The 57,176-nt window shown below is 69.6% G+C and carries 53 protein-coding genes, 2 tRNA genes and 1 pseudogene (1 of these 56 only partly in view); 40 read left to right on the top strand and 16 right to left on the bottom strand.

Annotated elements, in window-relative coordinates; genetic code table 11:
• Positions 1-223 precede the first annotated feature (223 nt).
• The 16 genes from ACZ6J5_RS19735 to ACZ6J5_RS19660 all read left to right on the top strand — a co-directional run bounded on the left by ACZ6J5_RS19735 (position 224) and on the right by ACZ6J5_RS19660 (position 18,260).
• The gene (locus ACZ6J5_RS19735; RefSeq protein WP_469393168.1) at positions 224-2,620 is read left to right on the top strand and encodes a phage tail tape measure protein; all 2,397 of its coding nucleotides are present in this window, start codon (positions 224-226) and stop codon (positions 2,618-2,620) included.
• A gap of 100 nt (positions 2,621-2,720) precedes the next feature.
• A complete protein-coding gene (locus ACZ6J5_RS19730) occupies positions 2,721-3,491 on the top strand; it encodes a hypothetical protein (protein ID WP_469393166.1) in 771 nt (256 codons plus the stop codon).
• Positions 3,492-3,864: 373 nt separating this feature from the next.
• Positions 3,865-5,715 carry a hypothetical protein gene (locus ACZ6J5_RS19725; protein WP_469393164.1) on the top strand — a complete coding sequence of 617 codons (1,851 nt, stop codon included), beginning with the start codon at positions 3,865-3,867 and terminating at the stop codon, positions 5,713-5,715.
• 97 nt (positions 5,716-5,812) lie between these two features.
• Positions 5,813-5,986 carry a hypothetical protein gene (locus ACZ6J5_RS19720; protein ID WP_469393162.1) on the top strand — a complete coding sequence of 58 codons (174 nt, stop codon included), beginning with the start codon at positions 5,813-5,815 and terminating at the stop codon, positions 5,984-5,986.
• A 76-nt stretch (positions 5,987-6,062) separates the two neighbouring features.
• Positions 6,063-6,833: a peptidoglycan-binding protein gene (locus ACZ6J5_RS19715; protein WP_469393160.1), complete on the top strand. Its 771-nt coding sequence runs from the start codon at positions 6,063-6,065 to the stop codon at positions 6,831-6,833.
• Between the two features lie 109 nt (positions 6,834-6,942).
• Positions 6,943-7,185, top strand: a complete 243-nt coding sequence (locus tag ACZ6J5_RS19710; RefSeq protein WP_469393158.1) for a hypothetical protein — start codon at positions 6,943-6,945, stop codon at positions 7,183-7,185.
• Entirely contained in the window at positions 7,182-7,757 is a 576-nt protein-coding gene (locus ACZ6J5_RS19705) for a deoxynucleotide monophosphate kinase family protein (RefSeq protein ID WP_469393157.1), read from the top strand. Before ACZ6J5_RS19710 ends, ACZ6J5_RS19705 begins: the two co-directional genes overlap by 4 nt.
• Before the next feature lie 244 nt (positions 7,758-8,001).
• A complete protein-coding gene (locus ACZ6J5_RS19700) occupies positions 8,002-8,736 on the top strand; it encodes a hypothetical protein (protein WP_469393600.1) in 735 nt (244 codons plus the stop codon).
• Positions 8,737-8,807: 71 nt separating this feature from the next.
• On the top strand, positions 8,808-9,506 hold the full coding sequence (locus ACZ6J5_RS19695; protein ID WP_469393155.1) for a recombination directionality factor: 699 nt from the start codon (positions 8,808-8,810) through the stop codon (positions 9,504-9,506).
• Complete coding sequence (locus ACZ6J5_RS19690) at positions 9,470-10,342, top strand: DNA cytosine methyltransferase (RefSeq protein WP_469393153.1); 873 nt, start codon at positions 9,470-9,472, stop codon at positions 10,340-10,342. Before ACZ6J5_RS19695 ends, ACZ6J5_RS19690 begins: the two co-directional genes overlap by 37 nt.
• 755 nt (positions 10,343-11,097) lie before the next feature.
• A complete protein-coding gene (locus ACZ6J5_RS19685; RefSeq protein ID WP_469393151.1) occupies positions 11,098-11,631 on the top strand; it encodes a hypothetical protein in 534 nt (177 codons plus the stop codon).
• Positions 11,618-14,056 carry a phage/plasmid primase, P4 family gene (locus ACZ6J5_RS19680; RefSeq protein WP_469393149.1) on the top strand — a complete coding sequence of 813 codons (2,439 nt, stop codon included), beginning with the start codon at positions 11,618-11,620 and terminating at the stop codon, positions 14,054-14,056. The genes ACZ6J5_RS19685 and ACZ6J5_RS19680 overlap by 14 nt, the downstream gene beginning before the upstream one ends.
• Before the next feature lie 69 nt (positions 14,057-14,125).
• Positions 14,126-15,979: a DNA polymerase gene (locus ACZ6J5_RS19675; protein WP_469393148.1), complete on the top strand. Its 1,854-nt coding sequence runs from the start codon at positions 14,126-14,128 to the stop codon at positions 15,977-15,979.
• A 438-nt stretch (positions 15,980-16,417) separates the two neighbouring features.
• Positions 16,418-17,179, top strand: a complete 762-nt coding sequence (locus ACZ6J5_RS19670; RefSeq protein ID WP_469393146.1) for a sigma-70 family RNA polymerase sigma factor — start codon at positions 16,418-16,420, stop codon at positions 17,177-17,179.
• A gap of 443 nt (positions 17,180-17,622) precedes the next feature.
• Positions 17,623-18,003, top strand: a complete 381-nt coding sequence (locus tag ACZ6J5_RS19665; RefSeq protein ID WP_469393144.1) for a hypothetical protein — start codon at positions 17,623-17,625, stop codon at positions 18,001-18,003.
• Positions 18,000-18,260, top strand: a complete 261-nt coding sequence (locus ACZ6J5_RS19660) for a hypothetical protein (RefSeq protein WP_469393142.1) — start codon at positions 18,000-18,002, stop codon at positions 18,258-18,260. Before ACZ6J5_RS19665 ends, ACZ6J5_RS19660 begins: the two co-directional genes overlap by 4 nt.
• A 51-nt stretch (positions 18,261-18,311) precedes the next feature.
• On the opposite strand, the gene ACZ6J5_RS19655 is transcribed toward ACZ6J5_RS19660, so the two are convergent.
• Together ACZ6J5_RS19655 and ACZ6J5_RS19650 are read right to left on the bottom strand one after the other, a co-directional pair.
• The gene (locus ACZ6J5_RS19655; protein WP_469393140.1) at positions 18,312-18,521 is read right to left on the bottom strand and encodes a DUF397 domain-containing protein; all 210 of its coding nucleotides are present in this window, start codon (positions 18,519-18,521) and stop codon (positions 18,312-18,314) included.
• Positions 18,518-19,348, bottom strand: a complete 831-nt coding sequence (locus ACZ6J5_RS19650; RefSeq protein WP_469393138.1) for a helix-turn-helix domain-containing protein — start codon at positions 19,346-19,348, stop codon at positions 18,518-18,520. Before ACZ6J5_RS19650 ends, ACZ6J5_RS19655 begins: the two co-directional genes overlap by 4 nt.
• Before the next feature lie 95 nt (positions 19,349-19,443).
• Here ACZ6J5_RS19650 and ACZ6J5_RS19645 point away from each other — a divergent pair, with 95 nt between their 5' ends.
• The 7 genes from ACZ6J5_RS19645 to ACZ6J5_RS19615 all read left to right on the top strand — a co-directional run bounded on the left by ACZ6J5_RS19645 (position 19,444) and on the right by ACZ6J5_RS19615 (position 23,415).
• The gene (locus ACZ6J5_RS19645) at positions 19,444-19,707 is read left to right on the top strand and encodes a hypothetical protein (RefSeq protein WP_469393137.1); all 264 of its coding nucleotides are present in this window, start codon (positions 19,444-19,446) and stop codon (positions 19,705-19,707) included.
• A gap of 524 nt (positions 19,708-20,231) precedes the next feature.
• Positions 20,232-20,378 carry a hypothetical protein gene (locus ACZ6J5_RS19640; RefSeq protein ID WP_469393135.1) on the top strand — a complete coding sequence of 49 codons (147 nt, stop codon included), beginning with the start codon at positions 20,232-20,234 and terminating at the stop codon, positions 20,376-20,378.
• A gap of 87 nt (positions 20,379-20,465) precedes the next feature.
• Positions 20,466-21,359: a radical SAM/SPASM domain-containing protein gene (locus tag ACZ6J5_RS19635; protein ID WP_469393133.1), complete on the top strand. Its 894-nt coding sequence runs from the start codon at positions 20,466-20,468 to the stop codon at positions 21,357-21,359.
• Positions 21,360-21,376: 17 nt separating this feature from the next.
• Entirely contained in the window at positions 21,377-21,709 is a 333-nt protein-coding gene (locus ACZ6J5_RS19630; RefSeq protein WP_469393131.1) for a hypothetical protein, read from the top strand.
• 72 nt (positions 21,710-21,781) lie between these two features.
• Positions 21,782-22,240, top strand: coding sequence for a hypothetical protein (locus ACZ6J5_RS19625; protein ID WP_469393129.1), 459 nt, complete (start codon positions 21,782-21,784; stop codon positions 22,238-22,240).
• Positions 22,241-22,265: 25 nt separating this feature from the next.
• The gene (locus ACZ6J5_RS19620) at positions 22,266-22,604 is read left to right on the top strand and encodes a hypothetical protein (RefSeq protein ID WP_469393128.1); all 339 of its coding nucleotides are present in this window, start codon (positions 22,266-22,268) and stop codon (positions 22,602-22,604) included.
• 454 nt (positions 22,605-23,058) lie between these two features.
• Positions 23,059-23,415 (top strand): hypothetical protein, encoded by a 357-nt coding sequence (locus ACZ6J5_RS19615; protein ID WP_469393126.1) that lies wholly within the window; start codon positions 23,059-23,061, stop codon positions 23,413-23,415.
• On the opposite strand, the gene ACZ6J5_RS19610 is transcribed toward ACZ6J5_RS19615, so the two are convergent.
• Positions 23,412-23,678, bottom strand: coding sequence for a GntR family transcriptional regulator (locus tag ACZ6J5_RS19610; RefSeq protein WP_469393124.1), 267 nt, complete (start codon positions 23,676-23,678; stop codon positions 23,412-23,414). The genes ACZ6J5_RS19615 and ACZ6J5_RS19610 overlap by 4 nt on opposite strands.
• A 179-nt stretch (positions 23,679-23,857) precedes the next feature.
• On the opposite strand from ACZ6J5_RS19610, the gene ACZ6J5_RS19605 reads away from it, so the two are divergent.
• From ACZ6J5_RS19605 to ACZ6J5_RS19595, 3 genes are all read left to right on the top strand, one after another.
• Positions 23,858-24,247: a hypothetical protein gene (locus ACZ6J5_RS19605; RefSeq protein ID WP_469393122.1), complete on the top strand. Its 390-nt coding sequence runs from the start codon at positions 23,858-23,860 to the stop codon at positions 24,245-24,247.
• A 261-nt stretch (positions 24,248-24,508) separates the two neighbouring features.
• Complete coding sequence (locus ACZ6J5_RS19600) at positions 24,509-24,817, top strand: hypothetical protein (RefSeq protein ID WP_469393120.1); 309 nt, start codon at positions 24,509-24,511, stop codon at positions 24,815-24,817.
• Positions 24,818-24,955: 138 nt separating this feature from the next.
• The gene (locus tag ACZ6J5_RS19595) at positions 24,956-25,387 is read left to right on the top strand and encodes a DUF732 domain-containing protein (RefSeq protein ID WP_469393118.1); all 432 of its coding nucleotides are present in this window, start codon (positions 24,956-24,958) and stop codon (positions 25,385-25,387) included.
• Between the two features lie 96 nt (positions 25,388-25,483).
• Here ACZ6J5_RS19595 and ACZ6J5_RS19590 read toward each other — a convergent pair.
• Positions 25,484-26,341 (bottom strand): annotated as a pseudogene (locus ACZ6J5_RS19590) (MFS transporter); the annotation flags it as partial.
• 62 nt (positions 26,342-26,403) lie between these two features.
• On the opposite strand from ACZ6J5_RS19590, the gene ACZ6J5_RS19585 reads away from it, so the two are divergent.
• The gene (locus ACZ6J5_RS19585; protein ID WP_469393116.1) at positions 26,404-27,366 is read left to right on the top strand and encodes a helix-turn-helix transcriptional regulator; all 963 of its coding nucleotides are present in this window, start codon (positions 26,404-26,406) and stop codon (positions 27,364-27,366) included.
• A gap of 97 nt (positions 27,367-27,463) precedes the next feature.
• On the opposite strand, the gene ACZ6J5_RS19580 is transcribed toward ACZ6J5_RS19585, so the two are convergent.
• Entirely contained in the window at positions 27,464-28,465 is a 1,002-nt protein-coding gene (locus ACZ6J5_RS19580) for a sigma-70 family RNA polymerase sigma factor (RefSeq protein ID WP_362484944.1), read from the bottom strand.
• 512 nt (positions 28,466-28,977) lie between these two features.
• The gene (locus tag ACZ6J5_RS19575; protein WP_469393114.1) at positions 28,978-29,775 is read right to left on the bottom strand and encodes a dioxygenase family protein; all 798 of its coding nucleotides are present in this window, start codon (positions 29,773-29,775) and stop codon (positions 28,978-28,980) included.
• 129 nt (positions 29,776-29,904) lie between these two features.
• Here ACZ6J5_RS19575 and ACZ6J5_RS19570 point away from each other — a divergent pair, with 129 nt between their 5' ends.
• Positions 29,905-30,399, top strand: a complete 495-nt coding sequence (locus ACZ6J5_RS19570) for a MarR family winged helix-turn-helix transcriptional regulator (RefSeq protein ID WP_362484948.1) — start codon at positions 29,905-29,907, stop codon at positions 30,397-30,399.
• 192 nt (positions 30,400-30,591) lie between these two features.
• Here the strand turns inward: ACZ6J5_RS19570 and ACZ6J5_RS19565 are convergent, their stop codons facing one another.
• Positions 30,592-32,136: an MFS transporter gene (locus ACZ6J5_RS19565; RefSeq protein ID WP_469393111.1), complete on the bottom strand. Its 1,545-nt coding sequence runs from the start codon at positions 32,134-32,136 to the stop codon at positions 30,592-30,594.
• Between the two features lie 114 nt (positions 32,137-32,250).
• A complete protein-coding gene (locus tag ACZ6J5_RS19560; RefSeq protein WP_469393109.1) occupies positions 32,251-32,928 on the bottom strand; it encodes a TetR/AcrR family transcriptional regulator in 678 nt (225 codons plus the stop codon).
• A 316-nt stretch (positions 32,929-33,244) separates the two neighbouring features.
• On the opposite strand from ACZ6J5_RS19560, the gene ACZ6J5_RS19555 reads away from it, so the two are divergent.
• A complete protein-coding gene (locus ACZ6J5_RS19555) occupies positions 33,245-34,519 on the top strand; it encodes a M6 family metalloprotease domain-containing protein (RefSeq protein ID WP_469393107.1) in 1,275 nt (424 codons plus the stop codon).
• 28 nt (positions 34,520-34,547) lie between these two features.
• Here ACZ6J5_RS19555 and ACZ6J5_RS19550 read toward each other — a convergent pair whose 3' ends face one another.
• From ACZ6J5_RS19550 to ACZ6J5_RS19535, 4 genes are all read right to left on the bottom strand, one after another.
• Entirely contained in the window at positions 34,548-36,287 is a 1,740-nt protein-coding gene (locus tag ACZ6J5_RS19550) for a class I adenylate-forming enzyme family protein (RefSeq protein WP_469393105.1), read from the bottom strand.
• A gap of 115 nt (positions 36,288-36,402) precedes the next feature.
• Entirely contained in the window at positions 36,403-37,050 is a 648-nt protein-coding gene (locus tag ACZ6J5_RS19545; protein ID WP_469393104.1) for a ScbR family autoregulator-binding transcription factor, read from the bottom strand.
• A 129-nt stretch (positions 37,051-37,179) separates the two neighbouring features.
• Positions 37,180-38,520: a cytochrome P450 family protein gene (locus ACZ6J5_RS19540; protein WP_469393102.1), complete on the bottom strand. Its 1,341-nt coding sequence runs from the start codon at positions 38,518-38,520 to the stop codon at positions 37,180-37,182.
• A gap of 176 nt (positions 38,521-38,696) precedes the next feature.
• Positions 38,697-39,374, bottom strand: coding sequence for a ScbR family autoregulator-binding transcription factor (locus tag ACZ6J5_RS19535; RefSeq protein WP_469393100.1), 678 nt, complete (start codon positions 39,372-39,374; stop codon positions 38,697-38,699).
• A 272-nt stretch (positions 39,375-39,646) separates the two neighbouring features.
• On the opposite strand from ACZ6J5_RS19535, the gene ACZ6J5_RS19530 reads away from it, so the two are divergent.
• The 6 genes from ACZ6J5_RS19530 to ACZ6J5_RS19505 all read left to right on the top strand — a co-directional run bounded on the left by ACZ6J5_RS19530 (position 39,647) and on the right by ACZ6J5_RS19505 (position 45,970).
• Positions 39,647-41,485, top strand: coding sequence for an acyl-CoA dehydrogenase family protein (locus ACZ6J5_RS19530; RefSeq protein ID WP_469393098.1), 1,839 nt, complete (start codon positions 39,647-39,649; stop codon positions 41,483-41,485).
• Positions 41,486-41,535: 50 nt separating this feature from the next.
• A tRNA-Arg gene (locus tag ACZ6J5_RS19525) sits at positions 41,536-41,611 on the top strand.
• 220 nt (positions 41,612-41,831) lie between these two features.
• Positions 41,832-42,098 (top strand): hypothetical protein, encoded by a 267-nt coding sequence (locus tag ACZ6J5_RS19520; RefSeq protein ID WP_469393096.1) that lies wholly within the window; start codon positions 41,832-41,834, stop codon positions 42,096-42,098.
• Positions 42,095-42,541 (top strand): hypothetical protein, encoded by a 447-nt coding sequence (locus ACZ6J5_RS19515; protein WP_469393094.1) that lies wholly within the window; start codon positions 42,095-42,097, stop codon positions 42,539-42,541. Before ACZ6J5_RS19520 ends, ACZ6J5_RS19515 begins: the two co-directional genes overlap by 4 nt.
• A 473-nt stretch (positions 42,542-43,014) precedes the next feature.
• Positions 43,015-45,462, top strand: coding sequence for an N-6 DNA methylase (locus ACZ6J5_RS19510; RefSeq protein WP_469393092.1), 2,448 nt, complete (start codon positions 43,015-43,017; stop codon positions 45,460-45,462).
• 442 nt (positions 45,463-45,904) lie between these two features.
• Positions 45,905-45,970, top strand: a tRNA-OTHER gene (locus tag ACZ6J5_RS19505).
• A 65-nt stretch (positions 45,971-46,035) separates the two neighbouring features.
• Here the strand turns inward: ACZ6J5_RS19505 and ACZ6J5_RS19500 are convergent.
• Both ACZ6J5_RS19500 and ACZ6J5_RS19495 read right to left on the bottom strand, forming a co-directional pair.
• On the bottom strand, positions 46,036-47,835 hold the full coding sequence (locus tag ACZ6J5_RS19500) for an MFS transporter (RefSeq protein WP_469393090.1): 1,800 nt from the start codon (positions 47,833-47,835) through the stop codon (positions 46,036-46,038).
• Positions 47,836-48,018: 183 nt separating this feature from the next.
• Complete coding sequence (locus ACZ6J5_RS19495) at positions 48,019-50,385, bottom strand: D-alanyl-D-alanine carboxypeptidase family protein (protein ID WP_469393087.1); 2,367 nt, start codon at positions 50,383-50,385, stop codon at positions 48,019-48,021.
• 227 nt (positions 50,386-50,612) lie between these two features.
• Between ACZ6J5_RS19495 and ACZ6J5_RS19490 the strand changes: the two genes are divergently transcribed.
• The 3 genes from ACZ6J5_RS19490 (at position 50,613) to ACZ6J5_RS19480 (ending at position 52,919) form a co-directional block, all read left to right on the top strand.
• On the top strand, positions 50,613-51,317 hold the full coding sequence (locus tag ACZ6J5_RS19490) for a GOLPH3/VPS74 family protein (protein WP_469393085.1): 705 nt from the start codon (positions 50,613-50,615) through the stop codon (positions 51,315-51,317).
• A 301-nt stretch (positions 51,318-51,618) separates the two neighbouring features.
• Positions 51,619-52,512, top strand: coding sequence for a helix-turn-helix domain-containing protein (locus ACZ6J5_RS19485; protein WP_469393083.1), 894 nt, complete (start codon positions 51,619-51,621; stop codon positions 52,510-52,512).
• 206 nt (positions 52,513-52,718) lie between these two features.
• Entirely contained in the window at positions 52,719-52,919 is a 201-nt protein-coding gene (locus ACZ6J5_RS19480; RefSeq protein ID WP_362476090.1) for a DUF397 domain-containing protein, read from the top strand.
• Positions 52,920-53,044: 125 nt separating this feature from the next.
• Here the strand turns inward: ACZ6J5_RS19480 and ACZ6J5_RS19475 are convergent, their stop codons facing one another.
• Positions 53,045-53,920, bottom strand: a complete 876-nt coding sequence (locus ACZ6J5_RS19475; protein ID WP_469393081.1) for a hypothetical protein — start codon at positions 53,918-53,920, stop codon at positions 53,045-53,047.
• Positions 53,921-54,002: 82 nt separating this feature from the next.
• On the opposite strand from ACZ6J5_RS19475, the gene ACZ6J5_RS19470 reads away from it, so the two are divergent.
• A complete protein-coding gene (locus ACZ6J5_RS19470) occupies positions 54,003-54,797 on the top strand; it encodes an SDR family oxidoreductase (protein ID WP_469393079.1) in 795 nt (264 codons plus the stop codon).
• 168 nt (positions 54,798-54,965) lie between these two features.
• Here ACZ6J5_RS19470 and ACZ6J5_RS19465 read toward each other — a convergent pair whose 3' ends face one another.
• Entirely contained in the window at positions 54,966-56,084 is a 1,119-nt protein-coding gene (locus ACZ6J5_RS19465) for an ADP-ribosylglycohydrolase family protein (RefSeq protein ID WP_469393077.1), read from the bottom strand.
• 166 nt (positions 56,085-56,250) lie between these two features.
• Between ACZ6J5_RS19465 and ACZ6J5_RS19460 the strand changes: the two genes are divergently transcribed.
• Positions 56,251-57,176 carry the 5' portion of a tyrosine-protein phosphatase gene (locus ACZ6J5_RS19460; RefSeq protein WP_469393075.1) on the top strand. The gene runs 154 nt beyond the window's last position, so only the first 926 of its 1,080 coding nucleotides appear in the window; it begins with the start codon at positions 56,251-56,253; its stop codon lies beyond the right edge, outside the window.

The raw sequence follows: 57,176 nt of genomic DNA, 5'->3' as shown, positions 1-57,176 counted from the left end.
CCGGTTGGACGCTGGAAACGCAGCTACTCGCTGCTCTTCACGATCGGCTCGCTGAGGCGAACTGGCAGCGGGCGAACGAGGGGGCGCGGACCCCGAGTCGTCGCCCAACTCCCATTCCCCGCCCTGGTGTTCGCCCTGATCGCATCGGCGGCACCGAGCGGGAGCCGCGCGAAGTCGCTGCGTATCTTGCCGAGTTGCAGCCCTCCCCGGGGGGTGAGGGCTAGTGGCCGTGGAAGTCGGCATGGGCTACGTGTCCGTCGTTCCCGAAGTCCAGGGATTCGCGGCCGAGCTACAGCGTCAAGTCACTGGCCCCGCAGAGAGCGCGGGAGCCGAGGGCGGGCAGTCAGCCGGCGAGGGTTTCACCGGCAAAATGGGCGGGGTCCTTAAGGGCGGACTTGCCGCTATCGGTATCGCAGCCGCCGCTCTGCTCGTCAAGGGATTCACGGATGCCCTGGACCAGACCCGTATCGACGGGCGAATACAGGCATCCCTAGGTAATACTCCCGCCGAGGCGAAGCGTTACGGCGAGGCCGCCGGACAGCTTTACGCGCACGGCATCACGGGGTCCGTGGAGGAAGCCGCTTCGGCAATCTCGGGCGTCATGCGCTCGGGCATTCTCCCGCCCGAGGCGACGAACGCGCAAATTGAAGAGATCACCGGCAAGATTGCCAACCTTTCCGACGTCTTCGAATTGGACCTAGGTCAGACCAGCAATGCCGTTGGTCAGATTCTCAAGAATGGCTTGGCCAAAAATGGCAGCGAAGCTCTCGACATTCTGACCGCTGGAATGCAGCGGATGGGGCCGAGGGCCGACGACATGGCCGACACTTTCAACGAGTATTCGACCAAGTTTAGGGACCTCGGCCTATCTGCTGCGGACGCCATGGGGCTCATGTCCCAGGGTCTCCAGGCTGGTGCCCGTGACACGGACACGATGGCCGATGCCCTGAAGGAATTTCAGATTCGGGCCACGGACGGCAGTAAGACCAGCGCGGATGCCTATCAGGCTATCGGGCTCAATGCCGAGGAGATGACCCGCAAGATTGCTGCGGGTGGTCCTGGTGCTCGTGAGGGGCTGCAACAGGTTCTCGACGGGCTCAAGGGAATTAAGGACCCTGCCGAACGCAGCGCCGCAAGCGTCGGCCTTTTCGGCACAAAGGCCGAGGATCTAGGTCGTGCCCTTTTCGCGATGGACCCGAAGACTGCCGTAAAGGCTCTCGGGGACACTGCGGGTGCCGCCAACAATATGGGTGACGCGCTGCATAACAATGCGTCGGCCAAGATCGAGCAATTCAAGCGGACGCTTGAAATCGGCGTGTCCAACTTCATCGGGAGCAACGTGCTCCCGCCGCTGATTTCTCTAGCGTCCACGGTTGGAAGCGTTCTCGGCCCCGCGCTCTCAACGGCACGGGATGTTGTGGGAGGGTTTTTCGGAGCTTTCGCATCGGGAGCCGGCGGGCAGTCCATCGCGGGTCTCGGGCAAACCATGGCTGGGCTTGGAGCGAGCACGCGGGATATCCTCGCTCCGGGCCTCTCGGCGCTCGGGCAGATATTCAGTACAACGCTGCTGCCCGCACTGCGCGGCGCGTGGACTGTGGTTTCCACGCAGGTTTTCCCGGCTCTCATGACCTTGTACGGCGCAATATCCACCTCGGTAATGCCGGTGCTGACAGGGCTTGCACGGATTTTTACCGAGGTCATCATCCCTGCCGCCATGCGGATTTACGCGGTGATCCTGGAGAACGTGCAGCCGATTTTCACCGCCTTCGCCGAGTTCATTACGGCGCGCGTGGTACCGGTGGTGCAGATGATCGGCGGAAAGTTCGCCGAGCTGATTCAGAAAGCGCAGCCGATTATCTCGGTGGTGGCGACGGTCGTAACGTGGCTAGCGCAGCTCGCCGCAAAGATCCTCGGCGCGGTGATTCCGGTAATCATCCGGCTCGCCGGCCCCGTGTTCTCCGGGCTCGGTACAGTCCTCGGCCTGGCTATCGGATGGCTCGGTGACATCATCGGGTGGATTGCGGACCTCGGGCGCGCATTCGTAGACGGGGCGCGTTGGGTTGCGGATTTCGCCAAGAAATCCAAGGACAAATTCGGCGAGTTCATTGATTGGGTCAAGGGGGTGCCCGACCGGATCAAAAAGTCCCTCGGTGATTTCGGGCGCCTGCTGGTGGACCAGGGCCGGGACCTGATTCACGGTCTGTGGGACGGAATTTCCAAAATGACCGACTGGCTAAAGGGCAAACTGGTCGGGTGGGCAAAATCTGCGATCCCGGGCCCGATTGCCTCGGCCCTCGGCATCAATTCACCCTCGCGCCTCATGCGGGACGCTATCGGTCAGTGGATTCCGACCGGCGTTGCCGAGGGAATCGACAAAACACAGCACGTGCTTGACGCACGCCTGCGGGCCATGGTCGCAATCCCCCGGATCAAGGGAATAAAGGCTGTCGGACGGGTTCGGCCGGCTCGGGCTGCTGCGGCCCCGCCGGTGTCGTGGCGGGACGAGTTGCGGCGCATCCTCGCCGAGAACGAATTGCGCCGGGAAATCGTGGTCAAGGTCGGCTCACAGGAGATCGCGCGTGCAGTGGCCATCGGCAACCGTCAGATAGCACGGAGGTGAGACAGTGTGGATTGGTGTTCCGACTCAGTCCGAGAGTGAGGGCGGGCTCCGTGAGATCCGCGACGGGCCCCGTCAGTTCGACCGCAGCCCCGATATCGGCGTGACGGAATTCCGGTCACTGTCCGGCGGTGTCACCACCTGGACAGCATCGGACTCCCCGCGCCGGTACTCGCTGGAATGGGAGGCGATGCTGCCGGACGACGTACGGCATATCGATGCCCTCGCCCGAAAAACGCACAGCACGGACCCTGTGGCGGTTATTGACCCGCTGGTCTCCAACCTGCTGGGGCATCGGCAGGCAGCGGGGCGGGGTCCTGCTGCACAGTGGGGCCACGACCGGGATGAAATCCAACTCCTGAATTCGGGTGCGGCGCCGTTCAGTCAGGCGGCCGACATTCGCGCCATTCCCGCGACCGGCTACGTCGAGCTGTCATGGAGAAATCCGGGATGGGGCGGGCTCTATCCCGTCCCGCCCCGGCAGCGCGTCACCTGGTGGTCGCTGAATGCAGCTAGCCGGCTGCCCGGGGCACAGGTGGAGAGTATCTGTCTGCACTGGTACAGCCGAGAACGAGAACTCATCAGCTCCTCTGTTCAGCCGGACCTCTCCCCGCTCGTGGTGGACAGCCCGAGCCGAGCTGTATTCGTACGTCCCGCGATCCGCTTTAAATCCCTTGGGATTTTCCACATCGGATATACGGCGCTCAGCCTCGGGGACACCTCGGCTCGGCTGGTCTCTGGATACGCGCCCCCGGGCGAGGGGTCCGGGGCATTCAGCATCACCGGGTACCGGAATGCGGCCACACCCGGAGACGGCGCGGTCCGGGATATCGGTATTGACCTCGTGGAGGTGGCGAACAGTGCGACCGGCTAGCACCGCCCTTACTGCTGCCCTCGCAGCGGGACAGCGCACCGCCGCTCACACTCTGCGGCTCGGGGGCCGGGACGTGTCGGGGCAGGTGGAGAGCTGGTCTCTCGATCGGGCGTACAGCACCGATCTGCCGGACGCGATGCGTGCGTTCACGGGGTCCAGTAGCGCGCAGCTCGACCTCACACTGACCGGCACGGGCGGGCGGTCCGGCCCCGAGTTGTACGGGCCCTGGGCGCCTCGGGCCACGGGGGACCTGGTGCGGCCCGGTCAGTCCGTGGTGCACGGCTGGGGGCTGGACTCCGCCGGGGGTGTCCTTGACGCGTTCCGTGGTCGGGTCCGGTCCCGCTCGGCGGAGTCGGGAGAGGACACGATCCAGGTGTCCGCGCTCGACGGCGCCGAACGGCTGCGGCAGCCGGCACGACTGCCGCACCCCGATATCCCCCTGAAAACCGTCACGGAAAACAGCCTCGTTTTCTACTGGATCGCGTCCAGTACATGGGCGGTGGACCACCTGCTACGGGCCGCAGGAATTCACACGTGCCCCCCGCCCCGCAGCTCGTCCATTTTCTATGCGGCCATGCACGGCGGCGCATCCCCCAGTGTGGGGAGTCTCGAAAAACTAAGTGGCCTGTGGACGCTGTGGACCAAAAATGGTGCGCCTTTTGAGTCGGCGATGGATGGGACCTTTTCCACGGCCGAGGCTACCTATCGGCCTGCTGTGGCCACGGTCAACCGGACGCTTGACGGGCTGTGGCTAGAGGGGTGGGTTAATACCGTATTCAGCCATCCGACTAGAGAGCAGTCCATCCGGTACCGGCTCCAGTACGACACGGGCACCGATTCCCGGTACGTCACGGTGGATGTCAATTTCCTGACAGGCGTACTGACTGCCAGCCACGGGACGAATGCTGACCCCACGCAGAATCAGCGGCTCACATGGACATCCCCGGCGATCGCCGGTACGGGCACCTATCATTTCGGCTGGTGGCTCCGGTGGAATGCGGCTGGAGTGCCCACGCTCGCCCCCACTGTGACGCGGGACGGTAATGCGTGGATCGGGGCAGACCAAAGCCTGTCCGCTACCCCATCACCGGCCGGTGATCTCCGGTCCGTGAATCTCCTGATCAACAACGTCCGCTGTGAGGCTATGCAGATTTCACAGCTGACGAGCAAACCCGAGACGGACCACGAGCGGACCCTAACGAACACCTGGACCAAGGGAGCAGCGCTTGGGACTCCGATTTTCCCCATGGCTGCCATTCCATCAGTGTCCGGAGATACGTGGTCGGTGCTGACGGATATTGCAAGGGCCACCCTGTCCACTGTCGAAATCGACAGGGACGGTTTTGTCAGGTGGCGGGATTACACCCGATGGGCGGCAGAAAATCCGGTTCCCGTGCTCACGGTTTCGTCCGCGCGGGAGCTAGCAAGCCTCACGGTGACTGAAGAAATTGACGCCTGCCGCAATGACATTTCTGTCCGCTGGCAGAACTGGGCCGGGCACGACTATGAGACGGACGGGGTTACGGATACTCCGTCTAGCCCGATAGCTGTTCCCGCCGGCGGGACGATCACCCGCAGTATGCCTATCAGTGAGGACCGGTACGACCCCGTAAATCCGGTCGTCGCCGACAACATCACGAATTTCGGCAGGCTGGTCATTCGGACGACTGCCAGCCCGACCGCCCCGGTGGTGCGGGGGGCTGCGGAATTCGGGGTTCGGCGGGACGGCGGTATGGCGCATCTGACGATCCGCAACCGCTCGGCCACCACGTTCTACTACCACGCGTCCAGCCTGCTCGCCGTGAAAGCCGCGCAGGGCGGCACGCCACTGGTGTCCGTCGCTGCCGAGCGGGATACGGCGAGTCAGGCCGCGTACGGGGTGCAGTCCTACGCGCATGAGGGTGCCCCCTGGGTCCAGGACCGGACCTCGGCCGCTGATCTCGCTCGTGCGCTGATCCGGGCGGGCGCCGCCCCGGCCCCACAACTTCAGAGTGTCGAGATCCTGCCCGACCCCCGGATCGACCTCGGGGACCTGGTGCGGGTCATGGACACGGCGGGCGCGCTGGACACCCTCGCCTGGGTGGTCGGCTCCCGCACCGAGGGGACGGGCTCGGCCGTACGGCAGACACTCGCGCTACGCGGCGCCAGGAGCCCGGGGCCGCCGGCTGACATCGGCCTCGCCCCGGACCAGCCGACACGGCCAGGAGCACCGCCACCGACCTAGAGAGGGGGGGGACGGCATCGAGGACCAGGACGACCCGCTAGGCGTCCGTATCGGCGCCCGGGAGATCTACGACGAGGTTGTTGGGCTGCGCGGAGACGTGCAGCGCCTCGGCCAGGAGGGCGAGACCGTGACGGAGACGCTAGAGGATCACGAGACCCGCATTAGGGGTCTCGAATCGGAGCGCGCAAAATACGTGCTTCCCGTGGCGCTGATTACCGCCGTGGCAACCGTCGTGGCTGCCGGGCTCACCGTGGCCAAGCTCGGCGCGTAAAGACCACCAGCACAGCGACCAGCCCCGTACCGGGCTCACCGGGCGGGGCTTTTTCATGCCCAAATCAGGGGGGAAAGTGGCGAAGTACAGCGGGGCGCAGTGGCGTCCCATCCCGGTCAACTACAACAAGGGGGGACAGGGTTCGGTCCGGGGCCTGGTCGTGCACATCATGGCGGGCACCCTCGCGGGAACGGATAGTTGGTTCCGCAACCCTGCGGCCCGAGCCTCCGCGCACTTCGGCACCGGCAAGGGCGGTGCGCTCTTCCAGTGGGTAGACACCGCTAACCGGGCATGGGCGCAGGGCGACGGCAACAGCTCGTGGCTGTCTATCGAGAACGAGGGGCGAGGCGGAGACACGCTCACGTCCGCGCAGATGGACCGGATTGCCGACGTACTTGCGTGGCTGCACCGTACGCACGGTGTGCCGCTACAGGTGGCGTCCGGGCCTGGGGGTCGCGGGCTCGGCTGGCACGCGATGGGCGGGAAGGCGTGGGGCAACCACCCGAGCTGTCCCGGCTCGCGGGTCGTGGCGCAGCTTCCGGAGATCGTGACGCGCGCTAAGCGGCTCGCTGGCTCGACCCCGAACAAGCCGAGACCGGCCTACGCGCCTTTCCCAGGGGCCGCGTGGTTCAAGCACAACCCGCGCTCCCCGCTCGTAACGGCCATAGGCCGCCGGCTGGTCGCCGAGGGGTGCGGGCGCTACACGTCCGGGCCCGGTCCGCAGTGGACCGAAGCGGACCGCAAGAGCTATGCCGCGTGGCAGCGCAAGCGCGGGTTCTCCGGGGCCGCCGCGGACGGGTGGCCGGGGCGTGCCACCTGGGACGCCCTGAGGGTCCCGCAGCCGTAGCCCGCACCATCACGCAGCGTGCCGACCGGTGCCCGCCATGTCCGCGTATCGCCCGGTCGTGTAGCTGCTCAAAATCTCGACGCTCTGTCACCAACTCACAGGAGAACCAGTGCAGTTCATTCAGTCCCACCCCGCCCGCATCTACGCCGTGGCGGTCGCCGCCCTCGCCCTGGTCGCGCACTATCGGCCCGAGCTGCCGAGCGCGCTCGTCCTCGGTCTCGTCGCTGCCGTCCTCGGTATCGGTGAGGCTGTCCAGCGCACCGAGGACCGGAAGACCGTTATGGCCCGCGAGCGCGACGACCAGGCCGACGACATCGAGGAGCACCAGGCCGACGACCAGGCCGACGCGTGACCTATCGGCACATCGCCCTCATGGGCCGAGCGGGCTCCGGGAAGGACACCGCCGCCGATCGGCTCGTCAGAAAGTTCGCGTTCACTCCGGTCGCGTTTGCGGACCCGCTGCGGGACCTCGCCGTGTCACTGGACCCGATCGTCACGCATGAGCCGGCGGGCGTCGGCTCCGTCCCGGTGCGCTTGTCGGACGTGCTGCGGCGGGAAGGGTGGGACCGGGCCAAACAACGGCCCGAGGTCCGCCGCACCCTTCAGCGGCTCGGGCAGGGGGTCCGGGACCAGGACGAGCGGTACTGGCTTCGCGCCGCCCTCGCCAAACTCGACGTCGCCGACCGGTGGGGGCTGCCCGTGGTGGTCACGGACTGCCGGTACGAGAACGAGGCGGCGGCCCTGCGGGAGCGGGGTGCGCTGCTGGTCCGCGTCGAGCGGCCCGGGGCGAGCGCGGGGGGCGAGGCCGCGCGGCACGTCTCCGAGCGGGACCTAGACGCGTACCCGGCGGACGTGACGATCCCGAACGCGGGCACGGTCGCCGACCTTGACGCCCTGGTGGACGCGCTCGCGGTTCGCCGCTGACCAGCGGGTGACGGGGTGGTGAAAGTGGCCCCTGTCTTTCTTTCTCTTGGTTTTTTCTTGTTCACCAAAAAAGTAAGGCTATTTCGTCACCTCATCACCCCTCGCCCCGCTGGTCGCACAAGCACAGCAATACGAGGGGGAACCAATGGCCGGAGCTATCCGGACGATTCAGCGCGGGGGTTCACGGTGGTACGTGGACCCGGTAACCGCGATCAAGTACCCGGGCGTTACCAGCATCGTTGCGATGCTGCCCAAGCCGTTTCTTGTCTGGTGGGCGGCCCGGATGACCGCAGAGGCGGCGGTCTCGAACCTGCCCGCCGTGGCTTCGATTGCCGAGCGGGACGAAGCGGGGGCCGTGGACTACCTGCGGAACGCACACTCGCGCTACACCAAGCTCCGGGCCCGCGTCGGTTCGGAAGCGCATGACCTTTTCGAGCGCATGGCGAGGGGCGAGGCCATCGGCCGAGTGCACCCCGATCTAGAGCCCTACCGCGAGGGGTTCGCCGAATTCCTGGACGTGGTGCGCCCCGAGCTGGTCCGCGCCGAGGACATCGCGTGGTCCGACTCGCACGAGTACGCGGGCAGCTTTGACGCGATCCTGCGGGTTCGGCTCGGCGAGGACGGTAAGCCCGACCACCAGGCCGGCGAGTGGCACACACTGATTGTGGATTGGAAGACCTCCAAGTCCACTTATCCCGATGTGGCGTTGCAGATGGCGGCCTATGCGCACGCCGACAAGATCGTTGCCCCGGACGGGAATTCCGAGCCCATGCCGGAATTCGACGGGGCCGCCGTTCTCCATATCACCCCGGAAGGTTGGGCGTTCAAGCCCGTTCGCATCGACCGCGAGGTTTTCGACACCTTCCTGACGCTGCGGCGCGTGTTCACGTGGGACCGCGAGACCTCTAAGACCGTGCTCGGCCGAGCGATTGCCGAGAGCGCCCGCCGGCTCATCACCGGTACGCAGCGCCGCGCATAACCAGCACCAGGGCGGGCCAAACCGAATCGGCTCGCCCTTTTTCATGCCCAAAAACAGGGGGATCTAAGACTATGGCACTTCGCATTTTTGAGACCGACCCGAACGCCAAGCCTAAGGAGTCCTTTTCTGACGACACGGTAGGCCGCTTCCACCTCGGCAAGCAGGAGAACGGAATTCCCGTTGCCCTTTCTGAATGGCGGGTGACGACCGGTGATCCTGCGGTCGCCGACGCTATCGCACAGCTCATGGGCGGAACGCCGGTCGAGACCGATTCCACCTCTGAGAATTTCATCGAGGTTCTGACGGACAAGTCGCTCACGAAGGTTGTTCTTTCCGGCGCCAACGCGATTTCCTCGGACCTCAAGCTGTGGAACGGCTCGGCGCTTATCCATCACTGTGACGGCGTGGAGTTCCTTTCTCCGGATGAGGACAAGGGAAAGCCGTGCCGATGCCCGGAACTGATGGAGGACCGAAAGGCAGCCGCTAAGTCCAAGCGGGGTCCGTCGCCCTCCATTGCAGTGACTTTCCGACTCGCCGACGATTACGACCTCGGCATTTTCAAGCTCCAGACGGGTTCTTGGAAGCTGGCGGAGACTCTGTACCAGGTGGAGAACGCGCTCGACAGGGTTAACGGCGAGGCTCTGTGCTCCATTGAAATGGAGCTTGTCGAGTTCACCACCAAGGCAGGTCGTGACGTCTCGTACCGTAAGCCGGTAATTCGCGTCCTTAAGGCGTGGTCGGACGCTATCGCCGAGGAACCCGCTTACTAAGACCGTGGCGGTTGGGGCTCCGGACGGACCATTCCCGGGGCCCCTTGTCCCGCCCCTCACAGGGGGTTCCCTTGCCAATCCTTGAGCTGTGCGCCGGCTATGGCGGGCTCGGCCTCGCGGTCGAGCGGCTGACCGGTGACCAGGTGCGATACGTCGCTGAGACCGATCCGGCAGCATCGCAGATCCTCGCGGCCCGTTATCCGCACGCGCCGAACCTCGGCGACATTACACAAATCGACTGGTCCGCCCTCGCGGGGGAAGTGACCACCATTACGGCCGGGTTCCCGTGCCAAGACATTTCCATTGCAGGGAGAGGGGCGGGCATCAATGGCACGCGCTCGGGTATCTGGACGCACGTCACCGAGGCCATTCGCGCAATTCGACCGGGGCTCGTGTTCCTGGAAAACGTTGCAGTCATTCGCGGCCGAGGAATGCCCGACGTTCTCGGGGAGCTGGCCGAGATCGGGTACAACAGTCGGTGGTGTTGCTATAGAGCATCCGCAATTGGTGCCCCCCACCAGCGAGACAGATGGTTCTGTCTCGCCGTGCCTGAAAACCCCGACCGCGAATCTTGGGACGAATGGCGGGGCGCAACACCCGCATATTCGTACTGGGAAAGCCCCCTCGCGGGGGGGGGAATCGGCGACGTCTGCACGGAGCCACCCTCGCCGATGAAGTCTGTTTCCTACTGCCCTACTCCGACAGCCTCAGACGCGACGGGTGGGCCAGGGAATTCCCCGAGCCGGACGGGCGGGATGAATCTGCGGACGTTCGTCATTCTCCTTCCGCATGGTGGGGCGAATTCCTGCCCGCAATCCGCCGATGGGAAGACCTGACCGACTGCCCCGCACCTGCCCCGACCGAAAAGGGTCCGCGCGGCGGAGTGCGCGTTACGGCCGAGTTCGCCGAATGGCTTATGGGCATCCCCGGATGGGTGACCGCCGTCCCGGGGCTCAGCCGCCGCGACCAGCTCAAGGCCATCGGCAATGGAGTGTGCCCGCCGCAGGCTTACGCGGCATTCCGACACCTGATGACACACAGCGATATTCCGAGGGGGACACATGGGGAAGCGGGGCGTAATCACGGACTACGCGGGCGACGAGCTGTATCCGGGGGACCTGGTCGCCTATGCCGCACGACAGGGGAACCGCGTACGGCTAGCCGATGCGGTGGTGAAGCGGGTAACGGCACGCATCGAGGGCGGACGGCTCCGGCCGATGCTGCTCGTACGGCCGACCGGAACTGAATCCGGATTCACTAAGCGGCGCTCCTTGCGTTCTGAGTGGATTTCCGCCGAGCACGTCCGGTTGATCCTGCCCGACGTGACAGGCGAGCGAGACGAGTAAAACGCACAACCGGAAGGGCCGGACGTACCCGCGTGGTGTGCCCGGCCCTTCCGTATGGGGGGGAATCATGATCTACGAAATTAGCGCCGAATACGCCCCGCCGATCGGCGACATACGCGAACTCAGCGCGGGGGACGACCTGTACCTAATGCCGGGGTGGAAGGCACGCCCGGACTGGCTGCGGTATCTCGCTGCGGCTGCGCACGCCATGGGGCGCGGGTGCGTGATCCACCAGGGGGCCGACCGTGGCTAACCCGAACAAGTCCAAGGGCACGCAATGGGAAAGCGCCGTACGCGACTACCTGAACGCGTTTCTCGGACTAGTGGACGCGCACGGAAAGTTTCTCGACCCGATGAACGGGGCGAACGTCCGCCGAGCCGCACAGGAAGGCGCGCGGGACGTGGGCGATATCCACGCGGCCCCGTTCGTGCTGGAAGCGAAGAACACCGCAACCCCCGCCGTGCCGACGTGGATTCGGCAAGCGGAGGTCGAGGCGGGGCACGCGGGATTTCCTTACGGCGTGGTCGTGCGGAAGATGCGCGGTCACTCCGTCGCCATGGGCCGCGTGCACGTGTCGGTGAGGACGTGGACCCGGATACGGCTCGCCCTCGGGATGCCCACGCAGGAATTCGCGGCGCTCTACGGCTGGTCGGTCTCGCTGCGCGGACTCAACACGGGCCGGTGGTACCTGACCACCACCGTGCGGGACTTCGCGCACCTGGTCGGCGACTACCGCCGCAATGTCCCCTCGGGGGTGAGCGCCCATGCTGTTCGCTGACCTGCTCGACCGCTTCGACCAGGTGACGACCGAGGGGGACGGGGGCTATGCGGCTCTCTGCCCCGGACACCAGGACTCGCGCCCGTCACTGCGTATCTGGCGGGGCGATGACAACAAGGTCCGCATGACCTGTCGGGCGGGGTGCGACACCGCCGACGTGATCGCAGCGGCACGGCTCACGTGGTCTGACCTGTTCGACGCGACCGGCCCCGGGGCCGTGGTGGCTGCCGGCCGCCCCGAGCTGGTTCCCGTGGCCCACACGGCCGCCCTCGCCGCGTACGCGGACCGGTGTTCGACCGCCCTTGCGGGGGACTACGCCGGCGAGTGGCCCGCAAGGGCACGGGCGTATCTCGCGGACCGCTTCGGGCTCGACCTGGACACTGCCGCCGAACTCGGTGTCGGTGTGGATGACGGGCGCCAGGACGAGGGGTTCGCCTACCTGTCCCGGGCCTACCGCGCGTTTCCTCGGCTGACCGTGCCCCTGGTCGGGTTCGACGGAGTATCGCGCGGGCTACAGGGCCGGGACCTCACCGGCGACTGTCCCGGGCGGTGGCTGTCCCTCATGAACCCCAAGGGCTACCGATGGGCCCCGTACGGGGTCATGCGCGGCCAGGGCGGATACGGCACGGTCCTGGTGACCGAGGGCCCGGGAGACGGTCTCACGGCCGTTGCAGTCGGCTACAACGCGGTGGTGGTCCGTGGCGCCTCGCTCGCCGGCTCGCCCGAGCTGGTCGCCGAGCTTGCCGAGGGGCTGCGCGGACAGCTCGTCATCATCTGCGGCGACAGCGACCGCGCGGGCTCGGGGTTCTCACAACGTCTCGCCGAGGGGCTGACCGCCCACGGGGTCACGGCCCTGGTACTCGACATTCCCCACCAGGGCGACGACCTGACCGACTGGCGCGCACGGGACCCTGCCGCGTTCCCCGCCGAACTGCACCGTGCGGTCAAGGCGGCCCGACCCGCAAGAGACAACGCCGAGGTTCAAGAGGCCGCCCGTGCAACAGAGTTGGCGAACCGCACCGGTGCCGACTCGGTGTCCCGGGACCAGGGCAGCGAGGCCGCGCGCATCCTGTCGGACCTGGTGGGCCAGTACGGCGAATCGGACGCGATGAACGCTCACGCCCTGGTCGCGTTCAACAACGGCACCATCCGGTATGCGGCGGGTCTCGGTTTCTACACCTGGAACGGCCGGATTTGGGTCCGCTCGGATATGCGGGTGAGGCAGGAAATCCACCGCATGGGGGCCGCCCTGGTGCTCGCGGGTCAAAACCAGTTGGCACGCGGTTTCACGATGACGTCCCGCATTGACGCGCTGCTGACCGAGTTGTGTTCCGTTCCCAACGTGTCCATCGGCGCGACCGATTTTGACGACCGTCCCGACCTGTTGAACTTCCGCAATGGCACGGTTGATCTCCGCACGGGCCGGCTCCGCCCGCACGACCAGGCCGACCTACTCACGTACGCGCTCGATATCGACTACAACCCGCACGCCACGTGTCTGCGGTGGGAAGCGTTCCTAGAGGAAATCTTTCCCGGGATGCCGGACATGCCTGCCTATATTCAGCGCATGGTCGGATACGGCATCACGGGCCACACCACCGAACAGGCATTTTCCGTTCTGTGGGGCAAGGGCGCCAACGGTAAATCGGTGCTGGTGGACACGCTGACTTCCGTTTTCCGTGCCATTTCGCGGACGACTCCGTTTAGCACGTTCGAGGAACGCAAGAGCGGCGGTATCCCCAATGATATTGCGGCATTGCGTGGCGCCCGACTCGTCATGGCGTCCGAGGGCGAGAGCGGTAAGCCCATGTCGGAATCAATCCTTAAGCGGGTCACCGGTAAGGACATGATTTCGGCAAGGTTCCTGCGTCAAGAATTCTTCGAGTTCCGTCCGTCGTTCCTGCTGCTGTTGGCGACGAACCACAAGCCGAAGTTTAAGAGTCAGGACGAGGGGCTTTGGCGACGGGTCAAGTTGCTGCCTTTCACCAGGTGGTTTGCGCCCGAGGAACGCGACCCCGCGCTAGATAGGAAGCTGCTCGCCGAGTCCGAGGGAATCGCCGCATGGGCGGTCCGCGGGGCGGTGTCCTGGTACCGCGAGGGGCTGCGAGACCCGCAGGTCATCACGGGTGCATCGCAGGAGTACCGCGAGACCTCGGACCCGCTCGCGGGCTTCCTGCCGGGCGTTCTGGAGTGGGCCGACGACGCGGTGACCATGACCGGGAACGACGCCTTTAACAGCTATCTGGACTGGTGCGAGGCGGAGAACCTTCCCGGGCGTGAGCGCTGGACACGGCAGGCTTTCTATTCCGCCATGGAAGAACGCGGAGCCATCAAGAAGCGCACCAAGAGGGGTATTTCCCTCGGCGGTCTGCGCCTCGCCGACGAGAGCCCCGAACAGACCGGCCCGGGAATCTTCGGCAGCTAGCCCATACACACGCGGGGCCGTTCACCTTGACCAGGTGGGCGGCCCCCTTTTTTGTTTTCGGGGGGAAGCATGATCGAGCTACGGCACGAGGTAGCCGGCGAGACCGTCACCGTGCACGTGCCCGAGACCACGGAGGATCTAAACGAGTTCTGGACGTGGCTTTACCGGGCGCGCGAGCGGGGCCCTATCGCCGTGGACACCGAGACCACGGGTTTGGAGATATTCAGCCCCGCGTTTCGGCTGCGCACGGTGCAATTCGGCGACGAGCGCGACGCGTGGGTGATCCTGTACGAGCGGGGCGGATATCACGAGTCATACGCCCGTGACGCGCTCTTGCGCTGCCGGGAAATCCTGATTCACAACGCTGCCTATGACTGGCTCGTCCTCGGGCAGTGCGCCGGAATACCCATGGAAGACCTAACCCCGTGGACGACAGATACGCGCATCCTCGCCGCACTTATCGATCCTCGGCAGCCCTCCGAGGGCGGGGCAGGAACCGCGCTCAAACCACTTTCGGCGAAGTGGCTTGACCCGGCGGCCCCGGACACGCAGGGCGGGCTTACAAAGGTCTTCAACGGTCTCGGATTCACCAAGGAAACCGGGTGGGCGGGAATCCCGCTCACGCACCCAACCTATTTGCTCTATGCCGGTCTCGACGTGATCCTGACCGCTCGGCTTGCCCCCATGCTCCGCCGAGAGCTGGACCGGCTCGGCGTGCGCCCCGAGCTGGTGACGTATGAACACGAGCTAGCGAGGCTCTGCGCCACGATGCAGCGGCGGGGGCTGCTGGTGGACCAGGAGTACGCGGCCCCGCTCGCTCGCCGGCTTGCCGAGGAAGCCGAGACGTACAGCGCCGTTGCGGCCCGGTACGGAGTCGTCTCGGTGGGCAGTCCCGCACAGGTGGCGGAAGCTCTTGCGGCCATGGGCGAGACGCTGACCGAGCGGACCGACGCGGGCGCGCTCAAGGTGGATAAAGCCGTCCTGCTGCCCCTCGCCGACCTTGACCGGGACTGGCAGCGCATCGGGGCCCGAGAGCCCAACACCCTCGCGGACGCGGTCCTGAGAGCGAAGCGCGCAGCGAAGTGGGGCACGACGTACGCCGAGCGGTTCATGAGCAAGGTGGACGCTGCGGGGCGCATTCACCCCGTGATATCGCCCCTCGCCGCACGCACGGGCCGCATGTCCGTCACGGACGGGCTGCACCAGCTCCCGTCATCTGATCACGTGATCCGCCGCGCGATCCTCGCCGAGCCCGGACACGTCATGGTCAGTACGGATTTCCAGGCCGTGGAAATGCGTGTCCTCGCAGCGCTCGCATCGGTCCGTCGCATGACAGCGGGATTCACCGGCGGTGGCGAGAAATTCGATATCCACGCCTACACCGCCCACCTGATCAAGGGCGACCAGGCCACCCCGAAGGACCGGAAAGTCTTCAAAGGTGCGGGATTTGGAAAGGTCTACGGGGGTGGAATCAAAACCATTTCGAGGCAGACCGGAGCCACAGAATCGGAGATCGCGCAAGCGGTCGCCGCGTACGACCGGGCGTTTCCCGAGATCAAGCGCGCGTCCTCGCGATGGCAGCGTGAGGCATTTCAGAACGGCATGGTGTTTGTCTCGGCGACAGGTCGGCGGCTACCGCTGGACCGGGACCGCACTTACAGCGTCGTGAATTATGCCTGCCAGAGTGCGGCCCGCGACCTGCTCGGGCAAGCCATGCTCAATATGGAGGATGCGGGGCTTCTCGATTACATGCGCCTGCCCATCCATGACGAGATTCTTGCGTCCGTCCCGCGTGGTGACGCCGAGGACATCGCGCGCGAGTTCCAGCGCTGCATGTCCATGGACCTGTACGGCGTGCCGATCACCGCTGACCCCGAGATCGGCGGGCGGTCGTGGGGCTCGCTGTACGGCGCGGACTACTAAGAAAGGCTCTGACCTGCTGGTATGCCCGGCTCTACGCCCGTGCGGACACATGGGCCATGGACATGGTTGCCCTCGGTTTGATCACGAATAGCGCATTGACGATCCGTCAGATAACGGCTGCACCGTCGATCTGGACGGTATGCCCGAATAAGCGAAGATAACGCACGAATCTATGCCGTTGTCCGCTGCGTGATGCCGACCTAATTTCGGTGTCACGCAGCGACACGGCAATGCGCAAGCCCCGTCCTGCTCATCCGGGACGGGGCATCTTCATGCCCTCTTGCAAGGCGCATTGCACTCGAGCCGAGGGGCCCTCATGCCCTTTTCGACTCCGTTCCGGGAGCCCCCGGGCCCTCGTCGGCCCACCAAATCGACCTGGAACGGTGCCCCTTGATTCAGCTCACTCATGCCCAAATATCCGACGCTAAAGCGAATGACTTGGACGCGGTATCGTCAGTGATCCGGGAAACCGATGAACTTGTGAACGCCCGCGCTCACAGGTTCGCCACTACCGCCGGACACACAGATACGGACCTGGTGGAAGACCTCGCACAGGTGGGGCGAATAGCCGTTTGGGAAGCCCTCGGCGATTTCGGCGGCGACGACCCTGCACAGTTCATGGCGCACATAGACCGACGGATTACCCGGGCCATGGCTGACGCGCGCCGCGAGGCCACCCGCCCCGGGGTCAGTTCCTACACGGCCAAGCGATTTGAGAACGCCCTTCGCCTCGCCGCCGGCGACCCCTACGAGGCCGTAAGAATCGCGACTTCCGAAGAGCGTGGAACCGACAGGCTGACTGCCGAACTTGCGCACGCAGCTCGCCTTTCGTGGCTCGGGCTCGATTCGTTGGACAGGCCGGCCACCAGCGCTCGGCACGGCGAGAGCTTCACTCTCGGGGACGTGATCGCTCAGGAGGTCGGCGTACCCGCCGATCTGGTGGACTCGGCCGACATCGCGGGCCACCGCCAGCGCGTGATCCGAGAGTGCGTGCACCGTACGTTGGGGCTGCTGTCCGAGCGGTACCGCTACGTACTCAAGGCAGATCACGGCATCGCCCCCCTCGGCTGCTACGGGGACGGCCCTGACGCCGACCTTGCGGCCGACATGGGCTTGACCACGGCACAGGTCAAGCAAGCCCGGAAGTACGGCAAAACCCGGTTCGCCGAGCTGTACCAGGCTGGTGCACGCGCATGGTGATCCTGCCGACCCGCGACGGCGGGACCGTGACCGTGACGCGCCTCGGTGCCCTGGTGGACATGCACGTGAGGGACCTCTCGGGCCGCACGGTGGCCACCGTTGCCAGACCTGCGTGTGAGGCTGCACGCCTGCTGTCTGGACTTACACGTACCCATGATGATCATTAGTGGGGTAAACAGGGCATTCCGACTGTTCGGCTCTCAACTACCGCCGTCCGTGGCTGTTTTGAGTCGCAGTTACAGCTAAAAACCAAACCGCACGGTTCGTTAGTGCCGTTGACCTGCGGGTCTTTGAAAAAAGCCCCTTGCGTGACTGGAGGGGGGTGGCTTAATGTCGATGCCGCAACCGCAGAGATGTTCGATACGTCGAGTAGCAGGGGTGGGACAATGGGTGCTGAAAGGGACATGACCGCTACGCCGCAGACCGCACCGAGGGGTGGGGGCATGTGCGAGCTGCGCGTAGAGCTGTTTCAGCGCGGACCGGGCGGTCTGTTTTGGGAGTGGGTACCCGCCTACACCGTGCCCGCCCGCCGCATCCAGGCCACCACGGACGGGGATCTCTCCGCCGCACTCGCCCTGTACGGTCCCCGCGTCGCCGGCCTACTGGAAGACCGAAGCGAGCTGATGTGGCGGATCACCGCGCATCACATCGGCTCCGACGACATCGTGGCTCAGTGGTATTGGCAGCGCTCCGAGGAAACCGCGCGCTGGGTCCCGCACTGTGAGCCGTGGGTCATCCTGGACGACCGCCGCAGGGTTGCGGCCCTGCACCGCGCGCGGCGCCTCGCTGACCTGCGCGACCTGCGCGACCAGGACGCGGCATGACTACCGCGCCCACCCGGACGGTCGTTGACGGGCTGCCGTCCCGGACGGACGCGTACGAAGCGGCGGCGACCATGGCCAGGACGCTCGTCCGCGCGGGGCTCGCCCTCCGATACGGCGTCAGCGTGCACCGCATCGCGGTATCCCGTGAAGACAGCGGATTCGGCGTCTGGCTGACCGACCGGGCGCCCGACCAGGCCCCGCCCGCCGAGCTGTCCCGTCTGCTCCGGCTCCGGCCGGCACGCCTCGCGGCAGCATGACAAAGCCCCGCCTTGCACCCAACTACGGGGCAGGGCGGGGCTGTTGTGCGTTCAGGCGCCGAGCTGGCCGCTCTTGACGCCGTCGATGAACGCGGCGAACGCGGCGGCGGGGACGGTGAGCGTCGGGCCGGCGGGAACCTTCGAGTCGCGGACGGGCACGACGCAGCTTGTAACGACAAGGTTGGTGGCCACCTCCACGCACTCCCCACCTTGGCCACTGTACGAGGACTTGAACCAGTCGGGGTGTGGCGTTTCGGTCACAACATGCCCTTTCGTGCTTTCTCGATCATGGCGACAGAATCCGTTGGCGAGAGGGATTCGGCCTGTAGGTGATGATAGGCCGCAAGCACGGGGAGGACCGCAGTGGTCTCCCGCTCCAGGTGGCCCCGCTGGGCCGATTCGGCGTACGCCATGAGAGACCGGTTCGGCATCGTCAGAATGTTGATCGGAAGGTTGAACGGACGCCTCTCACCCATGGCGAACGGTGCCACCTGGAGGATGGCGTTCGGCGTCTCGGCGAACTCCAGAATGCGAGCGAACTGGGCCTTCATCACAGCGGGCGGTCCCATCGGGCGGCGGATGCAGCTCTCGTCTAAGACGACGAACATCTGAGGTCCGCCCGGGTGCATCACGGCGGCCTGGCGCTGCATCAAGAGAGTCTGCCGCTCTTCGGCCTGTGCCTGTGTTGCTGCACCTCGGCGGACCTCGGCGGCCTCCAGCGTGGCAGCGTACTGGGGGACCTGGAGCAGACCCGGGACCACACCTACGTTGTACAACCTGAGCTCTACGGCGAGCGGCTCGACTTCGAGGTACTCCGGGAAGCCATCCATCAGCGAGCTGAGGCGCATGTCCTGTAGCTCACGCTCGAACATGTCCCCGGTTCCCAAGGCGATGTCCGCCTTCCGCGCGAACCGCAAAGTAGCTATCTTTCGACCGGTTTCCACAGTCGAGATATGCACGGCTGAGTACCCCATGCGGCTGCCCAACTCGACCTGGGTCCAACCCTGCTCTAGTCGCAGCCTGCGTAAATGTGCGCCGAATGCGGCTCGGTTGGACGACTCGGGGTCCAACTCCTTCACGTTGGCCAACTTTTACTCCTACGGCGCAAGGTTGAATGGCTCATCGACTCTAGGCCACGCTAGCGGCTCCCAGTAGTGCAAGTGCTACGGAGAGGAGCGGTCGCATGTCCGACACGACGACCGTGCAGCACCCCCCGCCCCCGCCGCCCATCCGCGCCGAGATCGGCTCGTTCGTGGTCGATACCCGCGACGGCGCCGCCCGGATCGGACGCGTCGAGGGGCACCACTACGACGAGCGGCTGTGGCTGCGGCCCCTCGGCGGGGGTACCGAATGGCTCGCCGATCGCGCGGACCTGCGCCCGCCGACCGAAACGGAGATGGTCACGGTCCGCGCGGTCACGGCCCCGGTCTCCCGCACCGTTCCGTGACCACAGCCATAGGCACCACGGTCTACCGCATGGCCGCGCACCCTCTCGCTGAACTGACCATGACGGCGCGATGCCTCGCCGGTGAGTGCACGTGGGAAGCACAGCCGGCAACCGAACCGCCGACCTCCACGGTGTCGTGTGAGTCGCACACGGCCGAGACCGGGCACGCGGTGTTCGCGGTCGCGCTCGAATACGTGGCCCTGGTCACGAGCACCCCCTAGACCCCCGCTCTTCCGGGCGGGGACGTGCAGTCCTGCGAGCCGTGAGCCGCCCGAGCCGGATCGGACGGTGGAAACTCCCCCGCGCGGAGATACCCGAGGGCGCCCCCCCGGGGCCTCTCCAGCGGTGCCGCCGGTCACGGTACTGGCCGCCGGCGAGGGGCTGCACAGCGGGTCCCGCCCGCATTTTCCTCTCTAGGTACGGGTGGGACCCGCACACAGACTCCGCCCCTCGGCCCGGACGTACCCCCCCGGGCCGAGGGTGCGGGCCGCAAGAGCAAAGCACACCAGAAAGGAAGGACCATCATGTCCGAGCCCATCGAGCCCGTGACCGAGGACCCGACCATCAGCACCACCAGCGACACCGAGCCGGCCCCCGACCCGGACACCGACGAGCGCCAGGACGACGAGACCGTTCCGAGCGACGCCACGGGGTGGCTGCTCGCCGTCTAGGCGGAGCCAACCGCTAAGCCCGGTGGGGAAGTTGCACCTTCCCCACCGGTGCCAGAGGAACACCCACTCACCGAGGGAGCATGACCAATGGCAGCGGCAACGTTACTGAAGTTCGCGTGGCTGGAGGTGACGGGACTCTGCCAGGAGTTCTGTGACCACTGTTACGCCGACTCCGGCCCCACCGGCACTCACGGCACGATGACCGTGTCCGACTGGGGCCGCGTCATCGATGAGCTGGCGGACATGGGAACGCTCGATGTCCAGTTCATCGGCGGAGAACCGACGCTCTACCCGCACCTCCCCGAGCTGATCCGGCACGCCCACGGGCGTGACCTCGGCATCGAGGTGTTCTCGAACATGACGCACATCCGTGAGGAACTGTGGCAGGTGTTCCAGGACTGCGGGGTGCGACTCGCCACCTCGTACTACTCGGACGACTCCACCGAGCACGACGCCGTGACACAGCTTCGCGGCTCCCACAAGAAGACCCGCGCCAACGTCGCCAAGGCGCTGGACCTGGGTATCCCGCTGCGCGGCGGAGTCGTGGCGGTCAGCCCCGGACAGCGTGTCCAGGAAGCCACCGCGGATCTGCTGAACCTCGGCGTGCCGCAGGTCGGCGGCGACCGCACGCGGGCGTTCGGCAGGGCAAGCAAGGGAGCCGCCCCCACGATCGCTGACCTGTGTGGGCACTGTGCCCACGAGAAAGCCGCCATCGGTCCGGACGGCGACATGTGGCCGTGCGTGCTGGGACGGTTCCTCAGGCTGGGGAACGTTCTGGAGCGCTCGGTGGCGGACGTGTGGAACGGTGCCCAGGCCGCCAAGGTGACAGCCGACATCACCGAGGTACACGGCGCCGGCCGCGCCGCCTGCACACCTCCGCAGTTCCTTCCGATGTGCGGGCCGTGCGGGCCGTGCGTGCCGTCGGTGGGACACTGCGACCCCCAGAAAGCGGACGCGCCCGCTGTGGGCGCCACCGCCTGAGAAGAGAGCGGCGACGCATGAACGATCACGGTGACGACTTCGAGGTGTGGTGTGGTACCCATGCCGCCCCGTCCCCTCAGTCAGAAGAGCACTGGCTGACGGTGGCGCGGTACCTCCGGCACAGCGTGAACAAGATCGCGCCGGAGCCCCTGCCCCTCTGCCTCCCCGGTGAACCTCAGGACTGCGGGCGCCAAGGTCAACAGCACGTGTTGGCGTGGGCGGCCGCCCTGAAAGCCGCCGCTCAGCACGTGATCGAAACCGCGTCGCCGGCTCCCGCCTACTCCGCCTACGCCGGACAGACGCTGTACCAACGCGCGCTGACCGACTTCCGGCAGAAGGGCAACGACTGACGCCCATACCGCCCCGTCCGTGCGCTGCCCCCGTGGTGCGCGGGCGGGGCCCTCACACCCCCGAAGGTGCTCGTGGCCCGCCCCACCTATGCGCAGCGTAAAGCTGCCTGTGACGTTGCCCGCGCTGACAAAGACGTGATCATCGCCCGTTACAAGGCGGGCGAACGAATATCGCGGATCACTGACGACTACGCCGTATCCGAAACGTGGCTGCGTGCCCTGCTGGACGACTGGGGCGTCCCCCGCCGCTCCCGTCAGCAGATGCACCTACACACCCGCCCCGGCCACGTCTTCCGTGGACGCGCCCACCGTTCGCCGGAAGAACTCGCCACCGCGCGGGAACGGTTTGCACAACAGCGTGACGACGTGTCCAAGCGGTACGCCTCCGGTGCCGTCTCCGTCAACGCCCTCGCACGCGAGTTCAGCATCGCCCCCCACTGGATCGCCGCGCAGCTCCGTGAATGGGGCGTGCCCGTGCGGACGTGGGGTGAGGCCGTGGACATCCTCCGGCGCCGCGCCGAATCCCGGTAACCCTCTCCCCCTCAGGAAAGCACCCATGGACCTCTGCCACGTGACACGGCGCCTGCCCTACGTCGAGCTGCTGACCGCCATGCGCGACGCGGGCGCCCCCGAGAGCGACTATCCCCCACTCGCTGACGCGTTCGGGGTTTGCGAACTCGGCACCGAGCACAACGGGCGCCACATGGACTGCATGTTCGCGCCTGGGGCCGAACCGGAACTCTGGGTCCAGTGGGATGACGACAAGATCATCTATGTGCGCGTGCCTATCTGTGAACAGGACGACATGTCCTTGCCCTTGAAGGCTCGAACGGCGTGCTGGCTGCCGCTCGCCCACGACTGCGGGCACTCCTGGGAAGCCGAAGGGCAGTCGTAGCCGATGCTCCAGTGCACCGCGATCAACCGCTTGTCCATCCCCGACTTCATAGCCGCTACGGAGGTGGCTGAGGCCCCGCCGGAAACCCCTGACCACGTCATGATGGGGTACGCGCTGTGCGAACTCGGCGAAGACCACGAGGGTCCGCATTTTGGTCTGATGTGGCCTCCGGCTGGACTCGCGCCCGGTGTTTGGCTCCGCTGGACGGACTACTACGACGCGGTATTCGTCGGGCGCGACCGGTGCACCGCAGATCCCCCCGGGCAGGACCACTGCGTCCTGTTCACCGGTCACCCGTCCGCGTGCTCGTGGGACATCACCGACCCGACACGGGACGCCCTACGGGAAGAGCGCGGCGAACCAGACCTAGACGCTTCGCCGCCTCCGGACTAGGACCCCGATGTTGCAGTGCACGGCCGTCCGGCCACGTCCCTACGCTCAGACGCTCGCAGCGATGCGCGCCACCCCGGAACTGGACTACCCCGACCACATCGCCGGCGAGATGGCCATGTGCGAACTCGGCGAGAGCCACGACGGCTGGCACGCGGACCACCTGTGGGACATCGGAGACAGCCCCGAGACCTACCGCTGCGTCCGGCTCCGCTGGGACGACCAGGGGTACGCCATCGTCACCCTCGCCCACTGCGAGGCGTACGAGGCCGACCCCGAGCGTGTGTGTGATCTCTACGCCGACCACCCGGCCGAGCACTCATGGAACGTAGCCGACCCGACCCGCGAAGCATTGCGGGCCGACAGCATCGCGAACCCGGAACGCTACGGGATGCCGCCGGGCTCCTTCGGCTCTTCCTAGTCGTCCGCCTGGCCGTCGCCCTCGCTGCCCGAGCCGGCCGGAGCGGGAGCAACGAACGACCCCTTTCCCCACCGGGTCTCGATGAGCCCGCGCTCACGAGCAATGCCGATCGCCCGGCGCGCGGTCATCCGGGCCACTCCGTGCCGCGCGCAAAGCTCGGCCTCTGACGAGATCGGTTCTCCGGGAACTTTGCCTTTGATCTCCGACAGGAGCGCGTCCAGCACATCCATGTACGGGGCGCGGGGTCCGCTGGTCTCGGGCATGGGGGAAGCGTAGACAAACCGCCAATCCTGAGCGACTTAGACGAGTAGATGAGTTAGACAGGTAGACGAGTTAGACAAGTTGGCTTAGCGTGATTCCCCGAACACGAAAACGCCCCGGAAGACCGCTTAGGACCGGTCCGCCGGGGCACCACCGACCAGCTTTCTAGGAGCTGACCGACATGCGCGAGTTTATCGCCTACACCTCCATTGGACTGGGGCTGCTGCTCATCCTGTGGACTGCCCTGCGGGCCACGGACCGCCGGCCCGGACGCCACAGCGCCGCCTACCAGGCACCCGAGACACTGCCCACCCTCACCGGCCCCCACATGAGGCCGTGGCCCACCCCGACCCCGAAGCACGTCCGGGACCGGCAGATGCCGCTCCGGGGCGAAGATACACAGCTCGTCCGTCCCTACGCCCCGGCGGAGAGCACGCTAGAGCTGTCCGTCATCCACGAGCGGCGCCGCGCTGCCGTCTTCGCCAGGGCAGGCGTGGACTACCCGTACGGCTACGAGGGCGACCAGTTCGCCGCCCTCGCCGCGCTGGACACCGCGACGGTGACCGCGTGACCCCCGACCGGTACGTCTCTGCTCTCCTCCGGCCCGAGCCCGCCCCCAAGCGCGGAGCGTCCTGCGTCCGCTGCGAGGACTGGACATGGGCGCCCGTAGAGGTCGGCTACTGGTGGACGAGCGGCCCCGGGTTCGTGCAGTACGCGTGCCCGAGTCACGTCGTGGGCGTGGACCCCGGCCCGATGCCCGGAGAGCTGGAGCGGGGCGCATAGGGCTTTCGCAATGGCACTATCGGACACCACACGGAAGGGAGGGCCAGACGTGGCCCTGGCATCACGAGAGCGGCAGTACCTGGCGCAGACACTCGCCGAGGAAGTGAACCCGGTCTACGCGCACATCGTGTGCGAGGCGTGGGCACTGGTTCTGAACTCGGAGCGGCACGAGACCCCCGCCCGGCAGAAGACGGCGAAGCAGACCGCCGCAGGGATGGAGCGCGCCGCGCTCATCGTGCTCAAGCACGCGGAGTACCTGATGGAGGACATCGAGCCTGACGCCCGTCTCAAGCGCGACAGGGAGCGCTACGAGGAAGCGTGGCACGCGGACCGCGCAGACCTGGACGCCCCGGTCTAGGCGCCCCCGCAGGCAGAAAGAGCCCCGTTCGGAGAATCATCCGAGCGGGGCTCCTTCTATGTCAGAACCGCTCGTGACCTGCGCGAACGGCGTGATACAGATGCGGGCGATCAACGCACCACCAGGGGAGGGACCGCTATGCAGCGGAAGAAGAAACCATGGGTTATCGCGGGGGCTGCGGTGCTCGCAGTTGGGGGGCTGCTCTCGCTGTTCGAGGACGACAGCAAGACCACGGCAGCGCCGAACGCAAAGCCATCAACTGCCGCAACCACGGAAGCGTCCAGCAAGCCCGCAACAGCGCCGACGACAAGCATCGTGCCCGCGCCCGACGCAGGACAGCGCACGACGCTCATAGCGGCACTGCGCGCCATAGACGCGGGGTTGGTCGCCAAGGAGGAACGGGCAGTAGACCGGGCCCGGAACGTCTGCGCGGACATCAAGGGCGGCAAGGACGCGGCGACCGTCCAGCGCAACACGAGGACGCGTTACGAGGGGGGCACGGTACCGAGCCTCACGGACAAGCAAGCGGCGGACATCGTGGCCGCCGTACGGTCGTCGTTCTGCTCGTAGCTCGACCGCAGGAAGACAGCAAAACGCCCCGTTCGGTCAAGTGCCGGGCGGGGCTTCGTCAGTCCTGAACTGTTCTTCTTCAAGGTGTCAGGGTGTAACCTCTACCCCCGCCGCGAACGATTTGACGCGGAACAGCGACAGCTCGACGAGCGGCGAGCCGTCCTTCTTCGTCTTGTACTTCTCGTACGCGACGAGGGCGCCGAAGACGACGAGGCTGCCGGCCATCATCAGGTGGCCCCACAGCGGCCAGTCCAGCTCGCGCCCGCGGGTCAGCGGGTAGATCAGCATGAGGAGCGCGCCGGTCACCAGGACCACGCCGACCAGGTCGAGGCGGAGTGCCCTGGGCGCCTTCGACTCGGTGATGAAGCGGCGGCCCAGGATGATCGCGGCGACGCCGACCGGCAGGTTGATGAGGAAGATCGGGCGCCACTCCAGGCCCGCGATGTTCCACTGGGTGAGGAGCGCGCCGAGCAGCGGGCCGGAGACCGCGCCGAGGCCGATGATCGCGCCGAACATGCCGAAGACCTTGCCGCGCTCGTGCGCCGGGAAGGTGACGTGCACGATGGAGAGGACCTGCGGCACCATCATGGCCGCCGCCGCGCCCTGGAGCAGGCGGGAGCCGACCAGCATCTCCTGGTTGGCGGCGAGCCCGCAGAGCGCCGAGGCGACCGTGAAGCCGGCCGTGCCGGCCAGGAAGAGGCGCTTGCGGCCGTAGATGTCGCCGAGGCGGCCACCCGTGATCAGGCCGGCGGCGAAGGCCAGCGCGTATCCGGCGGTGATCCACTGGATGGCGCCGAACGAGGCGCCGAGGTCCCGCTCGATGCTGGGGATCGCGATGTTCACGATCGTGGCGTCGACCAGGTCCATGAAGGCGGCGGTCATGACGATGGCGAGGGCGATCCAGCGCCTCTTGTCAGTGGGGGCCGCTTCCGTGACGGCGTCGTGTGCACTCATATGAGAAAGATAAGAGTCATATAGGTCAGCCCATGTCCTAGATGCGCCGCATCCTGGAAGACATGACGGACACTCCGGCACGACTCCTGAATCTGCTGTCGCTCCTCCAGACCCCGCGCGAGTGGCCCGGCAGCGAGCTGGCCGAGCGGCTCGCGGTCTCCCCGCGCACGATCCGGCGGGACATCGACCGGCTGCGGGACCTCGGCTATCCCGTCGAGGCCAGCAAGGGCGCGGTCGGCGGATACCGCCTGGTCGCCGGTACGGCCATGCCGCCGCTGCTCCTCGACGACGAGGAGGCGGTCGCGATCGCGGTCGGGCTGCGCGCGGGCGCCGGGCACGCCATCGAGGGCGTCGAGGAGGCCTCCGTACGGGCCCTGGCCAAGCTGGAGCAGGTGCTGCCCTCGCGGCTGCGGCACCGGGTCTCCACCCTCCAGAACGCCACGATCCCGCTGACCCGGGGCGACGGGGCGACCGTCACCCCCGGCACGCTCACGGCGCTGGCGGGCGCGGTGACCGGCCAGGAGCGGCTGCGCTTCGGCTACCGGGCGGGCGACGGCACCGAGACGAAGCGGCTGGTGGAGCCGTACCGGCTGGTGTCGACCGGGCGGCGCTGGTACCTCGTCGCGTACGACCTGGGGCGCGAGGACTGGCGCACCTTCCGGGTCGACCGGGTGAGCGAGCCCTTCCCGACCGGCGCCCGCTTCACCCCGCGCGAGCTCCCGGCGGGGGACGCCGCCGCCTACATGGCCCGGTCGATGGCGCGGGCCCAGCCCGAGCTCGACCTGGACGTCTCCTTCGAGGCCCCGGCGGCCTTCGTGGCGGGACGGCTGCCCTCGCACCTGGTGCCGGTGGCGACCGGCGAGACGAGCTGCCGGCTGCGGACCCGGACCAGCGACTCGACCGAATGGCTGGCGATCCGGCTGGCGCTGGTCGACGCGCCCTTCACCCTCCACGGGCCGGAGCCGCTGCGCGCGTACGTGGCGGACCTCTCGACCCGGCTGGCCGCGGCGGCCGAGGAGCACTGAGCCCGAGGAACACCGGTCATCGGGCACTGAACGACGGAGGCGGCCCCGGACCGAGGTCCGGGGCCGCCTCCGTCGTCCCGGGGCGGAGCGGGGCGGGCTACGCCACCGCGTCGAAGCCCGTGTCGCGGGCCATCTTCTTCAGCTCCAGCAGCGCGTGCTTCTCGATCTGGCGGATGCGCTCGCGGGTCAGACCGTGCTCCTTGCCGACCTCGGTCAGCGTCCGCTCGCGCCCGTCCTCGATCCCGTACCGCATCCGGATGATGGACGCCGTGCGGTTGTCCAGCTTGTCGATGAGGTCGTCCAGCTCCTCGCTGCGCAGCAGGGTCAGCACCGACTGCTCCGGCGAGACCGCCGAGGTGTCCTCCAGGAGGTCGCCGAACTGCGTCTCGCCCTCGTCGTCCACCGACATGTTCAGCGAGACCGGGTCGCGCGCCCAGTCCAGCACGTCGGTGACCCGTGCCGGGGTCGAGTCCAGCTCGGCGGCGATCTCCGCGGGCTCCGGCTCGCGCCCGTGCTCGCGGTTGAACTCGCGCTGGACCCGGCGGATCCGGCCCAGCTCCTCCACCAGGTGGACGGGGAGCCGGATGGTGCGCGACTGGTCCGCTATGGACCGGGTGATGGCCTGGCGGATCCACCACGTGGCGTACGTGGAGAACTTGAAGCCCTTCGCGTAGTCGAACTTCTCGACCGCGCGGACCAGGCCCGCGTTCCCCTCCTGGATCAGGTCGAGCAGCGGCAGGCCGCTGCGCGGATAGCGCCGGGCCACGGCCACGACCAGCCGCAGGTTCGACTTGATGAAGAGGTCCTTGGCACGCTCGCCCTCGGCGACCAGCGCCTCAAGCTCCTCACGGGTCGCGCCGCCCGCCTCGCTCTCGACCTCCTTGTCGAGGATCTGCCGGGCGAAGACGCCCGCCTCGATGGTCTGCGAGAGCTCGACCTCCTTGGCGGCGTCGAGCAGGGGCGTGCGCGCGATCTCGTCGAGGTACATGCCGACCAGGTCGCGGTCGGCGATCTCCCCGCCCACGGCGCGAACGCTGCTTGCCCGGCTGCTTCCGCTCGCGGCGGAGGACTGACGACGGGCGACGGCACGGGTTGCCATGCGTGCTCCCTTGCTGAGTAGGTCGCGACACCCTCCCGGGTGCCCTGCATCCGACGGAAACAACGACTGTAATCAGGACAGAATTCCCACCCGGCACATGGATTTTCGCGATCATGCAGTATCCTGCGCCGCCGAGCGCACGGACGGCAGCCCACAGGAGCCCGCGGCGAGCCACGGATCCGCAGGTCAGACCCCTTCGAAGGGCAGCCCGGCGGCTCCCGGCGGGCCGTCCGGGCACTCCGCGCGTGAGACCGCCGTCACATCCGGCGCGGGGACCCCGTCGGCTCCGCTCTCACCCCTGAAGACGTCACCCGCACCCCCGGGGTTGCCCGGCCGCCGGACCGTCCGAGCGGTACGCGGCCGGAGGCCCGGCGGACGGGCTCGGCGGAACCGGCGGAACCGGCGGGCTCGGCGGCTCAGCGGCTCAGCGGCTCAGCGGCTCGGCGGGCTCGGCGGGCTCGGCGGGCTCAGCGGGCTCAGCGGGCTCAGCGGGCTCAGCGGGCTCAGCGGGCTCAGCCGAACTGCACGGAGCGCTTCGCCAGCCCCATCCAGAAGCCGTCGATGGCACTGCGCTCCCGGTCCAGGTCGCCGGCCGCGTCCGCCGCGCCCATCGCCACGAAGAGCGGGGCGAAGTGTTCGGTGCGCGGGTGGGCGAGCCGGCCGGCGGGCGACTTGGCCTCGAAGTCGAGCAGGGCGTCGACGTCGTGCGCGGCGAGGGCTTCGTGGCCCCAGGCGTCGAACTCGGCGGACCAGCCGGGCACGCCGGGCCCGGTGTGGCGCAGGGCGGCCAGGTTGTGGGTGAAGAAGCCACTGCCGACGATCAGCACGCCCTCGTCGCGCAGCGGGGCGAGCCGGCGCCCGATCTCCATGAGCCGGCGGGGGTCGAGGGTCGGCATGGAGATCTGGAGCACGGGGATGTCGGCGCCCGGGTACATCTCGACGAGCGGCACGTAGGCGCCGTGGTCGAGCCCCCGGTCGGGCATGTCCTGCACGGGCGTGCCGGGGGCGCGCAGCAGCTTGCGGACGGACTCGGCGAGCGCGGGCGCGCCGGGGGCCTCGTACCGGACCCGGTAGTAGTGCTCGGGGAAGCCCCAGAAGTCGTAGACGAGGGGGACCGTCTCGGTGGCGCCGAGGGCCAGCGGGGCCTCCTCCCAGTGGGCGGAGACCATGAGGATCGCCTTGGGGCGGGGCAGCGTCGCGGACCAGGCGGCGAGCTCGCCGGGCCAGACCGGGTCGTCGGCGAGCGGCGGGGCGCCGTGCGAGAGGTAGAGGGCGGGCATCCGTTCGAGCGTGGCGTCCGTGGCATCCATGGCGTCCGCCTTCCGTGCGTACTGCGTGCGGTCGAGCCGATTCTTGGTTCTTGAACTTTCAAGCTCGCTGTCCACGCCAGCGTAAATCCATATAGTTCAACTTTCAAGAATGAGTCGTACGATGGATCCATGACCGTGACCGAACCCCGCTGGCTCGACGACGAGGAGCAGCGCGTCTGGCGTGCCTACCTCCATGCCACCACCCTGCTGGAGGACCACCTCGACCGCCAGCTCCAGCGTGACGCCGGGATGCCGCACACGTACTACGGGCTGCTGGTGCAGCTCTCCCAGGCGCCCCGGCGCCGGATGCGCATGACCCAGCTCGCCAAGGACGTGAAGATCACCCGCTCCCGGCTCTCGCACGCCGTCGCGCGCCTGGAGAAGAACGGCTGGGTGACGCGCGAGGAGTGCCCCTCCGACAAGCGCGGCCAGTTCGCCACGCTCACCGACGAGGGGTACGAGGTGCTGCGCAGGACCGCGCCCGGCCACGTCACCGCCGTCCGCCAGGCGCTCTTCGACCGGCTCACCCCGGAGCAGGTCGGACAGCTCGGCGCGATCATGCGCACGATGGCCGAGGGCCTCGAACCGGCGGACCCGAACGCGGACCTGCCCTGGCTCCGCTGAGACGGGAGCCAGGGCAGGGGGGCGGTGCGGCGCGGTGCGACGCGGTGCGGTGCGACGCGCGAGGTGGCGGCGGGGCCGGTGGGACCCGTAGGCCCCGTGGGACCCGTAGGCCCCGTGGGACCCGTAGGCCCCGTAGGCCCCGTGGGACCCGTGGGACCCGTAGGCCCCGTGGGATCCGTGGGCCCCGTGGGATCAGTGGGCGATGACGGGGATCTTCACCTCGTCGTCCGCGCCCGCGCCGGAGCCCGTCCCCGAGCCCGCGACGGCGCTCGTGCCAGGCTTGCCGGTGTTGATGAGCGTCAGCGCGATCGCCGCCGAGGCCGCGAGGATGCCGACCGCCCACCAGATCGCCGCCGAGTAGCCCTCGACCATGGCCTGGAGCTGGACCAGCTTCTGCGCCGCCGGGGTGGTCGCGCCGGCCGCGTGGTCCACCAGGTACGCGGTGGTCGCGGAGGCGGCGATCGTGTTCAGGAGCGCGGTGCCGATGGCGCCGCCGACCTGCTGCGAGGTGTTGACCATCGCGGAGGCCACGCCCGCGTCGCGCGGATCGACCCCGTGGGTGGCCAGGGACATCGCCGGCATGAACGCCGTGCCCATGCCGAGGCCCAGCAGCAGCTGCGCCGGCAGGATCAGCCCGGCGTACGAGGTGCCGGTCTCCAGCTGGGTCAGGAGCAGCATCCCGAGCGCGGCGGTCAGGAAGCCGGGGCCCATCAGGAAGCGCGGCGGGACCCGGGTCATCAGGCGGGTGCCGATCTGGGTGGAGCCGGTGATCATGCCCGCGATCATCGGGAGGAAGGCGAAGCCCGTCTTGACCGGCGAGTACCCCTTCACGACCTGGAGGTAGTAGGTCAGGAACAGGAACAGGCCGAACATCGCGATGACGGCGAGGCCGAGCGAGAGGTAGACGCCGCCCCGGTTGCGGTCGGTCACCACGCGCAGCGGCAGCAGCGGCGACCTCACCCGGGACTCGGTGAACACGAAGGCCGCGAGCAGCACGGCCGCGCCGACGAACAGGCCGATGGTGACCGGGTCGCTCCAGCCGTCGGACTCGGCGCGGGTGAAGCCGTACACCAGGGAGACCAGGCCCAGGGTGGACAGGACCACGCCCGGGACGTCGAGCGGCGAGCGGTTGCGTCCGCCGGCCGGCTCGCGGATGACGAAGTAGGCGCCGAGCGCGGCGACGACCGCGAACGGGATGTTGACGAAGAAGGTCCAGCGCCAGTTCAGGTACTCGGTGAGGAAGCCGCCGAGGATCAGGCCCACGGCACCGCCGCCGCCGGCGATCGCGCCGTAGATGCCGAAGGCCTTGGCGCGCTCCTTGGCGTCGGTGAACATCACGGCGAGCAGCGAGAGGGCGGCCGGGGCGAGCAGCGCGCCGAACGCGCCCTGCAGCGCGCGGGCGCCGAGCATCGTCGCCTCGCCGGTGGCGGCGCCGCCGAGGGCGGAGGCCGCGGCGAAGCCGATCAGGCCGACCACGAAGGTGCGCTTGCGGCCCCACAGGTCGGCGACCCGGCCGCCGAACAGGAGCAGACCGCCGAAGGCGAGGGCGTAGGCGGTGATGACCCACTGCCGGTTGCCGTCCGATATCCCGAGGTCCTGCTGGGCGGAGGGCAGCGCGATGTTCACGATCGTCGCGTCGAGCACGACCATGAGCTGGGCCAGGGCGATGAAGACGAGGGCTTTCCAGCGGCTCGGGTCGGCCTGGGCCGGCGGGGCGGACGCGGTTGTTTTCGACATGGGGGTAGCCACCTCTTGGCACGTACTGGTGAAAACTACTGAAAAAGGGACTTCTACAAGGGCGTTACGAGGCCGGGCCTGACGGAGTCAGGTGTCACGAAGCTGAGGGCGAGGTCACGAGGAGCAGCGGCTGTCGCTCCTCAGGTCCTCGAGAGTGGCGGCGGCACCGGCCAGTTCGGAGCGCGCGGGCGCCTCCAGACCGTCCAGGAACACCTGCAGATGGCGGTGGACGAAGCGGTCCATGTTCAGGCAGCCCGTCCCGGGCAGCGGCCGGGTGAGCTGCGACACGGCGACCATCAGGTCCCCGACGCCGACGTCGGACCGGAGCCGGCCGGCCGCCTGCGCCCGGTCGACGAGGCCCTGCACGGCCTCCTCCAGGCGGGCGCGCTCGGCCAGCAGGTCGGGGTGGTCCTTGTCGAAGCCGCCGTCGAGCATCGGGCACAGCGCGCCGATCCGTTCGTCGGCGGCGGCGTGCGTGAAGCGGCGCAGGGCGGCGAAGGTGTCCGCCTCCCGCTCCGCCGCCTCCAGGGCCCGCTCGGTGACGCGGGCCATCAGGGAGTTGACGACCTCGCGGACGAGGTCGGCGCGCTCGGGGAAGTTGCGGTAGAGCGTGGCGTTGCCGACACCGGCGCGGCGCGCGATCTCGTCCAGCGGGACCTGGGCGCCGAACTCGACGAACATCTCCCGCGCTGCCGTCACGATCCGCTCCCGGTTGCGCAGCGCGTCCGCGCGGGGGCGGGCCACGCGGCGGACCGGTGCGGCGTCGGCGGTGCTGCTGCTACTCGTGCTCACTGCGCTGCCTCCAGAGCCTGCTGATCGAGTCTCGCGATCGGATCTCGCGATCGGATCTCGCGATCCGGTCTCGCGATCCGGTCTCACGATCGAGTCTCGCGATCCGGTCCCACGATCCGGGGACAGAGTCCCCACTTCCTTGAACACAGGCTTAAACGGGGACTTGGTCCCCGGATATTTCCCGGCCTGGCTGTGACCTGGGTCACACCCGAAACGAGGTACCCCGGTCGGGCCACCCGCCGCGCGCGCCCTCGGCCCCCGCCACAGGCTGATCCCACGGTGCCGACCCATCGGCGCAGATCAGAGAGGCGACCGCATGCAGGAGTCCCGCCGGCTGATACGCAGACCCGTCGCCCTGGCCTCGGCCGGCGCGCTCGCGCTCGCCGCCCTGGCATCGGCCAGCACGACCCTGCCCGGCCCGGCCCCCGCCTCCGCGGGACCGGTCGCCGCGGGCCCCGGGGAAGCGCCGCTCGGCCCGTGCCGGATCGCCACGACGATGGGTGTGCAGATGTCGGAGGGCCTGCCCACCTCCCCCGGGTACGCACGCTCCACGGGCCGGATCAGGGCCCTCAACCTGATGATCGACTTCCCGGACGCCCCCGGCGAGGGAACCGCGATGAGCCGCTACCGCGAGTTCTTCCCGCAGACCGCCGACTGGTTCCGCACCAGCTCCTACGGGCGCCTCGTCTACCAGCCCGAGACCCCGATACCCGACTGGCTGCGCATGCCCCGGCCCTTCGCCTCGTACGGCGTGGAGCGCGGCTCCCCGTACGAACCGGGCTACCGAGGTCTGGTCGAGGACATCGTCAAGGCCGCCGACCCCAAGGTGGACTTCAGCGCGTACGACCTGGTCAACGTGCTGGTGACGCCGAACGCCGGGCCCTCCGCGCTCGACACCGTCCTGTCCGTGACCTTCTCCGGCAACGACGACGCGCCCTACGCGGACGGGGTGCCGCTCTCCAACACGTCCTTCGTCTACAGCCGCCAGGACGACGGCTCGGGCAGCTACGCCGAGACCGGCTACCGGGTGCTGCCGCACGAGAACGGGCACGTCTTCGGCCTGCCCGACCTGTACACCGTCGACGGCGGCGGGACCGTCGGGCACTGGGACATCATGTCCGAGGACTGGGGGGCCAACAACGACCTGCTCGGCTGGCACAAGTGGAAGCTGGGCTGGCTCGACAACGACCAGGTCGGCTGCGCCTCGCGGACCGGCGACGTCGAGTACACCCTGACCCCGCTGGCCACGGCGGGCGGGCGCAAGATGGTCTTCGTGCCGCTCTCCGACAAGGCCGGGTACGCCGCCGAGGTCCGCGTCCGCGAGGGCAACGACGAGGCGGTCTGCCGGCCCGGGGTGCTGATCTACCGGGTGGACACCGACGTGGACACCGGGCGCGGGCCCGTCACCGTGACCGACAGCGAGCACAGCAGCGGCGGCTGCACCCGCCGCCCCAACGTCCACGCGGAGCTGTCGGACGCCCCGTACCGCCCCGGCGAGAGCTTCACCGACCGCACCAACGGCATCCGGATCAGCGTCGTCGCGGAGGACGCGGAGAAGGAGACGTTCCGGGTCCGGGTGACCCGGGGCTGACGGGCCGGGCCCGACACTCCGGGGCCGGCTACCGGGTCGGCGCCCCGGGTCCCCCAGGCCCCTCTGGTCCCCCAGGCCCTCCAGGTCCCCCAGGCCCCCCTGGTCCCTCAGGCCCCTCAGGCCCCCGAAGCTCCTCCCGGATCCGGCGCTTCAGCACCTTCCCCGTCTCGTTGCGCGGCAGCTCCGCGTCCCGCAGGTGCACGTGCGCGGGGACCTTGAACGCCGCCAGGCGGGCCCCGACGTGCGCCCGCAGCCCCTCGGGGTCCGCCGCCGCGCCGGGGCGGAGCCGGACCACGGCGGCGACCTCCTCGCCCAGGACCGGGTGCGGGACGCCGACGACGGCCGCCTCGGCGACGTCCGGGTGGGCGTGCAGCACGCCCTCGACCTCGGCGCAGTAGACGTTCTCGCCGCCCCGGATCACCACGTCCTTGATCCGGTCGACCACCGTGACCCGCCCGTCCCGCACGTGTGCCAGGTCCCCGGTGCGGAACCAGCCGTCGGGGGTGAACGCCTCCCGGGTGGCCTCCTCGTCGCCCCAGTAGCCCCGGATCAGCGCCTGGCCGCGCAGCCACAGCTCACCGACGCCCTCGGCGTCCGGGCGGTCCACCCGCACCTCGGTGGTGGGCGTGGGCCGCCCGACGCTCTCGGGGTGCGCCCGGTACTCCGCGCCGAAGTTGGCGAGCACCCCGCCGCAGGTCTCGGTGAGGCCGTAGCCGTTGCGGGGCTCGACCCGCTCCCCGTACCGGGCCGCGAGCCGCCCGGCCAGACCGGGCGGGGCGGCCGCTCCCCCGGTGCTGAACAGGGTGACCGTCTCCAGCGGGTCGCCCGCCCGCTCGGCGGCGTCCAGGAGCTGGAGGGCGGTGGCCGGGACGCCCGCGTAGTGCGTGACGCGGTGGGCGCGGATCAGCTCCAGGGCCCGCTCCGCGTCCCACTTCCGCATCAGGACGAGGGTGCCGCCGGCCGCCATCACCGAGTAGAAGGAGGTGAACCCGGCGACGTGGAAGAAGGGGTACGTGGTGAGCGAGACCGGCGCCGGACCGGCCCCGGGCACCGCGCCGCGCCCGAGCGCGGCGGCGGCGGCGTGGTAGCGCGGGTTCATCGCCGCGCCCGCCTGCGCGAGGTGGGTGGCGACGGCGCCTTTGGGGCGGCCGGTGGTGCCGGAGGTGTAGATGATGGTGGCGTCCTGCCCGGGCGCCGCCTCGAAGCCTGGCCCCTGCGGCGGCCCGAGGAACGGGTCGAGATCGGGCACGTACGCCTCGAAGCCCTCGGGCGGCACGGTGTCCGGCGCGCCGTGGAAGACGATCCCGGGTACGGAGCGGGCGGCGGCCCAGGCGGCCACGCGCGGGACCCGCTCGCCGTCCACGAGCAGCACCCGGGGCGCGCAGTCGTCGAGGGCGTACGCGAACTCCGCCTCCGTCCACCAGGCGTTGAGCGGCACGGCGACGAGTCCGGCGAGCTGGGCGGCCCAGAAGGCGACCTGCCACTCGGGGTGGTTGCGCATGGCGACGACGGCGCGGTCGCCGGGGCGCAGCCCGTGCACGTCCACGAGGCGGCGGGCCAGCCCGCAGGCGGCGTCGAAGAACTCCCGGTAGCTCACGGTCCGGTCGTCGGCGACGAGGAAGGGCCGGTCGCCGTAGCCCCAGGTCGCCTCGACGAACTCGCGCAGGGTGCGGGGCCCGCCGGCGTACACCCCCTCCTCGTCGACGGCGAAGGGCGCACCGGGCCCGGCGAGCCGGGCGGCATGGGGGTCGCGGGGCGGCTCGGCCACGTCTTGTCCTCCAAGCATGAGGGCCTGTCCGGCCCTGGTCCGCCGGACAGGCCCTGGCCCCGCCGGTCCGGCCGCCGACGCTATGCGGGCCCCCCGAGAGCGTCAAGCCGGGCCCTCAGCGCACCCTGGCCGGCTCCCTGGCCGGCTCCGCGGTCGGGTCGCCCGAGGCGACGAACAGGCCCACGCGGGCGTCGCCGACGACCCGGGGCAGCAGGAAGGACCAGAAGCGGGTGAGCGGCGCGCGCTCCAGCCAGCGGGGGTCCTGGTGCCCGAGCACCTCGTGCCCCGCGGCCACCGCCACCACCGCCGCGGCGACGTCCCGGGCCGCCACGTCCGGGGCGAGCAGCCCCTCCCGCTCGGCGCGCGCGACGGTCGTCTCCACCCAGTCGCGCCAGAGCCGCCGCAGGTCCTGGGCGGCGCGGGGGCGCCGCTCGGAGCCGGCGCTCAGGTCGAAGCCGGCGCGCAGCACCGCGTCGGCGCGCAGCCCCTGGACCAGTTCGTGGCTGGCGTCGATGAGGATCTGCAGCGGCAGCGCCTCGCGGTCGCGGGTTATCCGCACGAGCCGCTCCCCCGCCGCGCCGACGACGGCGTCGGCGAGGGCCGCCTTGCTCTGGAAGTGGAAGTGCAGCGCCCCGCTGCTGACCCCGGCGCGGGCGCTGATGGTCGCGAGCGACGCGACCTCGAAGCCGTCCCGGTCGAAGAGCGCGGCGGCAGATTCGATGAGCGCGTTGCGGGTTCGAATCGCGCGCTCCTGCTTGGCCAAGGGGCCTCCGTCGATACCGCCGCTCCGTCGCGGGCGCCCAACACATGTCACTCTTCCGGAGACTTTAACAAACCGGCCCTGCGGTTTGCGATGGCCCCGGAGGAGAGATTGGGCGCCCGGCCGGGAGAACTAGGCGCCGAGCCGTACGGGCAGGGCCCCGTATCCGTTCAGGAGGAAGGTCGGCATGGGAGTCAGCTCCTCGGCCTTGCCCTCCAGTTCGAGATCGGGAAAACGTTCGAAGAGGGCGGAGAGCGCCACCGACGCCTCCAGGACCGCGAGCGGGGCGCCGAGGCAGCGGTGCACTCCGTGGCCGAAACCGATCGTGTCCCGGTCGGTGCGCAGCAGATCGAAACGGTCCGCTTCGTCCCCGTACCGCGCCGGGTCGAGGCCGCCCGCCGAGAAGGTGACGAGGATCGGGTCGCCCCGGGCGATCAGGACGCCGTCCAGGTCGATGTCCTCGACGGCGAAGCGCATCGGGGAGTACGCGGCGGGGCCGTGGCAGCGGAGGGTCTCGGCGACCACGTCCTCCCAGGAGGCGCGGCCGGCCCGGACGTGGGCGAGCTGCTCGGGGTCGGAGAGAAGGGCGGCGGCGGCGTTGACGACGAGCGCGGCGGTGGTGTCCTGACCTGCGGCGATCAACAGGAAGAGGGAGCCGAGGAGTTCGTTCTCGCTGAGGGCGTCGGCGCCGTCGCGGGCGGCGATCAGCGAGGAGGTGAGGTCGTCGCCGGGGGCCGCGCGGCGCTCGGCGACGAGGGCGGCGAGCTGCCGGAAGGCGGTGGCGCGGGCGGCCTCCATGGTGGCGGCGGAGACGCTGGAGCTGAACACCGTGCGCAGCGCGGCGCAGAGTTCGTCGCGGGCGGGGCCCTCGGCGACGCCGAAGAGCTCGCAGATCACCTGGAGAGGAAGCGATTCTGCGTAGGAGGCGCGGAGTTCGGCCGTACCGCCGTCGGCGAGCTCGGCCGCGAGCGGGTCGAGCAGCGAGGCCGCTATCTCCTCGATGCGGGGCTTGAGGGCGGCGGTCCTGCGCGCGGTGAACGCGGCGGCGACCAGGCGGCGCAGCCGGGCGTGCTCGACCCCGTACGAGAAGAGCATGTTCTCGTTGGCGACCCAGGGGTAGAGCGGCCACTCCGGGGTGATCAGGCCCTCGGCGAAGGCGGGCCAGTGGCGGCGGGCGTCCTTGGAGACGCGGGGGTCGAGCAGCAGCCGCTCGACGTATTCCTGGCCGACGACGGCCCAGGCTCTGACGCCGCCGGGGAGCTCGACCGGGGCGGCCGGGCCCCGGGCGCGGAGCGCGGCGGCCTCGCCGTCGAGGTCGGCGCCGGTGACGTCGAGGACGTACGGGGCGGGGGCGGCGTGGAGGGCCGGGAGTGCCTGGCGCGGCCGGGGGGCCCGCGGGGTCTCGGGGCTGACGGGGGCGATGGAGGCTTCGGTCGCGGAGGGGGCTTCGGTCGCGAAGGGGCAGGTGTCCATGCGGGTGGGGGCTCCGTTCGGTACGGTCGGGACCACTTGGCTTCGGTCGGGTTCGGTGCGTTTCGGTTCGTCCTGCGTGTTCCACCCCCACCGCACACGCGAGGGAGGGGAACGCCAGGTTCCCCTCCCCGTGACCCGAAAGCCATCTCCCGGCGCCGGAACGCCGGCGCCGCGCCTCAGCCGCCGGTGATCGCGATGGCGTCCCGCAGCCGGGCCGCCTCCTCGTACGCCCGCTCGGCGCGCGCGGGGGAGAAGTCGAGCCGCACCAGCACACCGGGCACGGCGATGGCGCTCAGCAGCGTGCGCATCAGGTCCGCCACCCGCTCGACGATGTCCTCGTGCTTGGTCATGATCTTGGAGAGCACCTGCACCCCGGTGAAACTGCCGGTGAACAGGCTGGCCGCGGGGACGATCTCCACGTGCGGCAGCACCTCGCCGGCCTCCTTGGCGCGGCCGAGCAGATCGATGTTGTGGTCGATCCAGCCCTGCATGGGGACCTGGCGGTCGAGCCCGTCGTGGGGCGAGCCCTGGTCCACGGTGAGGCGCACGCTGCCGCGCACCATGGGGTCGCCGGTGTGCAGCAGATGGGCCAGGACCAGCGCCTCGTCCGTGATCTGCTGGAGCAGCAGCTCCCGCTCGGGCACCGGCGGGAGCGCGCCGACCTGCCCGGCGAGCACCTCCTGGGCCAGCTCCTCCTTGGAGGAGAAGTGGAAGTACAGGGCACCCTTGGTCACCCCGCACTTCTTGAGCACCTCGGAGATCGTCGCCGCCTCGTAGCCGACCTCATCGAACAGCTCGGCCGCCGCGAGCACGATCTTCTGGCGCGTGCGGATGGCCCGTTCTTGTTGTGCCACTACATCCTCCGTACCTCGCGGCCGGGGAGGCCGAGAGGCTGATTTTCCAACGGCTCACATGGAGTGAGGAGTCGGCGACCGGTCCGCACGAAACTCCCGCCAGCAGTAGGGTGAGGCCGGGCACAACCGGATTCTTCACACGTCCACATTTCGAGAATAAAACCATCCAACCGGTTTGACAAGGATATTGAAACAAAACCGGTGGATCCGTATCTTTACGGGACAGGCCACCACCATCCCTACCGGGTCCACTCTCTTCGGGGGACGAGTCGATGCTCCAGCACGCGGAGACACCGCTCAGAGAAGGCGTCGCGACCCCGGAGAGCGCCACGGGCGCCGGGGCGGCGCCCGAGCTGACCCGGCTCCTGTTCGACGCGGACGACCGCGACCGCATCCACGCCGACTGGCGGCGGCTCGTCTCGGGTGAGGCCTTCGCCCACCGCCCCGGCCTCACCCCGGCCGAGCGCACGGCCCTCTCCTACGAGCGCCTGAGACTGGTCAACGACACCGTGTCCGGCACGGCCGCCGAGGTGCTGACCTACGACGCCCACCGGCTCGCCGCCCTCCACGAGTGGACCGGCTTCGTCGACGGCGGCCTGTGCACGCTCGCCAGCATCCACTACAACCTCTTCCTCGGCAGCCTCCTCGACCACGACGGCTACCGGCGCGACCTCACCCCGTACACGGCGATGGAGCGGACCGGGACCTTCCTGTGCACCGAGCTCGCCCACGGCAACGACGTCGCCGCCCTGGAGACCGTCGCCGTCCTGGACCGCGAGACCGGCGGCTTCGAGCTGCACACGCCGAACGCGGGCGCGCAGAAGTTCATGCCCAACACCAGCCTCACCGGCGGCCCCAAGGCGGCGCTGGTCGCCGCACGCCTGCTGGTGGACGGCGCCGACCAGGGCGTCTTCCTCTTCCTGACCCCGCTCAGCGACGAGCAGGGCCACCTCCCCGGCATACAGGTGCGCCGGCTGCCCGACCGCACCGGCACCCCCGTGGACCACTGCCTCACCTCCTTCGACCGGGTCCGGCTGCCGCGCGAGGCGCTGCTGGAGGCCGCCCACGGGCGCTTCGACAAGGAGGGCCGCTTCGGCAGCAGCCTCGGCAACCGGCGCAAGCGGTTCCTGCGCTCGGTCGGCCGGGTCACCGTCGGCAAGCTCTGCATGAGCGCCGGCACCCTGGGCATGGCCCGGGCCTCGCTCGCCATCGCCGTCCGCTACGCCGAGCACCGCCAGGTGGCCGCGCCGCGCGCCGGTGAGCGGCTGCCGCTCACCGCGCACCGCAGCCACCACGGGCGGCTGCTGCGGTCGGTGGCCACCGCGTACGCGATGACCTTCCTGCACCGCGAGGTCCTCGACCGCTGGGCCGCCCACGACCCCGCCGACACCGAGGACCGCGAGGCGGCGGAGCGCATCGTGGCCGTGGCCAAGGGCTGGATCACCTGGCATGCGCGGGACATCACCGTCGAGAGCCGGGAGCGCTGCGGCGCACAGGGCCTCTTCCCCGAGAACGGCCTGGCGGACCTGCCGCTGAACGTCGAGGGCGGCATCACCGCCGAGGGCGACAACCTGGTCATCTGGCAGAAGGCCGCCTCCGAGCTGGTCTTCGCCCACGAGGCGGGCCCCGAGAGCGCCCCGGAGGGCGAGCTCACCGACCTCCCCTTCCTGCGCGACCTGCACGCCTGCGTGGAACGCATCTGGCAGACCCGCGCCCGCACCGCCCTGCGCGACGGGCCCTCCGGCGACCCGGTCGGGCGCTGGAACGAGACCTCGGGCGCCGCCCTGGAGATGGTCGCCGCCCACGCCCGCCTGGCCGCCGCCGACGCCTTCCTCGCCGCCGTGGACCGCGCCACGACCACCCGCCCGCTCCTGGAGTCGCTGGCCCGCCTCTTCCTCCTGCACGAGCTGCGCCCCCACACCGGCGACCTGCTGGCCGCGGGCCACCTGACCCCCGCCCAGGTCAACGCCCTGCACCCCACGACCAACCACACCCTGGCCGCCCTCGCCCCCCACCTCACCCCCCTGGCCGCCGCCTTCGACCTCCCGGCCGAATACCTGACGGCCACCCCCATCGCGAACCCGGACTACCTGAACCGCTTCACCTACTGACCAGGGGGCCGCCCGCCCCCACCCGCTACACTGTCGAGCGTCACAACCCCGCCTTCGTAGCTCAGGGGATAGAGCACCGCTCTCCTAAAGCGGGTGTCGCAGGTTCGAATCCTGCCGGGGGCACCATGCAGTACCGCTCCGACCTGGGGTTTGTCCTCCAGGTGGGGGTTCTATTCGGCCTCGGACTCGTCGTCCGGGGCCGTTTGCGTGAGCGGATGGGAGGCTGACCTCCCGAATATCACCCACCGGATCAGCATCGGACGAGCATCCCCCACCCTCCCGCACCCTGCGGCAACCTCTCCGAGAAGAGCGGGTCACACCACACCGCACATGGCATACTGAAAGTATGGCAACCCGGAAGATCACCATCACCGTGCCGGAAGAGCTGGTGGAATCGATCAGAGGACGCGTCGACGCGCGCGGCGTGTCCGGCTACATCGCGGCCGCCGCCGCTCATCAGGACGCCATGGACCGACTGCGCGAGTTGGCCGAATGCCTCGAAGAAGAGCACGGCGCTGTAACAGATGACGAGCAGCAAGCAGCGCTGGATCGCATCGCCGCCATCGACGGCTGGCATGACGAGCGGCGATCACATTCGGACGAGGCCGCGTGAGCCGCACCACCCGAGCGAAGCTGCACCGGCCGCGGCAACGCGTCTTCGTGTTCGACTCCGAGGCTCTGTCCAAGGCGGTTCAGGGCGATCGGGAGATGGCTGCGCTGATCAAGACGGCTCCACGGCTCGACATCCCGATCGTCACCTCGGCGCTCACGACCTTGGAGGCATGGGACCCTCGCGAAGCGTCGAGGCAGGCACTGTGGAACTGGACGCTGTCCCGGATCCGCATCGCGCACACGGACGACCAGGTGATCGCCATGGCGCGCGACATGCTGAAGGCGGCTGGCCTGCATGGGCACAAGTACGCCATCGACGCCGTCCTGGCAGCTGTGGCCGGACGGGAAGCCGCGCAGGGAGCCCAGGCAACCGTCTTCACCTCCGACACCGACGACATGAATCAACTCCTCGCGGGACACTCCGTGCGAGTCGAGAAGGTCTGACGAGAAGCCGTCCGCGCCTCACCCCGACCACTCGCAGCTCCCCGAACAACCCGGGCACTCGTCGGACGACGCAGTGATCGCGTTCGTTCAGCCGACTCAGGTGACGAAAGCCCCATCACGTCAGCATGAAGCGCCCGTGGTCATCCGGCATGGACGAAGCAGGGCATTGCCTACGCGCCGCTGTCACAAAAAGGCAACTCGCCTGGTGACGAACACTCCGGCAGGCACCACGTGCGCGAGCGAGCGAACAGCTCCGTCACAACACCCTGTTCAGAGATGCGCGGCGATCAAATCCTCTGAGGCGACAACAAGACCGCTACCTCAGGGGGCGACGCCCCACGAACGCCCTTAGATCAAACAACCTCAGCGGACTGCGCACTTCAGGTGCGCAGTTGTTCAGCAGAGTCGTGCGCTTCTAAGGTCAGTCTTCATCAGCCATTGCTCATGGCGCAGTTGAAGGGGGCATCGCGCTCATGTCGTATCCGCCGACCGGTGACGAATCGCTGCTCGGACGAGCACAGATCGCCACGCTCGCAGGCGTAGGCCGACCGACCGTAACGGCCTGGGAAAGACAGGAGACCGACTTCCCGTCGCCGCGGCGCTCCAACGGGCAGGACTACTTTCGACGGTCGGAAATCATGGACTGGCTGGACCGACGGCCGGTGCCGTCCGGGCGGCTCGTCGCAGGAGAGCCCGTCGGCACCACCTACGGGGACCGTGTCCGGAAGGGACAAGAAGCCGGGAAGTCCCCAGCCGATGCAGTGAGGCACCATCTCGGCGTCTGGCCGTCGTACCGCATCCCGACCGGGGCTGTCGATGAACCCCACCCCGAGAACCGGCGGATCGTAACCGATCTGATGGGCAGCCCCGTCGACCGAGTACGGGGTGCGGCCAGTGTGCTCGACTATCTGAATCTGCTGCTCTGTCTCCACTATCTCCGTGGCGCTGCCCTGGAGCGCTTCGACACATTGGCCGCCCGCGCCCGCGACCTCAGCAGTCTCGACGAGGCGGCCCAGTTGCTCCGGGACGTCGGCCGCGCGGTCGACGAGGACCTGCGCGGCCTCGGCGTTCATTCGAGCATGCAGGAGGCATTGGGGCGCCTGGAGCCGCGGACCGCTCGTGACCTTCGCGGTGTCGTGGATGCGATGAGCCGCCTCACCGAGGACGTATTCGGGCTGATCCTCGACGAGTACGAGCAACGAGCCGCGCTGGGCAGCGGCGAGTTCTTCACTCCTCGCCCTGTGGTCCGGCTGATGACGCGGCTGGCCTGCTCGGAGTTCGGTCCTGGGCAACCGGAGTCCGTCTACGATCCCCACGCCCGCGACGGGGGGTTCCTCATCGAGGCGATGGCCGCCTGCGCCTTGGACAAGGACGGTCTACCGCGCCACGAGACGCTCCGGACGTACGGCGAGACCCGGCGCGCCGACACATGGCGACTGGCGACCATGAATCTCCTTCTTCATGGCGTCTCCCCGGCTCTCGACCTCAAGCGCACAGTCCCCTGGCACGACAGCACGGGGCGGGCTCCGCTGGAGTCGTTCGACATCGTGCTCACCAACCCACCGTTCAACATGAGCGACCCTGGCCGCGGAGAGCGCCACGAGGGGCAGTGGGCATTCGGGGCTCCGCCTCTCGACAACGACAACTTCGCCTGGGTCCAACACTGTCTGGCCAAGCTTCGCGAGCCGGGCCGAGCCGGGATCATCATGCCCAACAAGGCAGGCAACTCCGGGCACAAGGCCGAGCAGGCCATCCGGCGGAATCTGGTGGAGAGCGGAGTCGTCGACTGTGTCATCGCCCTGCCGGCCCAGTTGTTCACCGGCACCGCCGTACCGGTCTCCGTCTGGATGCTGCGCCACCCCAACAACCCGTGCGAGAGCACACTGTTCCTCGACGCACGGCACATGGGAGCGAAGAACGGATCGCGTCGAGTCCTCAGCGCCCTGGACGCCGAATCTCTCCTCAACGCCTACCGCGTTCACAGAAACACGGGAGAGGCCGTACCTCTCCTCAGAACTACGACCGCGGAGCCACACGTGCCCGCCGCCTCGGTATCCCGGGAAGAACTACGGCGCAGTGACTACTCCCTCAACCCTCTTGACCATGTCAAACACCGGAGCGGCGGAGGGGAGCGCTTCAAGCACGGGCTCGTGCCCGCCTGGGAGCAGTTGAGCAACGCTGAAGAGCACCTACGAGACATACAGGAAACCACCGCTCAGCTACCGTTCGCCGGAGGCCGCGGACCCCTGCCCCGGAGGAACCAGCCGACCTCGATGGCCAGCCTCGACTCACTGTGCGAGATCCAGGCCGGACCGTCCTATTCCAAGCTCGGCAAGAAGCAGCGCAGCACCCATGGCCCGGTTCCCGTCGTGTTTCCACGGCATCTGAAGGACCGGCGTATCAGCGACGAAGCGGACGAGCGGGTGACGGAGGAGACGGCCCGTCAGTTGCGGAACTTCGAGCTGCGGCACAAGGACATCGTATGTATCCGCTCCGGCGCGATCGTCCCGCCGGCGCTGGTGCAGCAGCATCAGGCCGGCTGGCTGATGAGCCCCAACGTCATCCGGCTACGTGTGCTGGATGAACAGGAGGACCGGGTGCTACCGGAGTATCTGCTCCACTACCTGTGCCTGGAGGAGTCCGTCGCCTGGATGCGAGACCGGGCCGCCGCCACCGCAGCCCCGTCGCTCAGGTCCGAATCTCTCGGGTCGCTGCGGATTCCGCTGCTGGAGTTGGCCGAGCAACAGGAGATCGTGGCCGCGCTGAACGGCCTTGACAAGCTGGACCACGCCCATCGGGCTGTTGCTGCGTCGGTGCAGTGCACCCGCATCGCCCTGGCCGCTGCGCTACTGGGCCCGTCCTCCGAACCCACCCCTGACACCTTCCCTCGCCGCCGATTCGAGAAAGAAGCGTCGCTGTGAACACCCGGCACCGATCGTCCGCTCCGACGGCCCTTTCCACGTCGGACTCCGAGCCCACCAACAGTGCCTGGATTCCCTGGCTCCTAGTGATGGTGCTGTTCTCTGCCCTTGTCGCGGTATGCGTCGGATTCCTCAAGGTCCTCGACGGCACCCCGGCTTCGGGGGCCCTGATCTCGGCAGGTGGAGCGTTCGGAGGAACCGCGCTGCTCTGTCTGGCGGTGGTACCGGTAGTCCGACAACTGCGTCAACGCGGATAGCCAGCTCCTTGTAGATCTTGCTGGGATCGCGCGCACCAGTGCCCACACCACCGCAGGCGAGAGGCACCCCAACGCGTGAGCGATGCGTGAGCGGACAGTCCGGCACGAGGTGTCACGAGCTGGATCAGGCACGAAGCCGCGTGGCGCTGATCAGGCGAAACAGTGCCACGCGGCAGCGCCAGGCAGCCCCCGGCAAAGATCCGATCCCGCTCCTAAAGCGGGTGTCGCAGGTTCGAATCCTGCCGGGGGCACAGAAGGAAGAAGGCCCCCCTGCCGTGTGCGGCAGGGGGGCCTTCTCGCGTCCGGGGCCGGGTGGTCAGCGGAGTTCCTCCGGGCAGGTGGTGCCTCGGGGGAAGAGTTTGTACGGGGCGCCCAGGCGGTAGGTGCCGGGCTTGGGGGCCAGGAGTTCGGTCCACTCGTCGCCCTCCGGGTCCGGCTCCGCCTTCAGGAGGCAGCCCTCCTTGTTGGCGAAGACCTTCGGGAGTTCCGTTTCCGAGGACTCCCGGGCCCGCTTGGACGCTTCCGTCTCCTGCGGGGGTTCGATCTTGGCGCCGTCCGGGCCGATCAGGGCCAGCCACGGGGAGTAGGGGACGCGGATCATGACCCGGCCCGGGGTGTCGAGGGTGATGACGACCTCGTTGGCCTCGGCGCGCTCGACCCGGGCCGGCGGGTCCGCCAGCGGGGTCGGGTTCGTGACCTCGTACAGGCGCCAGTTCGCGTCCGACCAGACCTGGCGGAGGTACGGCAGGCCCTTGTCGACCAGCTCCGCCTCCCGCTCGGCGCCCGAGTCCGGGGCGCCCGTCGGCAGCACCACGTAGTGGACCGCCCAGCGGCCGAGCCAGTCCTGGTAGTTCGCCGCGTTCAGGGTGTCGTCGTAGAAGAGCGGGTTGCGCTCCATGTCGGCCTGGCGGTTCCAGCCCCGGGCCAGGTTGATGTACGGGGCCAGGGCCGAGGACTCCCGGTGGCTGGAGGCGGGGACCACCTCCACCCGGGCCTTCTCCGCGCCCCGCACCTGGAGCTGGTTGATCAGCGGCGCCACCTCGCGCGCCCAGGAGGCGTCCGGGGCGGTGCGGATCACGTCGTCCACGCCCTTGAAGCCGATCCAGATGTTCAGGCCCACGAAGGCCAGCACGATCGCGTACCAGCGGCGGGAGCGGGGCCGCGCGTACGGCAGCGCCGCCAGCAGGACCACGCCCGCGAAGAGCATCACCAGGCGCGAGACGTTCGAGCCGATCTGCGAGTCGACCAGCCAGGTGAGCAGGGTGCCGGCCGAGTAGACCGCCGCGCCCGTGCGGACCGTGCGCCACTCCCGGGGCACCAGGACGAAGCAGAGGACGCCGAAGAGGAAGGGGAGCGAGGTCGACATCAGCGACATCGGCTGCGTGCCCGAGAAGGGGAACAGCCAGGCCGACAGGGCCACCACCACGACCGGCGCCAGGCCCAGGGCGTACGCGCCGGGCCGCCGCTTGTTCAGGAACAGCGCCGCCGCCGCCACGCCCAGGAACAGTCCCGCCACCGGGCTGCACGCCGTCGCCAGGCCCGCCAGCGGGGCCGCCACCGCCGCCTTCGCCCAGCGGCGGTAGCGCCAGCGGTGCGGCCAGCAGAACACCGCCGCGACCGCGCCCAGCGCGAACATCATGCCGAGGCCGAAGGTCACCCGCCCCGACAGCGCGTTGCACAGGAAGGCGAAGACCCCGGCCAGCGCGCACGCCATCGGATTGCGGACCGCCCGCACCCGCACCAGGATCAGCGCGGTCAGCGCCGCCGACAGCGTCCCCGCGATCATCATCGTGGTCCGGACGCCCAGCACCGACATCACGTACGGCGAGATCACGCTGTACGAGACCGGGTGCATCCCCCCGTACCAGGCGAGGTTGTACGCCGAGTCCGGGTGCCGTCCGACGAACTCCGCCCACGCGTCCTGCGCGGCCAGGTCGCCGCCGCTGTTGGCGAAGAAGAAGAACCACAGGACGTGGGTGACGGCCGCCACCGCGGTCGCGGCGAGGACGGTGTAGCGGCGCTTGCGGCGCGGGGCGGCAGGCGCCTCGGCGGCCGGTTCCGGCGGCTCCGGGGCCGGTCGCTGGCCTGGGAGCTCTATTCGCGAAGGCGAAGACACGTGGGTTTGGCCTCCGGTTTCCCGGGTCCCCTCTGCGGTGGTCAACTGCGGCCCTCTCCCCTGCCCTGCCCGGCTCTGCCGAAACCGTTCCGTACCGGTGTTCCGCTTCCCTTCCCCGCCACGACGCTAACAGGCGGGCGCCCGGGGAGCTCCCCGGGCGCCCGCCGCGAGCGGCCCGCCGGCTCAGCCGACGCGGGTCAGCTTCTTGTCGAAGCCCGGCTCGACGAGGTCGCCCTGGAGCGCCACCGGGGCGCTGACCTTGCCCGTACCGGTGCCGATCGACACCTCGCCGACCACGTCACCGCTCTTCCCGGAGTGCGGGAGGGCCTTACCGCCGTTCGTGAGCTCCAGGCTCACCTTCAGGCCCGGCCAGCCGACGGCCTTCAGCTCCTTGGTCGCCACGACCGGCGTCCGGCCGCCCATGCCGTCGTCCACGTACCCGACGACCTGCCCCTTCTTCACCACGGCCGCGGACGTGACGTCCTGCTGCGCCTTCTGGATGATCTTGAGGCTGTACGCGATGGCCAGATCCAGCTTCTGGTAGAGCTGGGCCGCGTCCTTCGCGCCCATCACGATGCCGATGACGCGGTACTTCCGGCCGTCGACGACCGTGTTCGCCGCCCACAGCAGATTGCCGCCCGCCGGGGTCGAGGAGCCGGTCTTGATGCCGGTCACACCGGGCTGGAGCAGGATCGTGTTGTTGTTCTCGATCCGGCCGGGGATGCCCGGGACGGTCAGGTTCGGCATGTCCACGATCTCGCGGAACACGTCGTACTGCATGACCGCCTTGCCCAGCTTGATCTGGTCCTGCGGCGTGGACATGGTGCTCGACTGCAGGCCGGACGGGTCCGTGTACGCCGAGCCGGTCATCCCGAGCTCCTTGGCGGCGGCGTTCATCTTCTCGACGAACGCGGCCTCCGAACCGGCGTCCCAGCGGGCCAGCAGCCGGGCCACGTTGTTGCCCGAGGGGATCATCAGGAGCTGGAGGAGCTGCTTCTGCGTGTACTTCTCCCCCTCCTTGATCGGCGCGGTCGACTCGTCCTTCGCCTTCGCCTGCTCGCCGGCGGTCGCGTCGACCTCGATCTGCGGGCCGGACTCGTTCCCCTTGATCGGGTGGTCGCGGAGGATCACGTACGCCGTCATCGTCTTCGCGACGCTCGCGATCGGCGCGGTCTTCTGCGGGCCGTACGTGCCCATCGAGCCGACGCCCTCGACCTCGACCGCGCCCTGTCCCTCGGACGGCCACGGCAGCGCGAGCTCGCCGCCCTCGAAGGTGTACGTGGGGGCCGCCGAGAGCGTGAGCTTCGGGGCCGGCAGCGGGCGTACGAGCTGTACGACCGCAAACACGACGAGGACGAGGAGGACCAGCGGGGTCCAGATCTTGACCCGGCGCACCCCGGTCCGTAGCGGGGTCTCCGGCGGCGGCGGGGTGTTCGTCAGCTCGGCCAGGATCTCCAGCGGCGGACGCGGCGGCAGCGGCTGCTGCCGGGTCCGCTCCGGCTCCGCGAGCGACGCGGGCGCCTGGGCGGCGGGCGGCTGAGTGGCGGCGGGGGACTGCGCGCCCGGGGCCTGGGCGGCCGGCTTCGGCTGCTCCTGGGTGATGTCGCCCTTGAGCGGGCGGAACATCGACTCGGGCAGCTTCAGGGCCGTCGTGGGCTGGTCCACGGGCGGCGCGGCGGGCGTGGCCGGCTTCGCCTCGGCGGGCTTCGGCTCGGTGGGCCCGGCCTTCGCTTCGGCGGGCTCGGCCTTCGGCTCGGTCTTCGGCTCGGTCTTCGGCTCGGTCTTCGGCTCGGTCTTCGGCTCGGTCTTCGGCTCGGTCGGCTCGGCGGGGAGCTTCGGGGCCTTGAAGACCGCGGTCGGCTGGTCCACGGGCGGCGCGGTGGCCGCCTCGGCGGGCTTCTCCTCCGGCTCGGGAGCCGACTCCCGCTTCGGCTCCGCGGGCTTGCGCGCGGCGAACCAGGACTCGGCGGCCGGCGCGGCCGACGGCTTCCCGGCGGCGGCCTTCCCGGCCTCCGACTCCTCGGCCGACGACTCCTCGGCCGACGGCTTCCCGGCCTCCGGCTCCGGCTTCGCCTCCTCGGCGGCGGCCTCGACCGTCTCCGGGTCCGCGTCCGCGTCCTTCTTCGCCCAGGAGGTGGTCCGGGCCGGGGCCGGGGCATCCGCCGCCGGCTTCGCCTCGCCGGACCCGGCGGACTCATCGGACCCGTCCTCGGCCTTGCCGTCCTCGGCCTTGCCGTCCTCGGCCGCGGCGTCCTCGTCCGTGGCCACCCACGCCGCCACGGCCTCCTTCAGCCGGTCGTCCTCGGGCGCCGGCTGCTCGGCCCCCTCGACCGCCTCGGGCTCCGTCCCGTCCGCCCGGTCCGCCCGGTCCGCCCCGTCCGCGTCCCCGGCGGCTCCCGCCGCCTCCGGCGCCGTGCGCGGGGACAGGGCCTTGAAGACCGCCGTCGGCTCGTCCACGCGGTCCTGGAGCACGGACAGCCTCGGGTCCTTGCCCTCTCCGCCGGCCGCGCTCTCCCGCTGCTCCGCCTTGTCGGGGGACTCGCCCGCCACCGTGCCTCCTCCATGCGTCAAACGAACGTCAAACGAACGTCATACGAAAAGCGTCCGGAACTCGTCCGGACGTCCGAACCGTCTACCAGTGTCCCGTGTGGACCCCCCGGCTCCCGTGCTAGACGAGAACGACATACCTACCGGTTCCCGTACGAAGCACCCAGGCACTCTCGACAGATGAATGTGAGAGGGGTCACCCTGTCATTCATCCACGCGGGGAGGCATGGATGGGCAGGAGCCGCAGAACAATTCCGGAGGAGCTTCTGCTGCTCGCTCTGGACCCGACCACGGGTACCACAGCGCAGCCGCAGTCGCTCGACCTCGGCCTCGCCGGAGCACAGCTAGTGGAGCTGGCTCTGGCAGGACGGATAGCCCCTGACGGGGATCGTATCGCCGTGGTGATGCCACGGCCGACCGGAGATCCGACTCTGGACTCCGCACTGGAACTGCTGCGCAGGCGCGGCAGTCCGGTCCGGGCCGTCCACTGGATCGGCGGGCCCCGACTGGGGCTGCGTCAGATCTATCTCGCGCACCTGGAGCGCTGCGGCATGGTCCATGCCGTGGAGGGCCAGATGTGCGGGGTGCTGCCGACGACTCGCTACCAGGCGACGGACACGGCGATCAGCCGGGACATCCGATCCCGGCTGGACAGTGCGATCCGCACCGGCGTACCGCCGGACCCGCGGACCGCGGCGCTCGCCGCGCTGGCCCACGCGGTCGGTCTCGGCAAGCACCTGTACCCGGGGAACGAAGGACGGTCGTCGCGGTCCCGGCTGCGCGACCTGATCCGGCACGACCCCATGGGCGGCCTCGTGGCGCACGCCGTGATGGACGTTCAGAACGGCGTGGCCGCACAGCCGCGCCGCAACAACGCGGCGGCGAGCGGGGTCCCGCAGCAGCCGCGCCGGGGAAGCATGGCCCGAGCCGTGTGACCCCGGGCGTGCGGCCGGCGCCCGAGCGGCGCGCGGCCCACGCCCCCGATCCGCACCGGGAGCCGCGTACGGGTGTCGGGACGGCCGTCCTTCGCGACGGGCGTCCCGCACATCCGGCGTCGCCGCCGTCACCGGGGCCGCCCGCGTCGCCGGTGCCGCCACTGCCGTCGGCGTCACCGGTGACGCCCGCGTCCCCTGCGCCCGTCTGGTGATTTCCCAGCGCACACCACACCTTTGGTGGCAGTCTGCCAAGCAGTAGATACTCACAGCTACGCAGCCGACAGCCGGAGGTGCAGTTTCCGTGGCGTCCAGTGTCAACCCCACCGTCAGGCGACGCCGATTGGGCCAGGAGCTGCGCCGGCTCCGGGAAGCGAAGAACATGACGGCCGAGCAGGTCGCCGAGCGTCTCCTCGTCTCCCAGTCGAAGATCAGCCGCCTGGAGAACGGCCGCCGCTCCATCAGCCAGCGCGACGTCCGCGATCTGTGCGGGGTGTACGAGGTCGAGGACGAGCGGGTGGTGGACTCGCTCATGCAGATGGCCAAGGACTCGCGCCAGCAGGGCTGGTGGCACGCCTTCGGCGACATCCCGTACAGCGTCTACATCGGTCTGGAGACCGACGCGGAGAGCCTGCGGGTGTACGAGCCGCAGATCATCCCGGGGCTGCTCCAGACGCACGGCTACGCCGAGGCGGTCATCAGCGGGGCGCTGCCGGAGTCGACCGCCGCCGACATCGACAAGCGGGTCACGGTCCGCACCCGCCGCCAGGACCGCATCAAGGACGACGAGCGTCCGCTGCGGCTGTGGGTGGTCATCGACGAGGGCGCGCTGCGCCGGGTGGTCGGCGGGCGGCAGCTGATGGCGCGGCAGTTGGACCACCTCATCGAGCAGTCGCTGCTGCCGCACGTGACCGTGCAGGTGCTGCCGTTCGACATGGGCGCGCATCCGGGCATCAGCGGGCACTACGCGATCCTGGAGTTCCCCGACACCTCGGACTCCAGCGTGGTGTACATCGAGGGCGTGACGAGCGACCTGTACCTGGAGAAGGCGCAGGACGTCGCCAAGTACAGCGTGATGTACGAGCACCTGCGGGCGCAGGCGCTGAACGCGGAGCAGACCCGGGAGTTCGTGTCGCGGATCGCGAAGCAGTACAAGGAGGAGGAGGAGGCGGCGGAGCAGGACGCGCCGCAGGGGTGAGCCTTCCGGTTCGCCACCGTCCGGCCAGGCCGGGCGGGAAGGGGCGAGCACCGTACACCCCGGACTCGCCTCAACGGAAGCACAGTTGGAATATGCCATCCGGTCGAGTGAACGCCGGTCCCACCGGACGGGCGGGACCAGTAGCGTCGATCACACCACGGCAGAGAAACGTGGGCGTGACACCTACAGAAACCGGAGTGAGAAACATGGGCATCATTCAGGGCGGCACGGACACCTGGACCAAGTCCTCCTATTCCGGCGGCAACGGGGCCTGCGTCGAGGTCAAGTCCCCCGTCGTGAGCGCGATCGCGGTCCGTGACTCCAAGGCCCCCGAGGGCCCCTCCCTGTCCTTCGGCCCGGGCACCTGGAACGCGTTCGTGGGCGAGGTGAGCGCCGGGTCCCTGTGACCCCGCGCCACGCCGCACCACAGGAGTAGAGCCCTCTCGTCCGGTCCGCCGTCCTGGCCGAGGGGGCTCGGTGCTTTTCCGGGCCCCCTCGGCCCGCGGGCCCCCTCCCGCCCGCCGGACAGCCCCTACCGCAGCTCGTCCACGTAGCGGTCCGTGCCCGGGACCGTCGGGATGAACGGGGCCACCAGCTCCACCCGCGCCCCCGCCCCCCACTCCGCCGCCGCCAGGTCCGCGAAGTGCTCCTCCCAGCAAGAGCGGGGATCGGCCTCCAGGAACCACAGCAGGGTCAGCCGGTTGTCGACGCCCTCGACCTGCTTCACGTACGTCATCCGGTCCCCGGGCAGCGGGGTGGGCCGGAAGAGCGTCACCATCGCCGCGGGGGATCCCGCGAGCCGGCGCGGCAGTTCGCGCGAGCGCAGCCGCTCCACGAGGGCGTCCCGCGCCTCGGGCCCCTCGGTGTCGACGACCTGGAGGACCAGCCCGGCGTACGGGTGGTCGAGGGCGTGGAAGTCCCGGGGGCCGGCCGCCCCGTCCCGGTAGACGGTCGCCTCGTGGTCCTGGAACGCGGTGAAGACGTGGGTGCGGTCGTGGTAGACCCGGGCGTCCCGGTTGAGGCGCTTGTTGATGCCGACGGTCCACTTCATGTGCGCGTCGTAGCGGCCCTCGGTGATCCAGTACGTGGAGAGGTAGCAGCCCGCGGTGACCGGCTGGGCGACCGCCGACTTCTCCGGCCCGCGCAGCTCCTGGAGCGCGCGGGTAGCGACCCAGCGGCGGCCCGCGAACATCCAGGGCATCGCCATCGCGCCCGCGTAGTAGTGGTCGTCCTCGTACCAGCGGTTGTACGCGTACTCGTGGCCCGGATGCGGCTCGACCATGGTGATCAGCGCGTGGCCGGGGTGCACGCCGTACGGGCCGGTCGCGGCCAGCTCCGCGTAGGTCTCCGCGTCGGCCTCCGCGCCCGTCCGCTCGCCCGCCCGCGCGCCCGTCTCCGTGTCGCTCATCGTCCTGCCCCTTCCCTGCTCGGTTCCGTGCACCTACTCTGACGGGCCGTCAGATCATTGAACAGGCCCAGGGAGGTTCCGGATGCCGTTCCAAGGACTGCTCCAGGGAAAGACGGTCGTCGTGTCGGGCGTCGGCGCCGGGCTCGGCCACCGGATCGCCGAGACCGTCGTCCGGGACGGCGGCCGGGCGGTGCTCGGCGCGCGCACCGAGGCCAATCTCGCCAAGACCGCCGCCGAGATCGACCCCGGCGGCGACCGCACCGCCTACCGGGTCACCGACATCACCGACGAGGCCCAGTGCGAGGCGCTGGCCGCGCTCGCCGTGGAACGCTTCGGCGGGATCGACGCCGTGGTCCACGTGGCCGCCTGGGACTCCTACTTCGGCGGCCTGGAGGACGCCGACTTCGCGACCTGGCAGGGCGTCCTCGACGTCAACCTGCTGGGCACCCTGCGGATGACCCGGGCCTGCCTGCCCGCCCTCAAGGAGCACGGCGGCTCGGTGGTCCTGATCGGCACCCAGTCGGCCGTCGCCGCGCCCTCACAGGTCTGGCAGGCGGCGTACGCGGCCTCCAAGGGGGCGCTGACCTCGGCCATGTACTCGATGGCGCGCGAGCTCGGCCCGCACCGGATCCGGGTCAACACCGTGCTGCCGGGCTGGATGTGGGGGCCGCCGGTGCAGGCGTACGTGCAGTTCACCGCGCACACCGAGCAGGTCCCGGAGGACGAGGTGCTGGGACGGCTCACCGAGCGGATGGCGCTCCCGGAGCTGGCCACCGACGGGGACGTGGCGGAGGCGGCGGCCTTCCTCGCCTCCGACCGGGCGCGCGCCATCACCGGGCAGTCGCTGCTGGTCAACGCCGGGGAGCTGATGCGCTGAGCGCCGCGCCGGGGGGGCCGGGCGTCAAGCGCGTCGCCGGGGCCGGGCGCCGACCGCCCCGCCGGGGCCTGGGCCGGGGCCGGGGCCGAGGCCGGGCGCCGACCGCCCCGCCAGGGCCTGGGCCGGGGCCGAGGCCGGGCGCCGACCGCCCCGCCGGGGCCGGGGCCGTCAGTCCCGGGGGTAGCGGGCCAGCCAGCCGGGCGCCGCGTCGGCGGGGCCGTGCAGGGCGGCGCCCTGGGTCAGCTCCATCGCGAGGTCGTCGGCGAGCTCCAGGACCGTCGCCCGGCCCTCCAGACCGGCCAGCCAGGCCGGCGGCAGGGCGGTCTCCCCGTGCAGGGCGCCCAGCAGCGCCCCGGTCAGGGCGCCGGTCGCCGCCGACGGGCCGTCGTGGTTGACCGCGAGCCGCAGCCCGTGCCGGACGTCCTCGCCGACCAGGGCGCAGTAGACGGCCGCCGCGAGCTGCCCCTCGGCCCGGTCCTCCGCCGCCCCGAGCGCCGCCACCCGCTCCGCGTCCGGCGCCCCCGCCCGTACGGCGGCCAGCGCGGCCTCCAGGGCGGCGGTCACCGGCGCGTGGCCGGGGCGCTCGGCGAGCTGCCCGAGCGCGGTGCGCACCGCGCCGTCCACGCTGTCGCCCCGGGCCGCTCCGTGCACGACGACCGCGAAGGCGCCGGCCGCGAGGTAGCCGGCCGGGTCGCCGTGGCTCTGCGCCGCGCACTCCACCGCGAGCTGGCAGACGAGCTGCGGCTCCCAGCCGACGAGCAGGCCGAAGGGCGCCGAGCGGACCAGGGCGCCGGAATCGGCCGCCGCCGGGTTCTTGGGCTTGTCCAGGGTGCCGAGGATCTCGTCGCCGAAGCCGGTCAGGCAGGCCCTGGCCGGGTCCCGGCGGGCGTACAGCCACTCCTCGCGGGCCAGCCAGCCGAGGCCGGGCCGCCGCTCGTCCGGGCCCCAGTCGCGCTGGGTCGCCGCCCAGCGCAGGTGCGCCCGGTGCACGTCGGTGGGCGGGTGCCAGGCGCCGGTGTCGCGGCGGACCTGGGCGCGGATCAGGCCGTCGACGGTGAACAGGGACATCTGGGTGGCGGCGGTGACCGCGCCGCGGCGGCCGTGCGCGGGGACCGGTTCGGTGAGGCCCCCGGGGCCGTGGGCCGCGCGGAGCTCGGCGAGGGTGCGGCCGGCCGCGCCCGCGCCGAGCGCGTCGCCGACGGCGCCGCCGAGCAGGCAGCCGCGGACGCGGGCGCGGAAGTCCTGCTGTTCGGTGCGGCCCCACACGGCAGCGGCTGTGGTGGTCACGACGTGCCTCCCCCGGTCGGCGGCTTCTGGTCCAGCACTGTAATAGACCGGATGCGCTCGTTCGGGGATCGGAGCGTTATGTGATCCGACGCCTGACAGTCCATTTTCGGTAGCGTTTCGACCGCAGTTCACCGGTTGTTCGCGCCGGGCCAGAACCATCCGCGCCATGAGCCCTGTGACACGAGTCAAGACCGCCTCCGCCGCGCTGGCCTCCGCCGCGCTCCTGGTGGGTCTCGGCGCCCCGACCGCCTCCGCGCACCCCCGCCCCGAGCACGGGCGCGCGGAGCACTCCCGCACCGCCGTCCCCTTCACCGCCGCGACCGTCACCGAGAACGCCGGCGGCACCTTCACGGTCACCTGGAACGCCCCCGGCGTCCGGTCCGTCGCCGTCCGCACCGACGGGCGCACGGTCGCCCGAGGGGGCTCCGCCGGAAGCGTCACCGTCACCGGGCTGCCCTCCGCCGACCGCCGCTGGTTCGACCTGGTCCCCGAGCGGGGCGGCTCGCTGCGGCTGGCCGACCGGCTGATCCGGCTCCAGGGCACGGTCAACTTCCGCGACGCGGGCGGCTACCGCACCAGCGACGGCCACTGGGTGAAGATGGGCGAGGTCTACCGCTCCGACGCCCTCGACAAGGCCACCGACGCCGACCTGGCCAAGCTGAGGCGGCTCGGCATCCGGACCGTCTTCGACCTGCGCATGGAGTCCGAGCGGAGCGCCGCGCCCGACCGCGTCCCGGCCGGCGCGCGCTACCGCGTCGCCGACGTCCTCGCGGGCACCGGCACCTTCGCGACGATGCCCAAGTCCCCCGCCGAGGCGGCGGCCATGATGGTCGAGGGCAACCGCTTCATGGTGAGCGGCGGCACGGCGAAGGCCGCGTACGGCACGGTCTTCGACCGGATCGGCGACGGCGGCGTGCTGTTCCACTGCACCGCGGGCAAGGACCGCACCGGCTGGGCCGAAGCGGCGCTGCTGACCGCGCTCGGCGTGCCCGAGGAGACGGTGATGGCCGACTACCTCGCCAGCAACACCTACCGGGCCGCCGCCAACGAGGCCGTGCTGTCCCACCTCCCGCCGCAGCAGGCCGCGGTCTA

Source organism: Streptomyces sp. NPDC042100 (assembly GCF_055582325.1).
This window is presented reverse-complemented; position numbering and strand designations above follow the sequence as displayed.

Bases quoted from the DNA above. Each gene is read 5' to 3' on its own strand.
- ACZ6J5_RS19530 (WP_469393098.1), top strand. From the start codon at position 39,647: ATGCTCCAGCACGCGGAGACACCGCTCAGAGAAGGCGTCGCGACCCCG.
- ACZ6J5_RS19510 (WP_469393092.1), top strand. From the start codon at position 43,015: ATGTCGTATCCGCCGACCGGTGACGAATCGCTGCTCGGACGAGCACAG.
- ACZ6J5_RS19575 (WP_469393114.1), bottom strand. From the start codon at position 29,775: ATGGATGCCACGGACGCCACGCTCGAACGGATGCCCGCCCTCTACCTC.
- ACZ6J5_RS19665 (WP_469393144.1), top strand. From the start codon at position 17,623: ATGTGCGAGCTGCGCGTAGAGCTGTTTCAGCGCGGACCGGGCGGTCTG.
- ACZ6J5_RS19700 (WP_469393600.1), top strand. From the start codon at position 8,002: ATGCTGCCCAAGCCGTTTCTTGTCTGGTGGGCGGCCCGGATGACCGCA.
- ACZ6J5_RS19660 (WP_469393142.1), top strand. From the start codon at position 18,000: ATGACTACCGCGCCCACCCGGACGGTCGTTGACGGGCTGCCGTCCCGG.
- ACZ6J5_RS19480 (WP_362476090.1), top strand. From the start codon at position 52,719: ATGGGCATCATTCAGGGCGGCACGGACACCTGGACCAAGTCCTCCTAT.
- ACZ6J5_RS19570 (WP_362484948.1), top strand. From the start codon at position 29,905: ATGACCGTGACCGAACCCCGCTGGCTCGACGACGAGGAGCAGCGCGTC.
- ACZ6J5_RS19680 (WP_469393149.1), top strand. From the start codon at position 11,618: ATGCTGTTCGCTGACCTGCTCGACCGCTTCGACCAGGTGACGACCGAG.
- ACZ6J5_RS19595 (WP_469393118.1), top strand. From the start codon at position 24,956: ATGCAGCGGAAGAAGAAACCATGGGTTATCGCGGGGGCTGCGGTGCTC.
- ACZ6J5_RS19645 (WP_469393137.1), top strand. From the start codon at position 19,444: ATGTCCGACACGACGACCGTGCAGCACCCCCCGCCCCCGCCGCCCATC.
- ACZ6J5_RS19620 (WP_469393128.1), top strand. From the start codon at position 22,266: ATGGACCTCTGCCACGTGACACGGCGCCTGCCCTACGTCGAGCTGCTG.
- ACZ6J5_RS19610 (WP_469393124.1), bottom strand. From the start codon at position 23,678: ATGCCCGAGACCAGCGGACCCCGCGCCCCGTACATGGATGTGCTGGAC.
- ACZ6J5_RS19565 (WP_469393111.1), bottom strand. From the start codon at position 32,136: ATGTCGAAAACAACCGCGTCCGCCCCGCCGGCCCAGGCCGACCCGAGC.
- ACZ6J5_RS19695 (WP_469393155.1), top strand. From the start codon at position 8,808: ATGGCACTTCGCATTTTTGAGACCGACCCGAACGCCAAGCCTAAGGAG.
- ACZ6J5_RS19555 (WP_469393107.1), top strand. From the start codon at position 33,245: ATGCAGGAGTCCCGCCGGCTGATACGCAGACCCGTCGCCCTGGCCTCG.
- ACZ6J5_RS19490 (WP_469393085.1), top strand. From the start codon at position 50,613: ATGGGCAGGAGCCGCAGAACAATTCCGGAGGAGCTTCTGCTGCTCGCT.
- ACZ6J5_RS19635 (WP_469393133.1), top strand. From the start codon at position 20,466: ATGGCAGCGGCAACGTTACTGAAGTTCGCGTGGCTGGAGGTGACGGGA.
- ACZ6J5_RS19520 (WP_469393096.1), top strand. From the start codon at position 41,832: ATGGCAACCCGGAAGATCACCATCACCGTGCCGGAAGAGCTGGTGGAA.
- ACZ6J5_RS19585 (WP_469393116.1), top strand. From the start codon at position 26,404: ATGACGGACACTCCGGCACGACTCCTGAATCTGCTGTCGCTCCTCCAG.
- ACZ6J5_RS19615 (WP_469393126.1), top strand. From the start codon at position 23,059: ATGCGCGCCACCCCGGAACTGGACTACCCCGACCACATCGCCGGCGAG.
- ACZ6J5_RS19580 (WP_362484944.1), bottom strand. From the start codon at position 28,465: ATGGCAACCCGTGCCGTCGCCCGTCGTCAGTCCTCCGCCGCGAGCGGA.
- ACZ6J5_RS19640 (WP_469393135.1), top strand. From the start codon at position 20,232: ATGTCCGAGCCCATCGAGCCCGTGACCGAGGACCCGACCATCAGCACC.
- ACZ6J5_RS19675 (WP_469393148.1), top strand. From the start codon at position 14,126: ATGATCGAGCTACGGCACGAGGTAGCCGGCGAGACCGTCACCGTGCAC.
- ACZ6J5_RS19630 (WP_469393131.1), top strand. From the start codon at position 21,377: ATGAACGATCACGGTGACGACTTCGAGGTGTGGTGTGGTACCCATGCC.
- ACZ6J5_RS19475 (WP_469393081.1), bottom strand. From the start codon at position 53,920: ATGAGCGACACGGAGACGGGCGCGCGGGCGGGCGAGCGGACGGGCGCG.
- ACZ6J5_RS19540 (WP_469393102.1), bottom strand. From the start codon at position 38,520: ATGGACACCTGCCCCTTCGCGACCGAAGCCCCCTCCGCGACCGAAGCC.
- ACZ6J5_RS19605 (WP_469393122.1), top strand. From the start codon at position 23,858: ATGCGCGAGTTTATCGCCTACACCTCCATTGGACTGGGGCTGCTGCTC.
- ACZ6J5_RS19470 (WP_469393079.1), top strand. From the start codon at position 54,003: ATGCCGTTCCAAGGACTGCTCCAGGGAAAGACGGTCGTCGTGTCGGGC.